The sequence below is a fragment of the Daejeonella sp. genome, from assembly GCF_046590655.1.
Taxonomy (GTDB): domain Bacteria; phylum Bacteroidota; class Bacteroidia; order Sphingobacteriales; family Sphingobacteriaceae; genus Daejeonella.
Window position 1 is genome coordinate 1 of record NZ_JBKJUM010000039.1, and the last position, 44,881, is coordinate 44,881.

General features: G+C 40.8%; 42 protein-coding genes. 3 read left to right on the top strand and 39 right to left on the bottom strand.

Annotated features, from left to right (window positions below; all coding sequences use genetic code 11):
* The 7 genes from ACLL8Z_RS04090 to ACLL8Z_RS04120 all read right to left on the bottom strand — a co-directional run.
* Positions 1 to 559: glycosyltransferase family 2 protein (locus ACLL8Z_RS04090; RefSeq protein WP_411273486.1), on the bottom strand; the 559-nt coding region annotated here is incomplete at its 3' end.
* On the bottom strand, positions 540 to 1,814 hold the full coding sequence (locus ACLL8Z_RS04095; protein WP_411273487.1) for a glycosyltransferase family 4 protein: 1,275 nt from the start codon (positions 1,812 to 1,814) through the stop codon (positions 540 to 542). The genes ACLL8Z_RS04095 and ACLL8Z_RS04090, both read right to left, overlap by 20 nt.
* Positions 1,815 to 1,947: 133 nt before the next feature.
* Positions 1,948 to 2,844 carry a sugar transferase gene (locus ACLL8Z_RS04100; RefSeq protein WP_411273488.1) on the bottom strand — a complete coding sequence of 299 codons (897 nt, stop codon included), beginning with the start codon at positions 2,842 to 2,844 and terminating at the stop codon, positions 1,948 to 1,950.
* A 53-nt stretch (positions 2,845 to 2,897) separates the two neighbouring features.
* Complete coding sequence (locus tag ACLL8Z_RS04105; RefSeq protein WP_411273489.1) at positions 2,898 to 4,208, bottom strand: MFS transporter; 1,311 nt, start codon at positions 4,206 to 4,208, stop codon at positions 2,898 to 2,900.
* A gap of 217 nt (positions 4,209 to 4,425) precedes the next feature.
* Positions 4,426 to 5,244 carry an SDR family oxidoreductase gene (locus tag ACLL8Z_RS04110; RefSeq protein ID WP_411273490.1) on the bottom strand — a complete coding sequence of 273 codons (819 nt, stop codon included), beginning with the start codon at positions 5,242 to 5,244 and terminating at the stop codon, positions 4,426 to 4,428.
* A gap of 6 nt (positions 5,245 to 5,250) precedes the next feature.
* Positions 5,251 to 6,102, bottom strand: a complete 852-nt coding sequence (locus tag ACLL8Z_RS04115; RefSeq protein WP_411273491.1) for an alpha/beta hydrolase — start codon at positions 6,100 to 6,102, stop codon at positions 5,251 to 5,253.
* Positions 6,103 to 6,113: 11 nt separating this feature from the next.
* Positions 6,114 to 6,320 carry a sialate O-acetylesterase gene (locus tag ACLL8Z_RS04120; protein ID WP_411273492.1) on the bottom strand — a complete coding sequence of 69 codons (207 nt, stop codon included), beginning with the start codon at positions 6,318 to 6,320 and terminating at the stop codon, positions 6,114 to 6,116.
* Positions 6,321 to 6,778: 458 nt separating this feature from the next.
* On the opposite strand from ACLL8Z_RS04120, the gene uxuA reads away from it, so the two are divergent.
* Complete coding sequence (gene uxuA / locus ACLL8Z_RS04125; RefSeq protein WP_411273493.1) at positions 6,779 to 7,966, top strand: mannonate dehydratase; 1,188 nt, start codon at positions 6,779 to 6,781, stop codon at positions 7,964 to 7,966.
* Positions 7,967 to 8,014: 48 nt separating this feature from the next.
* On the opposite strand, the gene ACLL8Z_RS04130 is transcribed toward uxuA, so the two are convergent.
* The 6 genes from ACLL8Z_RS04130 to ACLL8Z_RS04155 form a co-directional block, all read right to left on the bottom strand.
* Positions 8,015 to 9,391, bottom strand: coding sequence for a putative oxidoreductase C-terminal domain-containing protein (locus ACLL8Z_RS04130; protein ID WP_411273494.1), 1,377 nt, complete (start codon positions 9,389 to 9,391; stop codon positions 8,015 to 8,017).
* A 1-nt stretch (position 9,392) separates the two neighbouring features.
* The gene (locus ACLL8Z_RS04135; protein ID WP_411273495.1) at positions 9,393 to 10,826 is read right to left on the bottom strand and encodes a Gfo/Idh/MocA family protein; all 1,434 of its coding nucleotides are present in this window, start codon (positions 10,824 to 10,826) and stop codon (positions 9,393 to 9,395) included.
* Between the two features lie 31 nt (positions 10,827 to 10,857).
* A complete protein-coding gene (locus ACLL8Z_RS04140; RefSeq protein ID WP_411273496.1) occupies positions 10,858 to 11,718 on the bottom strand; it encodes a ThuA domain-containing protein in 861 nt (286 codons plus the stop codon).
* A 4-nt stretch (positions 11,719 to 11,722) separates the two neighbouring features.
* Positions 11,723 to 13,009, bottom strand: a complete 1,287-nt coding sequence (locus tag ACLL8Z_RS04145) for a PmoA family protein (RefSeq protein WP_411273497.1) — start codon at positions 13,007 to 13,009, stop codon at positions 11,723 to 11,725.
* A gap of 214 nt (positions 13,010 to 13,223) precedes the next feature.
* The gene (locus ACLL8Z_RS04150; RefSeq protein ID WP_411273498.1) at positions 13,224 to 15,524 is read right to left on the bottom strand and encodes a c-type cytochrome; all 2,301 of its coding nucleotides are present in this window, start codon (positions 15,522 to 15,524) and stop codon (positions 13,224 to 13,226) included.
* A gap of 15 nt (positions 15,525 to 15,539) precedes the next feature.
* Positions 15,540 to 16,316, bottom strand: coding sequence for a methyltransferase domain-containing protein (locus tag ACLL8Z_RS04155; RefSeq protein ID WP_411273499.1), 777 nt, complete (start codon positions 16,314 to 16,316; stop codon positions 15,540 to 15,542).
* Between the two features lie 101 nt (positions 16,317 to 16,417).
* Between ACLL8Z_RS04155 and ACLL8Z_RS04160 the strand changes: the two genes are divergently transcribed.
* Positions 16,418 to 17,104, top strand: coding sequence for an FkbM family methyltransferase (locus ACLL8Z_RS04160; RefSeq protein ID WP_411273500.1), 687 nt, complete (start codon positions 16,418 to 16,420; stop codon positions 17,102 to 17,104).
* A gap of 41 nt (positions 17,105 to 17,145) precedes the next feature.
* Here the strand turns inward: ACLL8Z_RS04160 and ACLL8Z_RS04165 are convergent, their stop codons facing one another.
* From ACLL8Z_RS04165 to porV, 5 genes are all read right to left on the bottom strand, one after another.
* Positions 17,146 to 17,808 carry a hypothetical protein gene (locus tag ACLL8Z_RS04165; protein WP_411273501.1) on the bottom strand — a complete coding sequence of 221 codons (663 nt, stop codon included), beginning with the start codon at positions 17,806 to 17,808 and terminating at the stop codon, positions 17,146 to 17,148.
* A 35-nt stretch (positions 17,809 to 17,843) separates the two neighbouring features.
* A complete protein-coding gene (locus ACLL8Z_RS04170) occupies positions 17,844 to 19,178 on the bottom strand; it encodes a flippase (protein ID WP_411273502.1) in 1,335 nt (444 codons plus the stop codon).
* 100 nt (positions 19,179 to 19,278) lie between these two features.
* Positions 19,279 to 21,090: a translational GTPase TypA gene (gene typA / locus ACLL8Z_RS04175; RefSeq protein WP_411273503.1), complete on the bottom strand. Its 1,812-nt coding sequence runs from the start codon at positions 21,088 to 21,090 to the stop codon at positions 19,279 to 19,281.
* 342 nt (positions 21,091 to 21,432) lie between these two features.
* The gene (ispF, locus tag ACLL8Z_RS04180; protein ID WP_411273504.1) at positions 21,433 to 21,915 is read right to left on the bottom strand and encodes a 2-C-methyl-D-erythritol 2,4-cyclodiphosphate synthase; all 483 of its coding nucleotides are present in this window, start codon (positions 21,913 to 21,915) and stop codon (positions 21,433 to 21,435) included.
* A gap of 3 nt (positions 21,916 to 21,918) precedes the next feature.
* Positions 21,919 to 23,073 carry a type IX secretion system outer membrane channel protein PorV gene (gene porV / locus ACLL8Z_RS04185; RefSeq protein ID WP_411273505.1) on the bottom strand — a complete coding sequence of 385 codons (1,155 nt, stop codon included), beginning with the start codon at positions 23,071 to 23,073 and terminating at the stop codon, positions 21,919 to 21,921.
* A 433-nt stretch (positions 23,074 to 23,506) separates the two neighbouring features.
* On the opposite strand from porV, the gene ACLL8Z_RS04190 reads away from it, so the two are divergent.
* Complete coding sequence (locus ACLL8Z_RS04190; RefSeq protein ID WP_411273506.1) at positions 23,507 to 25,105, top strand: SUMF1/EgtB/PvdO family nonheme iron enzyme; 1,599 nt, start codon at positions 23,507 to 23,509, stop codon at positions 25,103 to 25,105.
* A 114-nt stretch (positions 25,106 to 25,219) separates the two neighbouring features.
* Here ACLL8Z_RS04190 and ACLL8Z_RS04195 read toward each other — a convergent pair whose 3' ends face one another.
* The 21 genes from ACLL8Z_RS04195 to ACLL8Z_RS04295 form a co-directional block, all read right to left on the bottom strand.
* Entirely contained in the window at positions 25,220 to 25,903 is a 684-nt protein-coding gene (locus ACLL8Z_RS04195) for a gluconate 2-dehydrogenase subunit 3 family protein (RefSeq protein WP_411273507.1), read from the bottom strand.
* A 4-nt stretch (positions 25,904 to 25,907) separates the two neighbouring features.
* Positions 25,908 to 27,641, bottom strand: a complete 1,734-nt coding sequence (locus ACLL8Z_RS04200; protein WP_411273508.1) for a GMC family oxidoreductase — start codon at positions 27,639 to 27,641, stop codon at positions 25,908 to 25,910.
* A 129-nt stretch (positions 27,642 to 27,770) separates the two neighbouring features.
* On the bottom strand, positions 27,771 to 28,271 hold the full coding sequence (locus tag ACLL8Z_RS04205; protein WP_411273509.1) for an acetyl-CoA carboxylase biotin carboxyl carrier protein subunit: 501 nt from the start codon (positions 28,269 to 28,271) through the stop codon (positions 27,771 to 27,773).
* Between the two features lie 2 nt (positions 28,272 to 28,273).
* Entirely contained in the window at positions 28,274 to 28,948 is a 675-nt protein-coding gene (locus ACLL8Z_RS04210) for a DUF4159 domain-containing protein (protein WP_411273510.1), read from the bottom strand.
* Positions 28,945 to 29,646 carry a 16S rRNA (uracil(1498)-N(3))-methyltransferase gene (locus tag ACLL8Z_RS04215; RefSeq protein ID WP_411273511.1) on the bottom strand — a complete coding sequence of 234 codons (702 nt, stop codon included), beginning with the start codon at positions 29,644 to 29,646 and terminating at the stop codon, positions 28,945 to 28,947. Before ACLL8Z_RS04215 ends, ACLL8Z_RS04210 begins: the two co-directional genes overlap by 4 nt.
* Positions 29,647 to 29,656: 10 nt before the next feature.
* A complete protein-coding gene (locus tag ACLL8Z_RS04220) occupies positions 29,657 to 30,976 on the bottom strand; it encodes a hemolysin family protein (RefSeq protein ID WP_411273512.1) in 1,320 nt (439 codons plus the stop codon).
* A 5-nt stretch (positions 30,977 to 30,981) separates the two neighbouring features.
* Entirely contained in the window at positions 30,982 to 31,524 is a 543-nt protein-coding gene (locus ACLL8Z_RS04225) for an inorganic diphosphatase (protein ID WP_411273513.1), read from the bottom strand.
* 2 nt (positions 31,525 to 31,526) lie between these two features.
* Positions 31,527 to 32,186 carry a DedA family protein gene (locus tag ACLL8Z_RS04230; protein WP_411273514.1) on the bottom strand — a complete coding sequence of 220 codons (660 nt, stop codon included), beginning with the start codon at positions 32,184 to 32,186 and terminating at the stop codon, positions 31,527 to 31,529.
* A 45-nt stretch (positions 32,187 to 32,231) separates the two neighbouring features.
* Positions 32,232 to 33,611, bottom strand: coding sequence for an NADH-quinone oxidoreductase subunit N (locus ACLL8Z_RS04235; protein ID WP_411273515.1), 1,380 nt, complete (start codon positions 33,609 to 33,611; stop codon positions 32,232 to 32,234).
* Between the two features lie 3 nt (positions 33,612 to 33,614).
* Positions 33,615 to 35,075 (bottom strand): complex I subunit 4 family protein, encoded by a 1,461-nt coding sequence (locus ACLL8Z_RS04240; protein WP_411273516.1) that lies wholly within the window; start codon positions 35,073 to 35,075, stop codon positions 33,615 to 33,617.
* A 20-nt stretch (positions 35,076 to 35,095) separates the two neighbouring features.
* Positions 35,096 to 37,003 (bottom strand): NADH-quinone oxidoreductase subunit L, encoded by a 1,908-nt coding sequence (gene nuoL / locus ACLL8Z_RS04245; protein WP_411273517.1) that lies wholly within the window; start codon positions 37,001 to 37,003, stop codon positions 35,096 to 35,098.
* An 85-nt stretch (positions 37,004 to 37,088) separates the two neighbouring features.
* Entirely contained in the window at positions 37,089 to 37,418 is a 330-nt protein-coding gene (gene nuoK, locus ACLL8Z_RS04250; RefSeq protein ID WP_411273518.1) for an NADH-quinone oxidoreductase subunit NuoK, read from the bottom strand.
* Positions 37,418 to 37,921, bottom strand: coding sequence for an NADH-quinone oxidoreductase subunit J (locus ACLL8Z_RS04255; RefSeq protein ID WP_411273519.1), 504 nt, complete (start codon positions 37,919 to 37,921; stop codon positions 37,418 to 37,420). Before ACLL8Z_RS04255 ends, nuoK begins: the two co-directional genes overlap by 1 nt.
* Before the next feature lie 120 nt (positions 37,922 to 38,041).
* Positions 38,042 to 38,542, bottom strand: a complete 501-nt coding sequence (locus tag ACLL8Z_RS04260) for a NuoI/complex I 23 kDa subunit family protein (protein WP_411273520.1) — start codon at positions 38,540 to 38,542, stop codon at positions 38,042 to 38,044.
* 63 nt (positions 38,543 to 38,605) lie between these two features.
* Entirely contained in the window at positions 38,606 to 39,643 is a 1,038-nt protein-coding gene (gene nuoH / locus ACLL8Z_RS04265) for an NADH-quinone oxidoreductase subunit NuoH (RefSeq protein ID WP_411273521.1), read from the bottom strand.
* Positions 39,643 to 40,644 carry a 2Fe-2S iron-sulfur cluster-binding protein gene (locus ACLL8Z_RS04270; RefSeq protein WP_411273522.1) on the bottom strand — a complete coding sequence of 334 codons (1,002 nt, stop codon included), beginning with the start codon at positions 40,642 to 40,644 and terminating at the stop codon, positions 39,643 to 39,645. Before ACLL8Z_RS04270 ends, nuoH begins: the two co-directional genes overlap by 1 nt.
* Positions 40,641 to 42,005 (bottom strand): NADH-quinone oxidoreductase subunit NuoF, encoded by a 1,365-nt coding sequence (gene nuoF / locus ACLL8Z_RS04275; protein WP_411273523.1) that lies wholly within the window; start codon positions 42,003 to 42,005, stop codon positions 40,641 to 40,643. Before nuoF ends, ACLL8Z_RS04270 begins: the two co-directional genes overlap by 4 nt.
* Positions 42,006 to 42,036: 31 nt before the next feature.
* Positions 42,037 to 42,552, bottom strand: coding sequence for an NADH-quinone oxidoreductase subunit NuoE (gene nuoE / locus ACLL8Z_RS04280; RefSeq protein ID WP_411273524.1), 516 nt, complete (start codon positions 42,550 to 42,552; stop codon positions 42,037 to 42,039).
* Positions 42,545 to 43,756: an NADH-quinone oxidoreductase subunit D gene (locus tag ACLL8Z_RS04285; protein ID WP_411273525.1), complete on the bottom strand. Its 1,212-nt coding sequence runs from the start codon at positions 43,754 to 43,756 to the stop codon at positions 42,545 to 42,547. The genes nuoE and ACLL8Z_RS04285 overlap by 8 nt, the downstream gene beginning before the upstream one ends.
* Positions 43,753 to 44,256 carry an NADH-quinone oxidoreductase subunit C gene (locus tag ACLL8Z_RS04290; protein ID WP_411273526.1) on the bottom strand — a complete coding sequence of 168 codons (504 nt, stop codon included), beginning with the start codon at positions 44,254 to 44,256 and terminating at the stop codon, positions 43,753 to 43,755. The genes ACLL8Z_RS04285 and ACLL8Z_RS04290 overlap by 4 nt, the downstream gene beginning before the upstream one ends.
* Entirely contained in the window at positions 44,256 to 44,798 is a 543-nt protein-coding gene (locus tag ACLL8Z_RS04295; protein WP_411273527.1) for an NADH-quinone oxidoreductase subunit B, read from the bottom strand. Before ACLL8Z_RS04295 ends, ACLL8Z_RS04290 begins: the two co-directional genes overlap by 1 nt.
* Positions 44,799 to 44,881 lie beyond the last annotated feature (83 nt).

Below are 44,881 nucleotides of genomic sequence, written 5' to 3' on the forward strand. Positions count from 1 at the left end.
TTGCCTTTTTTGCAGCTCTAAGAATCCAATCTATGTCAGAGCTAAGTTTATAATTGGTGTTATACGGTTCTGTAATTGACCTCCGTATATAAATGGCCTGGTGGCTAATACTCATCCCGAACTTAAAATCTTTCCAGGTAAAATGCTGCGGAGCTTTGTGGCGTCTTTGTCCGAGGCTCTTCCAGCTTTCATTATACATCTCCGTTTCACCGTAGTATATATCTGCATCGGGCTGCGTTGAAAATACCTTTTCAACGGTTTCAGAAGCATAAATTTCATCGCCTGAATTCATGAATAAAACGTAATCCCCGGTAGCATGCGCCAAACCTTTGTTCATAGCATCATATATACCACTATCGCTTTCCGATATCAGGGTGCTGATCCGGCTGCGGTATTGATTCAGAATCCCGAGAGTTCCGTCAGACGAGCCTCCATCAATCAGTACGTATTCAATGTTTGAATAGGTTTGGTTTATAACGGACAACATCGTACGCTCGATGTCACTTACATTATTATAAACGATCGTAATGACACTTAATTTAGGCTGAAACATGGTCATTTAACAAAGAGTTATACAATTCCACATGGCGATTTGCAACTACCGTTTCAGAAAAATACGACATAACATGCGCCCGGGCGTTTGCCTGCAATAATTCCTTTTTCGGATGTTTAAACATCCAGCTAATTCCTGCCGCCAGGTCTGCTGATGAACGATGCTCAGCGAGATAACCATTGATCTTATGTTCGACCATATCGGGAATGCCCCCGGTATTAAATGCCACCACCGGGGTGCCGCAAGCAAGGCATTCAAGTACCGTATAGGGGAGATTATCTTCAAGGGAAGGAGCCAGGAACACATCAGCGGCGTTATAGCATATCGCCAGTCTATCTTCATTAGAAATAGTTCCAAGGAATGTTGTTTTAAAGGGAAATTCGGGCAGATTTCGGGTATCCCTGTTTCCAAAGATAACCAGCTCGATATTTTCAATTTCCAGGTGATGCTCGTTTGCAAAAGTTTCAAGTCCTTCAATTAAATATGATGTTCCTTTGTGCTGGTCTTTGCGCGAGGGCATAAAGCCACTCATTAAAATAAACTTACCAGGCGATAAGCCTAGAATCTTCCGGGATTCTGCCTGGGAGAAAGGTTTGAATATCCCGGTGTCCAGCGTGTTGGGAATATTGATTTTGGGTCTGGATTTGAGTAACTTGCTTTTTGACACAGACTCCGCCATCCATCTGCTGGGGGCTACAATAGTAAAGTTGATTTGCTTATAGGCCTCGCTTTTCTGCTTCCAAATTCGATGGGAAAGGTCGTTTGGGTTTGAATTTTTAAGCACCGGGCAATTCCCACATTCTAACTCGTAATGATCACAGGAGTATCGTACATGGCATCCTCCGGTGAATGCATTACTATCATGAAAGGTCCATACAATAGGTTTGTTTAACCGCGCAAGTTTTGCAAGATCTTGCGGCCGGAGAAACGCATGATTGATCCAATGAACATGAATTAGGTCAACAGACTCAAGAATTTCCCGACTGCTAATATTTTTACCCCATAACGGTATCGAAAACGGTATTGGTAAATGCTTTACGAAAATCTTATTCGCCAGGCGTTCAAGTAGAATGCCGACCGCCGTGAGCCATTTAAAAAAAAAGCCTTTGGAAAGGTTGTGAACCTGCGGATTACTCTTAAAAAGAAAATTTACAGCTACTTCTGATTGTATACCCTGTTTTTGAAGGGCTTTGCTCAGGCGGAGACTAGCTTTTCCTGCTCCTCCGTTTCCGGCGTAGGTATTTAAATGAAGTATTTTCACGAAGATCAAAAATACAAAAATAAACAACGTCGAATGTGAGGAGTACAATCCGTTGCCCTGGTCTCTGCGGCCCGTCCAAATGGCTTCAGCACGGCGGGCGTTTAGGTTTCGGTGGGCGCGTAAGTCGTCTTATTCAGAATTTCTCCCTTACAAACCTGAAAATGCGCTGCACCAAGTTCCCCTTCCGATGTTTTAGAAAATGTTTGATAGCCATGAATGCCTCAATGTTCTCACTCACCTCAGTAGGAAATTCAGCCACAGCCTGATTGCTAATCTGAGCGTCGTAGATATTATTCTTCCCGGAATGGATCCCCGTTCCATCGTGCCCGATGTTATTGATTAAAGAAGACGATGGGTTAAGAGTTAGACCGCCTTTTAAAAAAATGGAAGCGTACCAACGGATTGCCCATGAGTTATTCTTCCCTCTCTTGAATTCCCTCACCTGTTTCCAGAAATTCATGGTTCCATCAATAGAAAAACGGTAACGTTTACTACTATCAAACTGGCTGATGATTTTATCAATATCTGGTTCAAAATGCTTCCAGGCTCTGCCCCATGTGGCCCATCCCCAACTTGAAGCTGCACGGTAAAAAAATGTCTGGGGCAGATTCTTATTTTGATGAGGATACATGTATGCGCCGATATGCATTACCCTTTCTTCATTTTCATAACGCTTCAGGGCATCATTGAAATAGCGCAGCGTAAATGTAGAACTAATAAGATCATCTTCAAAAACGATTACCTTGCCATATTTTTCTGTCAGCATACTTACCCCATCGATTATAGAGTTTGCCAGGCCAAAATTAGTTTTACGATAAATTATTTCTACTGATTTGAAACCCTCGACCGAGCTAATTATATCCCGTACCTGGTCAACGCTTTCTCCCTGCTGGTCTGTCTTCGCACCATCAGAAAAAATAAACAGGCGCGACTCGTCGGCGAGTAGGTTCTGTTTCAAAAATTTAAGCGTACGCCTGGTATGTTCCGGGCGGTTGAACACGAACAAGGCGATGGGAGCAAGTTGTTGCATAATGATAATAATCAACCGATTTGTATAAGAAGATATTATCGGCTGGTCAAAAATTATTTCTCGTCAACAATAGGTATCATCTTTGGCACAAGCAAACGGAACATCACAAACCATGCTGTCAAATAAGCAACTCCACAGATAAAAAACATAATATAATACCCTGTTTGGATATGCCCCAGGGCTTTGTAATGATCAAAGAGCTTGCCTGCCAATTTAGCAATCGCCATGCCTCCAAGTCCCCCTGCCATACCTCCCATGCCGATAACAGAACCTATAGAATTTTTTGGAAACATATCAGAAACAGTCGTGAAAATATTAGCTGACCACGCCTGATGCGCTGAGGCTGCTATACCAATTATAAGAACAGCATACCACATGTTAAATGTTCCAGCTTGTTGTGAAAATATTACGAGCAGAGGGAACAGTGCATATATGAACATTGAGGTTTTACGGGCTCTGACAATTGACCAGCCCTTGCTTTTAACGAACCACATAGGGAGCCAGCCTCCGAGAATACTTCCGAAACCCGCCATTGTATAAACCACTACAATTGGAAACGTGATCTGCATGCCAACCAATCCGTACTCAGCTATTAAAAATGCTGGTAGCCAAAAAAGGAAGAACCACCAAATTCCATCTGTGAGAAACTTGCCTGATATAAAGGACCACGTTTGTTTGTATGTAAGCAATTTTAGCCATGGAATTTTTGGTCCTTCTTCGCCCGTTTCACTTTCCTGATCAACATCACTATGTATATAGTCAAACTCAGCCTTTGAAAGCTTTTTATGTTTTGAAGGAATTTCATACATCCAGAACCATAAAACTAACCAGACAAGGCCTACCGCTCCGGTAGCGATGAACGCCATTTGCCAGCTATAGGTGATTGCCAGCCATGGAACTACAATTGGAGCTAAAATAGCCCCGATATTAGTACCCGAGTTAAAAATACCAGTGGCAAAAGCTCGCTCCTTTTTTGGAAACCACTCGGCAACAGTTTTTATTGCTGCCGGAAAGTTTCCAGCTTCCGACACCCCAAGCATTGCCCTGTACGCAGCAAAACTAAAAGTGCTTGTTGCGAACGCATGCAAAATAGATGCAATACTCCATAATATCAGGGAAGCTGCATAACCTAATTTGGTCCCAACCTTATCTATAATACGGCCCACCCCTAACATTCCAATAGCGTATGCCAGAGTAAAGGCAATAACAATATTTGAATAGTCGGACTCTGACCAGTTAAATTCCTTTTCTAAGGTGGGTTTCAGCAAGCTTATAACCTGCCTATCGAGATAATTTATCGTCGTTGCAAAGAATACCAGAAAACATATAGTCCAGCGGTAATTTCCAATTTTAGTATCGCTCATTTTAGTTTATTATTACAGTCATCCAAACAGATATTTTATTTAGAGTTTTAGTATGCCCTGGCGTTATGATTGCAAACCTTCTTAACAATTTAACCTGGCCATTCGATTTCGTTTGGCAATTCGCCATTTTCGATTAGTTAAGATGAAGTCTTTGCATAAAAATTCTTTCATTGGAAACTAGTGTTAGTTGTTGGTGATTAGTTGTTAGTGCAAGCGTCTACACACCGCTGTTCACAAAAAAGCCACCATCGACATTGATTACTGTTCCGGTAACAAACTCCGAAGAATCGCTCAAAAGCCAAACAAGTGCACCGATTAACTCGTCTGTGTCTCCGAATCGCTTATAGGGGGTTTGTTTCAATACCAGATTACCTCTTTCTGTATATGATCCATCCGGGTTAGTAAGCAAGGCTCTGTTTTGTTCTGTTAAGAAAAATCCGGGAGCTATAGCGTTCATCCTCAGTTTATCGCCAAAGCGATTCGCCATTTCAACAGCGAACCATTGGGTATAGCAATCAATAGCCGCTTTACCCATGCTATAACCTAATACGCGAGTTATTACACGCTTTGAAGCCATTGATGAGATATTTACAATGGCCCCTTTCCCTTCATTCTTAACCAAGGCTTCGCCAAAGATCTGAGTCGGTATTAAGGTTCCCCATAAATTAAGATCCACAGCTTTTCTCATACCATCCATATTCATTTTGAAAATATCATGATCTTTGAGAACAATTGCTTCCGGAATATTTCCACCTGCTGCATTCACCAATCCGTCAATTTTACCGAACTTATCAAGTACTTTATTCTTTGCCAGCTCCAGACTTTCTACATCCAGTACATCGGCGATTAGAGCAATAGCATTACCTCCAGACTGAATTACCTTCTCGGCACGCTCGTTAGCTACCTTTTCATTTCTACCTAAAATTCCGACTGCACCACCAGCTTCGGTGATTCCCTTTATGAATGACTGGCCAATAATTCCCGTTCCGCCGGTTACAACGATAACTTTTCCTTCTAAGGAAAACTTGTTCTGCATGATTTGTCAATTACTAATGATTGTAGTTGCGAGCCACTTTTCTAACAGAAGTGGCCAGGCAACTGCTGCTACATTTCCTGATCTAAGCCCATATCCGTGACCCCCTTTCGGATAGATATGAAATTCAAAAGGAAGTTTCAATTCCCGCAATGCGTTTGCGAGTGGGAGGGGGAGATCGTTTTGATCATCCGCTGTGAAAAATATAAAAACTGGTGGTATGTCTTTGGTCACACTGATTTGAGGATTTAGTTCTTGTTTATTAGCGCCATTAGCGGTGTATGCAGGATAAATAAGAATTGCAAAGTCGGGACGTGCGGATATGTCGTCAATCTTATCGATCCGATCATATGTTTGCTTAGTATAACTTGTCGCGGCCATCACTGCAAGATGTCCTCCGGCAGAAAATCCCATGATCCCGATTTTATTTTTATTCAAGTTCCAGTCGCCTGCCCGCTCTCTAACTATACGGATTGCTCTTTGTGCATCTTGCAACGCCCCTTCTCGTTTTTGAGGGGTTCTGTACTCTAAGACAAACACTGTGTACCCGAGCTTAGCGAAATGGACGGCAACCTCTTCGCCCTCTATATTAATCGCAAGAATTCTATATCCACCACCAGGACAAACAATAATACCGGCACCGTTTGACTTTGCCTGCGGACGATAAACTGTTATCTGAGGATCAGTAATATTGGTAATTCTCCTCACGTTTCTGCTGGTGTCAGAATGTAGTTCTGCCGGATGTTTGGCTTCAGATTCGCCCGGCACCTTCCCAGGCCATAATTTTAGACGTTCGTTTCCTTGAGAAAAAGTGTTTAGTGTCAATAAGCAGGAAGTTATAATTAGCAATATAGTTTTCATTTCCGATTTTATTAATTATTAGTTCTAAATGACGATGCAGCAAGATTGGGATTATTATAAAGCTTTATACCGTCTACCGCACACAGCACGAGTCCTATTTTGACGTTTAAATTATTTTCTGCCATGGCTATACCGAAACTAAGATGGGGACCGACACCGGTAAGCGTCGGCTTCTCAAAATGGACCAGATTCTTTGTTGGTTTTAATATGCATAGCATTCGCTAATATAAAAAAACCCTCCGAATTATTAGCGGGCTTTATACTATTTTCCCTATTAATACCCGGGATTTTCAGCTCTCGTGATAATTGTATCAGTAGAGTTTATTGTTTCCAAAAGCCATTCTAATTCCAGACGGAAATGTGAAACTGCAGGATTTTTTTTGCACCCGATTGGTTGTAGTTATCCTCCAGAGCAAAAAGACCTGAATTCAATAGACAGATGATTATTTTATTATATACTTTCATGAATTCAAAATTATAAACCAATATTCAAATCGAAAACAAATTCCTTCTGTAAATTCACCGGCAACGGGCTATGCTAACCGGGTGGAGGAAATAGGTAAGATTTGACATGAAGATTATCAAGCCTCTATTCAGTGAGAATCCGAATGGGCGAAAGGGCAAAATAGCGTAGGGAACAAGGATAAGTAACAAAGACGAAAACCTATATACAATAATGCAGAACCTAGAACAAACATTCCGGTGGTTTGGACCGAACGACGAAGTGACATTGGCCGATATCAGGCAGACTGGAGCAACAGGAATTGTTACCGCCCTCCACCATATTGCTTGCGGAGATGAGTGGACTGCTGCGGAAATAGCTAAAAGAAAGAAAAACATAGACGATGCCGGTTTGAGATGGTCGGTAGTAGAAAGCGTAAACCTTCATGAGAGCATTAAAACAGGTGAGCCGGAAAGGGACAAATACATAGAGCAATATGTCAGGACACTAAAAAACCTGGGTAATGAAGGATTGAAGACGGTGTGTTATAACTTTATGCCAGTACTTGACTGGACACGTACCCATCTTGACTTCCGTCTGCCGAATAATGCCAGTGCTTTAAGATACGAAGCTTCTGCCCTTGCAGCGTTCGAGCTATACATCCTCGAAAGAGAAGACGCTTTCACTGAATACACACCTCAACAACAAGAAGCGGCCAAAACCTACCTCGACAGACTTTCTGAGGATGAAATAACGCTTGTCACCAATGTGATTATGGCCGGCCTTCCCGGAACAGATGAAGTGTTCACAGTCGAAGAATTCCGGGAACATTTACGACGATATGCTGATGTTGACGCAGCAAAACTTAAAGAGAATCTGGCTTATTTCCTTCGCGGCATCATACCAGCTGCCGAGGAAGCGGGTATAAAAATGTGTATACATCCCGATGATCCACCTTTCCCAATCTTAGGGTTGCCGCGGGTTGTTTCTAACGAAAATGACCTTAAAGATATAATAGGATTTATTCCTTCTCCAAGTAATGGAATTACACTATGTACGGGATCACTGGGCGCCAGAGCCGACAATGATATTCCTGGAATTGTGGAAAGGCTAGGTGAGCATATTCATTTTGTCCACCTGCGGAACGTAAAGCGCGAAGCTGATGGCAGTTTTTACGAAGCTGAGCACCTTGCTGGATGTACAAATATGTACGCTGTAATGAAGAACATTATCCTGGAGCAGCAAAAACGTGTTAAGTCAGGTCGTAATGATATCGCCATTCCCATGCGCCCGGATCATGGTCACAAAATATTGGACGACTACAAAAGGAATACTTATCCCGGCTATTCAATAATTGGAAGATTAAAAGGGCTGGCAGAATTGCGTGGGCTGGAGTTAGGAATTAGAAGATCCCTTAAATAGTTTGCCCCATCCTGCTATTTTATCTATTGGTTCTTCTTGTCAAGCATTCTACTTGCTCTTTTTCGCTAACTCTAAAGCCTGGGTAGTAGTATAATACTTGGCAATCATGTTCGGCACTTCCCACGCAGGAATATTTCCGTTTTTAAGATATTCAAGAAATTTCTCCGTCACTTTTGCAAAATGTGCCTCATGACTTTCTTTGTATTTCTCGGGAACAATAACTTCCCAACCTTTACCAAGCTTTTTAAGCTCTACCCCAGGATATTTTTTCTGAACATCCTTAATTTTTGCGTTCAGTTTTTCGCTGAAAGTACTCGTGGCTCCGCCGATAGGTTCAATATACAAAGCTGGTTTGTAAAGCTGATCAGCTCCCTGACGGATCACTAAATTTGCAAGAGTTCCTCTCATTATCGAATAGTGAGTGTCAGCTGTCCCTTCTGGCGCTTTGAAAGCCCATTTCACAGAAACCTTGGCGTGTACATCACGTATCTTATAATTAAACTCGCCGTTTGAGAAGACTTTTAGTATGCTGTCACGTTCTACATATTTATTTAAATACTCCGGAAATACGTTGACTTTAGTCATTGCCTGAAACTGGCTTAAGCTTATGTCTGTCGACGCTCTTGTGGAATTAGTGATTTGAATGTCCTTCTTGTAATCGATAATCTGGTCAGGAAAACACTCCCACTGAATAAGATCAACCAGGTGAGTGGTAACATCCACTATTCCTTCTCCCTCCTGCGCTACGTCGAAAAACCAGGTCGGGCGGGTTAACACGCTTCCGGATACATATTTATAAAAGTGGTGCACACTCTCTTTAGTTACTGCGGGATTTTCCGCAGTGCCCTTCTCGAGGGTGCCAAACACTTCAGGAATCAAGGAGAACTCTTTTTGAAGCATCGTATTGATTTCGAAGCGCTCTGTCATGATGTCATAAAGCAAAAGTTTTTTCCTTTTTGCTTCAGAAAAAACTTGCTTTAACTCCTCAAAACTTTTTGAGTCTATTGCCATCGGCTTGTCGGCATACACGTTAAAGCCTTCGGCAATTGACCTCTTAATATATTCGGTCTTTTTTAAATTATTTCCAGCAAGCATCACCACATTGCCCTTTTTTTCCGACAGCATCTTTTCCATGAAGTCATCACCTAAATAGACCTCTTCTTTCCATTTAGTGGGATCCTCAGCACGACTATTATAAGATTCTATCTTCTCAAGATGCAGTTGGACGTCAGTTCCCTCCGGTGCATAAACATGAACAACTGAATCCACATCCGCATACATTGATTTTTGTACCAATGCAGAATGGAAGTGGCCAGGATCAAGCGTAATCAGTTTTACTTTCTGACTCTCTTTTGCATCTTGATTGGTTGAATCGGCACATCCGGCTGCGATCATGGAGATCAATATAATGAATGATTTTTTCATACTAGCTTTTCTTGTTTAAGACATAATTTGTTCCGTATGGGAATCTCTGGGGTCTTGACAAGAGTTTGTTTGCTTCCACATTATCTTTGAACACTTCTTTCTTAGGATCCCAATACAACTTACCGGGAACTTTCATTGCTGCATGAGCTATAAGACAAGTGCTGCATGATCGATGGGCAACTTCAGCGGGGCTGATAGTTTCCTTCTTACTTTGTATACAATCAAGCCAGTTTCCATGTTGTTCCGGACTTTCATATAAATGAGTTTCTTTAGGTCCTATTATTGAGCTCAGGATCTTCGGATCGCTGGCCTGAAATGCTTTGGGTTGTCCACCAGGTGAAGTTGGATCAGACGAAGTAACGGCCACACTTCCCCGTGAAACGAAGATCCATCCATCAGTACCTTCAAAGCGAATTCCATTAGGATTTTTGCTGCTCATCAACATATTCACTCCGTTAGCGTATTTAGCGCTAACCTCGTAATTTCCATGCACATTCCATAATCCTTTCTTTGGAAATTCGGAAGTGGCTTCAATTTCAATAGGTCCGGTCAATTCAGTATTCATCCCCCAATGGGCAATGTCAATATGGTGAACACCCCAGCCAGTAATCATTCCAGCACCGAATTGTTCTAGTCTAAGCCAGCCACCTCTCGAGGTTATGTCGGTTGTAGAGTGAACACGATCCAGTGTATAGTAAATCTCCGGGGTAGAACCCAGCCACATATCATAGTTGAAACCCTCAGGAATTGACATCTCTGTAGTGATTCCACCGGAAGGATCTATTGGAAGGCCAATATGAACAGTATGCAATTTACCGATACGTCCGTTTCTTACAAGCTCACAGGCTTTTTTAAACTGAGGCCAAGGATTCACTGAACGTTGCTGGCTTCCTAACTGAAAAGTCACTCCAGATTTTCGGACTGCATCACTCATCTGACGACCTTCTTCGATTGTCAGGGAAGTTGGTTTTTGAAGATAAATATGCTTACCGGCCATTGCAGCTTCAATTGCAGGCTGCGCGTGCCAATGATCCGGCGTACTGATCATCACGGCGTCAATATCTTTATTTGCAAGAAGCTCATGGTAGTCATCATAGGTTTTTACATCTACATAACCAGTTTTGTTCATTTTCTTGTCATACCATCCTTCTATCATTTGCTTTCCGCTTCTTAACCGGCCACGGTCTACATCAGCAACTGCCATAATTTGGGCAACATCGTATTTGAATGTTTCGACAAGATCATGCGTTGTAGCTATCCTTCCACAGCCAATCTGGCCGATATTGATACGGTTACTTGGGGCATTTTTACCAAAAACAGATGCGGGAACAATCGTGGGGAAACCAGTCATTGCAACGGTTGTAAGTACTGCGCCTTTAGCCGCGGTTTTCACGAAATCTCTCCGGGTATATGAAGACATTTTATCAGTTGTCATGTTTTTCTTTCTTTATAGGTTAATAGTAACATTAATATTGAACAGGAGTATCCCTGCTGCTTGCGTATGCTTTCGAATAATCTAATTTTTTGGATTCTCCTGCAACAAATTTTATTCCCTGCAATAAATGCTGAAGATACAAAGGCTGCTGGTAATATTCCTTATTGTGCCCAAGGGTGGTTATCCAGACATTTCCACCGTCGAAATTCTGATACCAAACCGCAGGATACAGGTCTTTAAACGGTGCCGAAAACTGCGCGATCTTATCCTGATCTCTCTCGTCAAGAGAGCTTAGATCATGAGCCATGGTAACTTTTATACCTGGATAAAGTTCCTTTGTGAAATAGCATTCGTCGCCAAATTCTCTTTCCCATACCATAGGCAGGCCCTTAACGGTTTCATGATCAGGGTCAATCACCTTTACTTTAAACTTTTGATTTTTTGCGTGCCACGAGAAAGTTCCGCCGATCATCTGTTTAAACCAGACCCAGTTACGTTCTGTACCTGTGACGGAATGGACGCCCACAAAGCCACCACCGGCTTCGATGTATCTCCTGAAGGCAAGACGTTGTGCATCCGTATCAAATACATCGTTATTAGTACTAGTGAACAGAAGCATCGTGTATTGCTTTAAATTCTCCTCTGTGTATACTGCCGGATCGTCACTAACATCAACTTTAAATCCATTATCGGCACCTAATTTTTGAACACCCTTCACGGCTTCAGCAATATTGTCGTGGATATAACCCTTACCGTTTTTAGTGTATACGAGTATTTTAACCTTTTTTAAATTAGATTCTTTCTCTGCTGCAAATACTGAACATACGAACAGAGATAATATTGAGAGCATTAATAAGTTCGCGACTTTGCTTTTACATGATATTGCTGTCATTATTTTAATTTTGATTATTTTGTTTAATAGTAATTACAGGACTGTGAGTAAATGCTTGCCAGGCTGCCTCTGCTTTCTCTTTTGAATACTTGCCGTTAAAGACAAGGAATCTGTATTTGAGTACATAATTTTTTCCGGGAATAAGCGGCCAGTCTTTATCTTTTGTGGGCGAGAAATTTGCGAATACATCGCCGCGTCCGTTAGTTGTTTCAGGCCATATTCTTAATGGTTCCGGATGATTAAAGTTAGCCGGGTAAGACATCATTACTGCACCACCGTAATCCGCATCCAAATTTCCCTGAACAATTACCCAGCGTGCCTTTGATCCATCTGCGGCTTTACGATTAAGCCCTTCAGAGGTTATCGTTTCGCTATTATCTTTATGCCATTTTTCAGTTGCGCGCCAGCCTAATCCGCCGTAGCGGTATTCTTCCAGGGTAACGGGGCTTTCTGAAGCGCAATTCAACTGAACTGTGATATCTGCGATATAGTAATCATTATTTTCTGGCTGAAATATTCTTACTGTCTGCAATTCGTTCAAAGCAACTTTCTCCAAACCGTCCTTTTTAAATACAATGTGTTCGTGGAGCGTTTGATAGTCAGCGTATACTGGCCCCTTATTTACAGAAACAAAACCAGCGAAACGAACAGTGCCAAGCTTCAGTTTCAGGTTCCAAAAATCCACTGTGTCTCCTTCAAAATATACATGAGTCCAGGGATTCCATAACCCGAAGTGGTGATAGTGATCCGCCGCATTTACTCTGGTGAGTTCCTGGCCATGTGGCGACCATAGCGGATGGATGAATCCGCTGCGCCTAAAAACTGTGTCAACGCCAGCCGGTGGATAAACAACTTTGTAATTGTATTTGAGAAGATTCCGATTTCCGGAACTTATAGTAAGTGCGCCGTCATCAACAACTGCATTCATTCCAGTATTCTGTCTTGAAGGCTTTGCCTTTACAAGTTCGAATAGTCTTTTTTGACCGCTGGTTCCTGATTGATTCATTATCCAATAAATGCTACGGGTTCCCCTGTCCTCTATTTGATAGTCGACATTTATCCGTCTACCATTGGTAATTTCGAAAAGACTAATTGCAGAATCGGGTAAAAAGGTAAGCTCGTCAAGATTGACCCGAACGATAATAGCGGCACCAGCAGATTCCTCCACAGGCTCGACAATGAGAGATGCTAATCTCTGTGCATGGGATATTGAAGTAAAAGATATTAGTCCGACGAGACTATAACCTAATTTTCTGAGCAATTCCCTATAAACACTCTTTAATTCACACATGTCTAGATATTAGGAGTTAACAGTAGCAAAATAGTGGATACTGCTAGTTATTATACAAACCAAATGTTTCAAATATACCCTACAAATGCACATTTCACGGCCTACTCCATCAAATAACCCATTCATAACAGTTTTGATACGATAATGATGTAAATATCTCAATTAGATATGATAAATAATATTGAAAAGAAAGGTTGAAACTTTAGGATGCAGGCTATTTCATTAGATTTAATTCCTCCATCGTAAACGGAATCTGCCGCCCTTTGAACTTATTTCTGATTTCAATAACATCTTTTGGGACAATTATCTCTCCCCGGTTGCTCCAGGAGTTGCGGATATAATTTAATAATTGTGCAATGTCATTATCCGAAAAGTCAGTATTAGATGCAATGCCAGGCATATCACCATTAATCTCAGGCGCTTTATACAGCTTTGGCCCAATTTGAATTGGACCCCTTAGTCCGTATAAAACGATTGCATTCAGCTTATTTTTATCTCCGACTACCCATTCAGAATTATTAAGCGGAGGCGCGAGAGAGCTGACGCCATTTCCATCTAAACCATGACAAGTCTGGCAAAAGGATTTGTATATTGAGGCACCTCGCGGGTACTGAGCAGCAAGATCTGTCTTGTTTCTCTTAGCTTTCTCATAATCTGTAATCACCTTTTTCAGTCTTTTATTTAAGACGAGGCCGGTATCTGAATTTAAGCTGAAAAAATCTTTAGAATAAGCCGTTTCTTCGTTTTTAACCGAACTGATTATTGCGTCTGCGACATAGATATCATTTCCAAAATTTTTACCTAGCTTAAGAAGTAAGCTTTTATAAGCTGCATAGTCAAAAGGCTTGATGTTAGTCGCCAGAAAAGCTACATATGGAGCTGAAGAGCTATTTTTGTCTTTGATTAAATCTTCAAAAACACTTACAAAGTCTTTATAGTTCTGACTATTGATGACCGACCTGGAACAACTTAGCGCCTGCATTTGCAATGGCCAGACAGCACTGGTCAGTAATGGCCAAATATCATCTTTTTTCAATTGCCCAAGTCCTTCCAGTGTCCACATCGCATGGGTAACCGCAAGTTGAGAAGTTGAGGTTTTTAAAACTTTACGTAATTCAGCTGCAATAGATTGATCTCCAGCATCGACAAGAAGCTGTTGGGCCATACTACGGACCCAGCCATTATCATGACCTAATAACTTGACAAGTTTGATCCGATCACCCGGAAACTTAACCCTTCTTGATTTCTTATTCTTTGGTTCTATCTTATAAATCCTTCCAAAAGAAATAGGTTCCGTAAGAGATCGCTCTTTAATCTCATTTTTTAGATATGGGGTAAGATAAGTTTTGTGCTGTATAATTCCCCGGTACATATCGACGACATAAAGTGCGCCATCCGGACCATTATATAAATTTACCGGCCTGAACCTTTCATCTTTACTTCGCAAAAACTCTGTATTGGCATAGGCTTGTTCGCCAATTATCGAATAACCTTCATTTGTCAGCACATTTCTCTTGATCAGGTTAGCGGAGGGCTCCGCTACAAAAGCGTTTCCATAATATTTCTTTCCGAACAGATGTCCGTTGTAAATGACTGGCCCACAGGCAGCAGTAAAGCTCACCAGACGAAGGCTGTCATCCAGGATGCCAGGCAAATATGCACGGTTTACTCCTGTTGTGGCCCTTGCAGGATAAACGTTATTGTTCACTACTATTTTCTTGTTAAATCCTGATACAGAAGTCTGATTTACATTCTCTGCTCCCAGGCCCGGACTAAAAAAATCACCTAAAAGATTTTCTGCATTTGTATTATAATACAATCGGCCCTGGTCGTCTTGGGTAATTCCCCACTGACCCCGAAAATGAGTTCTTTCGATTAACCACTTCTCCCCCTGCTTACGATAACGACGATCAGATTTCGCATTATAAATCCAGTTATCGAGAGCACGAAACAGCCCATTGGGTTGATGTTCTACATTACCCCCTTCCGCATAAGATGGGTCTACGAGTGTTTTTTTGAACGGCTTATCATTCCGAATTTCATAAAACCATAAGCGGGGAGATTCAGCAACCAGGATGCCATTTTCGATAAGACAAATAGCGCGGGGAAGTACTAAAGAATCAAGAAATACCTTTCTATCATCCATCACGCCATCACCATTGTTATCACTTAGGATAACAATTCTTCCGCGCGGCTGATCTTCACCCGTGCCCAGCGTGTCAGACATATACCCTTCCATTTCAGTTACCCATATTCGTCCCATTTTATCAAACACTATTGCAACAGGGGATTTTATCAGTGGTTCGCTGGTTACAAGCTTAAGACTAAACCCTTCTTCAATCTGCATTGTCTTCATTGATTCCTCCGCAGTTAATACAGGTGAAGAATCAAACTGCTTTCTGATCCGCAATGAATCCAGGATAGGATGATCCTCAACCTGTCGAAATGCCCCTCCTCCTACCAGAATAAAGAAACTAATAATTAAAAGTGTAAGTAAATAAGTTCTTCTTCTCATGAATATTATTGATGATCAGGTTAGGATTTCCGAGTTCCGGGCTTTTTTTAACAATACAGTATAGGCACTCGCAAATTTCTCATGTCCTTGTTTGCCACCAAGGTTCATTAGTATCAACTTAATCCAGAATTCAGCATTTATTCTTAACAAACTGAAAAGGTTTCTGCTTTTTCCCTGATTTACAAAAGTATTGAATTTTGTGACCTCTGGTTCAATTACGGAAATCTTATCGTGAGCGATTTCAAAGCCTTCGGTTTGCAGCAAAAATCTAAGGGAACTTGGCGTGTACATATTAATATGACCATAGGCTAAAAAGTGCTTCATCCTCTTGTCCACGCCGTATCGGTAATCAATAGGCACTTCAATCACACAATGTTTTGATACCCTTTTAATCTCGCGCAAAAGCATTCGTTCAAATTCTACATGCTCAAGCACATGAGATAAAATCACAAGGTCAAATTCATCATCTTCAAAAGGAATATGATAGCCGTCAAATATCTGTACCGACTTCAGACTACCGATACTTCTATTTTGTATCTGCGCCACTCCGCTACTGGATATTTCGAGAGCATGAAATTCCGGAGCAAACCCAGATTCATTAAGATACTTCAGAATACTTCCGTCGCCAGCACCCACTTCCAAAACTTTTTGGAAATGGAAGTTTTCACATAAATCCTTGATATTTTGCGCCTTGTACTTTGCACTCAGAAGCCGCCATTGCTCATCCTTTCCGACATAGAAATTATCATATGCGATTTTTAATCCAGTACTAACTATCTCTTCTTTATGCATTAAATTTAACCTGTTCAAGAATATGGTACGGCGACAATTTCCACGGTTATAAAACCAGTGGTATGGCGCTGTAAATTAGTCAGAATTTGTAATTTAGCGAAATGCCGGGCATTAAAAGTTTCATTCTAAAACACTTACCAATCCATCATTTTAAATCATACAGGTCTTATTCCCAGGATGGGGAAGACATGGTTTTAAAATCTTTCTATGAAAATAAAAAAGGTTATAAAGGTTTCTATGTTGATGTTGGAGCTCATCATCCGGTAAGATATTCGAATACCTATTATTTTTATAAAAAAGGGTGGAGAGGACTTAATATCGAACCAACTCCTACAGCCATTACTCCTTTTAATATTTTGAGAAGCAGGGATATCAATCTTAATGTTGGAGTCGGATCTGCGCATAAAACATTAACTTTTTATTGTTTCAATGAACCGGCATTAAACACTTTTTCAGAAGAACTCGCCCTTGAAGTAGATAAAAAAGACAATAAGTATAAAATTATACAACGCGTAAAGGTTGAAGTTGTTCCTTTAAGAGATCTCTTAAAAAAGTACCTGCCTGCGGGCGTCAAGATTGATTTTATGACCGTCGACGTTGAAGGTCTGGACTTTGAAGTTCTGAAATCGAATGACTGGGATAAATACTCTCCCGAATATCTAATGGTAGAAGGACATATTGATTTTGAGGAAATAGTCAATTATGATGTTTATCAGTTCTTAGCGGAAAAGAATTATAAACTCGTCGCTAAAACGTTTCGGACTTTGATATTTAAATATAAAATATAGCCCTCCCAATGGCAAGACCGCCCCATGCCAATTACTAACAATTAATTCTTGATCCCGCCGATGCCATTTACAGGCTGTCTGTTTATAGCTTGTTTTAGTTGAACCGATCTTGAAAGGAAAAACGAAGTCGTCCAGGTATACCCATTAATGGGCCCAAAGCCTGCCATATCTATCTCAATCAGATCGGCGTCACGCAAAAGCTTTGCGCTCTTTTCATGCCAGTCCGAATTATCCAAAATAATAATTCCATCCTTATTAAGCTTTTTCAATGCTTCTACAGTGCATTCATATCGGTAATTTCCATCTATTACAATAATGTCAAAGACCTCAGGAAACCCATTGATTGAGTTTATATAGTCTGCTTTGTCCGGGACAAGCTTATATTCAACATTTGGAGGAAGTTCGGGACACATTTTGTCGTACCAGTTTCTATTATCTTCAATTGAAACTGCTTTTTTACAGCGCTTAGCCCAGAAGATCGTAGAATTACCGGAACCAAACTCAAATATAGACTTGTCAGAAAAATCGAGCTGCTTAATGTATTCAATTGCGGGATAAGTATACCAGGGGATGAACTCGTCGTCTTTATCAAGGCAACCTTTGTTCATGGTTTTAAACTGTCCAAATTCAGCAGAGAGTATCCAATAGTTTTTGATAGTGTTAATTAATGCAACTGGATAAAATCTTCCCAAAAGCCTCTTCATACTAAACTCCTTAAATATTAATGTTAAACATAAACCTACTTCTTCTTTAATCGGGTTGATACGATCGAAAATATATTAATCAAAAACAAAGATTTCAATACCATAATTCCCTGAGGCCTTGTTTTTGCATAAAATAAAATGGAAAATGTAGCCACAAAGTACGCGATGAGCGTGGCGGTTGATGCTCCAAGACCTCCATAAAGGGGAATAAGCCACAAGTTTAACAGAATATTGGCGATTGCACCTATTGCCGTCCGGTAAAATGAGATCATGGTAAATCCTTCTGCAAGAAGATACTGGCCGCTTGCACTTCCAAGAAATACAAAAATTCCAGACCAAATATGTATGGTAAGCATTGCACCTGCCCCAAGGAATTTATCGCCGTAAAGGAGGTGAATAAACGTATCCGCTCCTAAACTTATGATCAGTGCAACCGGCAGGCTAATGACTACAAGCAGGTCGTATAGATTCTGCAGACGTTTCTGATACCGCGATGGGTCAGTTTTACGGGCATGAATAATTGCGGGAAATACTGAGGTTACAATGGCAACCGGAATGAAGTACCAGGCTTCACTAATCCTGGCTGCCGCGCTGTAAATACCCGCTTCTGTGCTACCTGCAAAATACTTCAGCATCAGTATATCGATTTGCATATATAAAGTAACCATAACAGCCGACAAAATGAGCGGCCACGATTTACTGAGCAACGACTTTGCACGTTCATCATTAAACTTCCAATTACGGATGTGAAGATTTTCACGATGATAAATGATCCCCAAACCGATAGCGAGCAGGAGCCCGTCAAGTACTAATGCGAACGCAAAATAGACAAGAGGAAGTTTTACTAATACAAAACTGATCTTGATTAATGATGAAATAATCAGGCAAATGTTCTGAACCTGAACTACAAATTTTGACCTGACCTGAGATTGAAAATAATAGTCGATAATATTAAATGCTTTAAAAAATAAGGCTGAGGCGCAAAAAGTTACTACCAGGGTTAGTTCCGTACCTTGCTGTTCGGAGAGGTTTCTGAAGAAAAGATAGATAAGAACAGAGCTGGGGACAAGAATAATGCTCACAACCAGTCTCATCCAGAATGCTGTCCCCAGAATTTCATCCCGTTTAGCTGGCTGGTCAAGAATTTCGCGTATTATAAAACTATCGAGACCAAGTGTGCCAACTGCAGCAATGATAGCAGTAAATGCGGTCGCGAAGCTCAGGTCACCAAAATCATGTGGGCCTAAGAACTTAGCTATAAAAATCCCAACGATCAGGCTCAGTATTTTACCAAGCATTAACCATCCCGTATTTTTGAAATACTTTTGAAAAGCTTCAGGGTCGAACCCGGGGATGGAAGGTATCCTCATTAAGTACAAACTTAGATAAAAAATATCCTTTAAATCGTGTGTAAAAATAAAGGGCTCAGTGTCTGCTGAGCCCTCGAACTTAATAAATATTCAAAATAAATTATTGATTTACAAACTTCTTGGCGTTGATTTTGCGTTCGTTTTCACTGAGGTAAATCTTACGTAACCGCATACTTTTCGGCGTGATCTCGATATATTCATCGGCCTGGATATATTCCATGGCTTCTTCAAGCGAGAATTTAATTGCAGTTGCAATACGCGCGTTATCATCCGTACCGGATGCACGCATGTTGGTTAGTGCCTTTCCCTTTACGACATTTACTACAAGGTCATTATCACGAATGTGTTCACCCATAATCTGTCCTTCATAAACTTCAACACCCGGTTCAACAAAGAATCGTCCGCGGTCTTGCAGTTTATCAATAGAATAGGCTGTAGTTGAACCTTTTTCCATAGAAACCAGAACACCGTTCAAACGACCCGGAATCGTACCTTTCCATGGCTCATATGCTTTGAAACGGTGCGCCATTATAGCTTCACCAGCGGTCGCAGTAAGAACGTTATTACGCAGGCCAATAATTCCGCGTGCGGGTATTTCGAATTCTAGGTGCTGAAGATCGCCTTTAGGCTCCATAACTAATAAGTCACCTTTACGCTGGGTTACCAGTTCAATTACTTTACCAGACACTTCAGCCGGTACATCTACAATAAGGGTTTCAATAGGCTCACATTTCATCCCGTCTATCTCCTTGATGATTACCTGAGGCTGACCAACCTGAAGTTCGTAACCCTCGCGGCGCATAGTTTCGATGAGAACAGATAAATGGAGAATACCACGGCCATAAACCAGGTAAGAATCCGGTGACTCAGTTTCAATAACCTTCAGCGCAAGATTCTTTTCCATCTCTTTGTAAAGCCTTTCGCGTAAACGCTGAGATGTTACGAATTTTCCCTCTTTACCAAACATAGGGGAATTATTGATGGTAAATAACATATTCATCGTAGGCTCATCGATCTTGATAACGGCCAGTTGCTCAGGCTTCTCAAAATCAGCAATAGTATCGCCGATATCAAACCCTTCTATACCAACCACTGCACAGATATCTCCTGACGAAACTTCCTGAACCTTAACTTTACCAAGTCCCTCGAAAGTATATAATTCTTTAATTCTCGATTTTTGAATCTTGCCATCACGTTTAACAAGTGAAACCGGTTGATTTTCCCTTATAATGCCCCGAGCCACCCGACCAATCGCGATACGCCCAACGAAAGACGAATAATCCAGGGAAGTAATTTGCATTTGAAGAGTTCCATCAAAACTTGGAGCTGGTGGGATGTGCTCCAATATCGTATCCAATAAAGGGGTGATATCTTCAGTTTGAACTTTCCAATCAGTACTCATCCAACCTTGTTTTGAAGACCCATATAAAACAGGAAAATCCAATTGATCTTCAGTGGCTTCAAGGTTATAAAACAATTCAAAGATCGATTCGTATACTTCTTCAGGACGACAGTTTTCTTTGTCGACCTTGTTTACAATAACTACAGGCTTCAATCCAAGAGAGAGGGCTTTTTGAGTTACAAATCTTGTTTGTGGCATAGCTCCCTCAAAAGCATCTACTAAAAGCACCACACCATCTGCCATTTTCAACACACGTTCTACCTCGCCGCCAAAATCCGCGTGGCCCGGTGTATCAATGATATTAATTTTTACTCCATTGTAATTTACTGATACATTTTTAGACACGATAGTGATACCGCGTTCACGTTCAAGATCATTGTTATCAAGTATCAGATCACCCGTTTCCTGATTGTCGCGAAACAGATTGGTTTGGTGTAAAATTTTATCAACCAAAGTAGTCTTGCCGTGGTCAACGTGAGCGATGATCGCTATATTCCTTATTTTTTGCATCAAAAAATTGTTCTAAATTTTTTGCAAAGGTACGGTTAATAAAGCAGAATCTAAAGTGTAATCAGGTTCGGGTTGGCAGTAATAGTCGGTAAATAGTAATTTGTAAAGGCTGTCATAAATCAACAATATTTACAGTCAGAAGACTAATATCCCTGCACTATTAAGTAATTTTACAATATGGACTTACAAACTGTTTTGGTCTTAGTAGTTTTTGGGTTGGCAATTTTTTCGCTGGCAAGGATGATATTTCGCAGTTTTAGAAGTAACACAAGATGTGCCAGCAATTGTGGAAAATGTGCAGCTGACTTTTCGGAAATAAAAGTGCGGACTGGCAAGAACTGATTACTTTTCTTTTTCGATCAGACAAACAGCATAAGCAACAACCCCTTCCTCACGCCCGACAAATCCCATAGTTTCATTTGTGGTTGCTTTTATTGAAATATCCTCTTCACTAATCCCGGCTGCTGCCGCTATATTGGTTTTCATTTGTAGGATATGAGGGTTTACTTTAGGGGCTTCCAAACATAGCATAACATCCAGGTTTCCAATGTTCCAACCTTTTTCTTTCAGAAGAACCACGCATTCTTTCAGAAGTATAAGGCTGCTAATACCTTTCCATCTTTCATCTGTGTTTGAAAAATGAAATCCTATATCGCGAAGGTTGGCCGCCCCAAGTAGTGCATCGCAAATAGCGTGAACCAGCACATCTGCGTCTGAATGCCCGAATGCTCCGGAATGATGCTCAAGATTAACACCGCCCAAAATAAACGGGCGATTCGCGGCAAGTTGATGCACGTCGAACCCAAAGCCTACTTTAATCTTCATCAACTATTTCTCGAAATTAAAAACAAGGGAAAACCGGAGAGTCTGGGCTAAAGGACTCTTCTGCTGGTTAGCTAGTAAATACGCAAAATCCAAATTAAATACATTGTATTTGAGTCCTGCTCCAACTGTGAAATATCTCCGATCTCCTTTAGTGGGAGTTTCATAAAAATATCCGGAACGTAATGCAAATTGCTTATTGTACCAATATTCAGTTCCGAGAGAATAACTTAACTCGCTAAGCTCCTCTGAAAAACCACCAGGTGCATCGCTGAAAGATCCAAAGATTCCGGCAGGAACTGACCTATCCGGATCTTTCCCACTTACAATGTCACCATCTTTATCTCTTATCGGATTTGTAGGCACAAGTAGCTTATTAAGATCTAATGCAACAGTAAACTGATTCAAGTCATCTATATTGAATGTAGAAGCACCCCCCAACTTCATATTTGTGGGGAGAAAGGATTTGGATGTCCCATCAGAATAGTTCATTTTAGTGCCGATATTGGAAATATTCATACCTAAAGCTAGTTCAGTATCTTTTCCGAACATCACAGTTCCAGTTTTCATGTATCCTGAAACATCAGCCGCCAGAGCTGTTGCAGGCTGAATATCCTGCCCATTAAACTGTCCATTGCTTAAACTTGACCTTATATACCTTACCGCTGTACCAAGGGAGAAATTATCTCCGAACTTCCTGGAGAAAGTTCCATCAATGGAAAATTCATTTGGACTGTAAACTCCTATGTCATTTCTACTGTCGTCCGTAAGCTGAATTGAGCCATAGGAAAAATATCTTAGAGAACCGCCAACAATATTACGCTCATCAAGACGATGGAAAACAGTTAAATAACCAAGATCTACGTCTGGAACCAGGTTTCTGAGCCATGGTGTGTAGGAGGCGGAAATACCTGTGGGCTGATCTAAAAAAGCAAGCTTTGCAGGATTCCAGTGACTTGAGTTTGCATCGGGTGAAGTTGCGGCACCAACGTCTCCCATAGCTCCTGAACGTGCATCCGGAGCTATAAGTAGAAATGGGGCAGCTGTTTGTATAGTATTTGTACGTCTGCCATCGCTTTGCGGTGCCTGAGCTACAACCAGATCGGGGAATCCAGCCAAAACCAACGCTATACAACAGCGAAAAGAGAGTTTGTTAATCATTACCCAAAAATAAAGCTGAAGCCCAAATTATCTGGCGTGCATTAAATATAAGCATTTTGTCTTTACAAAGTTACATCAAGCTTTAGCTTGAACGTTTTCTTTGCAAGGTTAATATGTTCAGAATAAACTTTTTATTTAACTCAACAGCAATATCTGAATCTAAGAAAGCACTGAATATCATTAAATTAAAGCATTATTGGTTTATTTTTAAACCGAATACGTATATAATTAGGATTTCTAGCTTAAGCAATAAAGATTCTGACAAATCGTTTTGTGAGGGATTCAGAATAAGTCTTGTAACCTTAATTTAGATTTTCCGTTTGAATGGATAAGCTGCCGTTCAGGAAGATAATATTGATCGTAAATATCCGTTGGGGATATTATTCAAATTTCGTATTTTTAAAAAATTAATGCTCCAATGACATTGCAAATAATGAAAAGATTATCAGTATTTTTTATCACAGCCTTCCTTTTATTGGGCATATTGTCTTCATGTAATAAGAAAAGTGGCACATCCTCTAAAACCGGTATGGCCTATAATGATAAATACAATGGAGGTTTCCAGGTAAATAATAAAGTTAAAGCCGGACCCGGGCCAGGTACAGTAGCAATTGAGGGTGGTACTTTTGTGATGGGCGGGAGTCTTAATCAGGATCTGGGCTACGAATTTGATAATGTGCGCAGACGTGTTACGGTGGCTTCCTTTTACATGGATGAAACCGAAGTTTCTAACGTGGACTGGTTAGAATACCTGTATTGGATAAGAAGGAATTATGTAAACGATGCAGAATATTATTATAATGCACTTCCCGATACCCTGGTTTGGAGGCAACCATTATCCTATAACGAGCCATATGTAAATAATTACCTGCGTCATCCGGCATTTCAAGATTACCCGGTTGTGGGTGTTACATGGGAACAAGCTAATGCTTACTGTGATTGGCGGACGGACAGAGTGAATGAAGAAATTTTGCGTGCCCGCGGAATTCTGCTTGACTACAAGACTTTAGCCGGAGGAGGTAAAGCAGGAACTGCAACTTCAGTTTCGACATCAACAGATCCCTTTAACACGGATATTTACTTAAATGGTCAGTACAAAGGTGAAGGTATAGATGGAAAGAAGATGCCTAAAGACCTTAATCCAAACGCGTCAAGCAGTACAGCAACAACTGGGAAAGCTGGCCCGACAAGACCAGTTCGATTAGAAGATGGGGTGTTGAAGCAACCTTATCGTTTACCAACAGAAGCTGAATGGGAATATGCAGCCTTGTCTCTTGCAGGCAATACCGAATATGAAAACATTGCTGACGGAAAAATCTATCCGTGGAATGGCCTCGGAGTACGTTCACCAAGGAAAAAAACCCAGGGTATGATCCTTGCCAACTTTAAGCGGGGTGAAGGGGATAACATGGGAACCGGGGGTTATTTGAATGATAAAGCCGATATAACTGCGTCTGTAAGAAGTTATGTACCAAACGATTTTGGTTTGTACAATATGGCTGGAAATGTGAACGAGTGGACGGCAGATGTTTATCGTAAACTGACCTTTGAAGATTTTGCAGATTTCAACCCGTTCAGGGGAAACGAATTTGTAAACAAGCGCCTATCTGACCGTGCAAAAGGCACCTATGCTAAAGACAAATATGGACGTCCTATTAAGGATCCAGCACCAGCCGGAAAAAAACAAACTTGGTCTGAAATCCAAAGTAATCAAATTACTCAAGACTCCTCAGCTATTGCGGGAAAACCTTACAATCCTGATTTCAGGGGTCATTTAGACTCTGTGAATTCAAATTTATATGGAATAACTACACTTGTTAATGACCGCTCAAGGGTTTATAAAGGTGGATCATGGAACGACAGGGCATACTGGTTAAACCCTGCAACCAGACGCTTTATGCAACAGGATGAAACAAGTGCTGAGATGGGATTCCGTTCAGCAATGACCCTGGTTGGTGCTCCTGAAATTATTTCTAAAGGTAAGCCTCAATTTAGTCAGCCTAAATCAAAAGCACCTAAGAAAACGAGATAATCTAATCATAAAATGAAGGGTCGGCATAACCGGCCCTTTTTTTATAATTTAATTTTTGATAAGCAAATAATACTGTAAGCACAGAGTGCATTGAACGAGGAATTTCGCATTATTTTAACTATCCCAAGTCATCATCTTCCCGCGGTCTTCCGCCTTCAAACACTGATCGAGTGTCTTTGCATCATATTCCAGTCCGAATTGCTTCAAAACCTCATCTGGCACACCGTCCCAGGCATTAGGTTGGTTTCCTTTGTATCCTAAATCTTCAATGCCAATCTTGCTTGTAAAAAACCCGGTAGCTGTAAGTCCGCGCATTGTGTCGAAGAATCTTACCCCGGCAGCATTCTCGGGAAGCGCTTTTTCTGGGTATGCAATCAGATCTACCAGCTGAAGACGTTGTTCCGCAGTCGAATCAGAGAACGACTTCTTAAAAAGCTTATAGGATTTAATATCTAACCATTTCAAACCACCTCGCATAGGTAATTGGAGGCTTGGCTGATCTTTGACAATGAATTCTATAAATTCCGCAACATTCGCATCACTGGCACTCCCCGAGTAATCGTCCTTTGGTATTATGATATCTCCTAAAAGAGCAATAGTAGCGAGTTCCGATGCAGCAAAGAATTTTTCATCCATCAACTTCTTGTCTACCAGTTTTTCTTCAGGCGTTCTTCCATACGCACCCGTATTTCCCTTTGATTTAGCATCCGCACCTTCCTTTTTATCACATGAAGATAATAAAGTACCGACACTAACTGTTCCAACGGCCAGTGCCTTAAGTGAGTCTCTTCTATTCATTTGACTAAATATTTTGCTTTTTCAACTGATCAACAATATGTTCTGAGGCACGCATAGCCAACGCGAGGATGGTCCATGTTGGGTTTTTATCAGCCTGCGATACAAAGGCTCCACCATCTACTACAAATAGATTATTAACGTCGTGTGCCTGGTTATACTTATTCAGAACCGAGGTGTTCTTATCATTACCCATTCGTGTGGTTCCTACTTCGTGAATAATTCGACCCGGTGCTAACAAACCATATTTTTCATTTGCTCCCGGCTTTTCACCACTGGCAATGCCGCCCATTGAATGTATAATCTCCTCGAAGGTGTCCTGCATATGTTTAGCTTGTTTAACCTCCTGGTCCGTCCAGTTATAATTGAACCTTAATACTGGAATACCATATTTATCTACAGTTCCAGGGTCAATTTCGCAGTAATTTTCTACCCGCGGTATACTTTCTCCACGTCCCGCGAATCCGACTGTTGAACCATAATAACGACGGTAATCATTTTTTAGAGCAGCACCATAACCGCCCGCATCTTTCATCTTGCCTTCAATAGTCGGGTACTTACCATTAGTTTTCTCCATACCAAAACCAAAGCCATATGACGGCATACCCATACCACCCCAAAACTCGATATGGTAACCACGCGCAAAATCAAGCTTTTTATTTTCCAACCACCAGGGAATATATAGGTGGAGACCGCCTACACCATCCTCGTTATATCTTTTTCGGTCCATCAGCTGAGGAATAAAGGCTCCCCTCGATGCACCTGTAGAATCGTGAAGATATTTTCCCACCATACCGCTCGAATTGGCTAAGCCATTTGGATGCACAGAAGATTTAGAGTTTAGAAGCAGTCGTGCAGATTCACAAGCGCTGGCGGCTAAAACTACGATTTTCGCATTAACCTGATATTCCTGCATGTCTGTTTTATCTACGTAAGATATCCCGGTTGCTTTTCCTTCTTTATCAGTAAGCACTTCACGCGCCATTGCATTCACATAAACATCAGCATTTCCGCTTTTTCTGGCTGGCTTTACCAGGCAGGTTGATGAGGAGAAGTCTGCATGTACTGTACATCCGCGGCTGCATTGTGCGCAGAAAAAACATGATCCACGATCCTTATTTACTGGTCGGGTTAGTATGGACAAACGGGATGGTATAACTGGTATTCCGATCTTGCCAGCAGCCTTTTTTATCATGAGCTCGTGCAATCGGGGTTTTGGTGGAGGTAAAAAATAACCATCAGGTTCATTATATATACCTTCTTTAGTTCCAAATACCCCAATCATTTTATCTACCCGGTCATAAAATGGTTTTACATCATCGTAACCTATTGGCCAGTTATCGCTTAAGCCATCAAAATCATGTCTCTTAAAATCGTTCGGACCAAAACGCAAGGAGATCCTCCCCCAATGGTTAGTACGACCTCCCAGCATTCGGGAGCGGAACCAGTCGAACTCAGTTCCTTTTGCTCTTGTGTAGGGCTCTCCCTCTATTTCCCATCCGCCATAAGCTGCATCAAAATCACCGAATGGCCGATGTGTATTTGCTCCGCGTCTTGGCGACTCATAAGGCCATTTTAACTGGGTCTGTTGTTCCGGATTTGCCGGATCGTAATCGGGGCCTGCCTCAAGCAATGCAACCTTCAAGCCAGCTTCAGTCAGAACTTTCGCTGCCATTCCCCCGCCGGCACCCGATCCAACAATACAAACATCGTATAATTCTCCCTTGATTTTAATTTCCATAGCCATTTGTAAATATGTTATTTTTTAAGCTTAAGTGAAAAAGCTTTTCTGAAAATAAGCAATTATTTAGATGAATGAACAATAAAACTACAGTGGGGTATTTTTATGGAAAATTCTGAAGATCAACTATCAGTTGAAAATTATCATAACCTGATTCTTTTCAACTTTATCGGCGGAACTAACTTTTATCGACTTAATAACCACATCTGCAGGAGATTTAATGACGTTCTCCATTTTCATAGCTTCAAGAATCAGCAGATTAGCACCCTTTTTAATCTCATCCCCTTCTGAAACCAGCACTTTAAGAACCATACCCGGCATTGGCGCTTTTAGCTCTGAGACTTTAAAAGCGCTTAGGTTATCCATTCCAAGTCGATGCAATAATTCGTCAAACTGATCGGAAAGCGTCATCGTATAAACATGAGAATTAACGCGCACAGAACATGTTTTCTCTTGTTTATCAATGGTTATTAGTTCCGCATTGAAAGATCTGTTTTTGTAAAGGATGTGAAAAGTAGTATGGTTAACACGGTGAATATCTATCGGTATAGACTGCGAATCAACAAAAATGCCGCCCCTGTCAGTTTTTACTTCAAAAGTAAATTGTTCATTAACTAGTATCTTAAACATATTTACTGAGTCAAAGCATATTGAACTAAATTGGCACCCATTTTCAAAGCTTTCTGACGAGTTTCTTCGGAGTCACTGGAATACGTACCCGAAACTTCCCAGCCGTTGCCAAGATCACACTCAAATGTATAATAACAAACTATTCTTCCCTTGTAAATCAAAGCAAACCCTTGAGGACGTTTGCCATCGTGTTCATGAATCTTGGGTAAGCCCCCGGGAAACTTATACTTCTGATTATATATAATATGATCGGAAGGCAGTTCGGTAAATTCAAGATCAGGAAACACCCGTTTCATTTGAGGCCTTATAAACTTATCAAGACCATAATTATCATCAATATGTAAAAACCCACCACCGGTAAGATATTTTCTAAGATTTTCGGCTTCCTGATCGGTGAATACGATGTTTCCATGACCCGTTAGATAAATAAATGGGTAATTGAAAATTTCAGAACTCCCGGCTTCTACTATAGCTTCCTCTTTATCGAAATTTGTACCAAGGTTTTTATTGCAAAAACTAATTAATTCTGGCAGCGCAGTGCGGTTTGCATACCAGTCACCACCACCGTTATACTTCATTTTCGCAATTTTATAACTTGGTGCGATAAAAGAAAAAATCAATCCCGTAATGAGAATAAACAAAACAGAAATGGTGATTTTCACAGTACTACTCTTCATCTATTTAGAAAGTTAATTTCAAAACAAGCTTCTAAAGCGGCAGTTTCGGTCCGTAATCTGGCTGTCCCAAGTTCAATCGGTATAAAACCTGCAGCCTGAGCTGCAATAACTTCAGATTGACTAAAATCTCCTTCCGGCCCAACAATAACAAGATAATCAGAATTCAATACTATCCTGTCTTTTAACGAGAATTTTTCACTATTTATACAGTGAGCAATATATTTTTTTGCTTTGTATGTAGCTGCAATAAACTCCTTGTAAAGCTTTGGTTCATTTAATTTAGGATGGTAGGCTTTTATAGATTGTTTTACTGCAGAAGTGATCACTTTATTCAAACGGTCTGATTTTACTTCTTTCCGTTCCGATCTTTCACAGAGCAATGGCGTGATCTCATCAATTCCTATTTCTGTGGCTTTTTCAAGAAACCACTCGAATCGTTCAATATTTTTTGTAGGTGCTACTGCGATATGTAAATAGTGATTGCGCATTCCATAGCCTTGTTGCGCATTTACAACTATTAAAGAAGTTCTCTTAGGGTGCGGATCTGCAATTATCGCTTCATAAAAACCTCCCCGGCCGTCTACAAGCTGAAGTGGACTGCCTTTATGGAGGCGCAACACTTTTATACAGTGCTTACTTTCCTCTTCGCTGAGAATATAAGTATTTGAACTAATATCAGGTGTATAAAATATATGCATTCGGTACCCATTACCTTAAGTCGACTACATCATCATCGTTGATTACCAGTTCCAGCTTGACAGACTCTACGTTCTGATCTGCCTTCTTCAAAATTGTAATATTGTAACCATTGTACTCCCGAGCCTCCCCAACTTCAGGAATCTTGCCAAAAATCTCGCTAACAAGGCCGGCAACAGTATCATAATCGCCGTCTTCAGGCAAATCGTGGGGAAGGTATTCATTGACATCGTAAATAGAAGCAGTGGCAGAAACAATGAATTCAGTAGATGAAACCTTATCAACTATAGGTTTCTCCTCATCATATTCATCCTGTATTTCTCCGACAAGTTCTTCTACTATATCCTCCAGGGTTACCATTCCAGCTGTACCTCCAAACTCATCAAGGACAATTGCTATTTGAATTCGCTTTAATTGCAGCTCGCTCAACAGATCATTGATCTTTTTAGTCTCCGGAATAAAGTACGGTTTGCGGATAATATCCTTCAATACACATTCCTTACTATCTGCCAAAAGCGGAAGAATATCCTTGGCATGGACAATCCCTACAATTTTATCAATTGTTTCATCATAAACCGGAATTCGCGAATAACCTTCATGGATTAAAATATCAAGTAGCTCACGATGGGGTGTATTTAATTCTATACCTGAAATTTTAGTGCGAGGTACCATAATATTCTTAACTACACGCTCATTAAAATCAAAAACATTCTTTATAAGTTCGTGCTCATTATTTTCTAAAGCTCCGCTCTCCTTGCCCTGGTCCAGCAAATACTGCAGTTCTTCAGAACTGTGATGAGCCTCATGGCCTCCAATTGTACTTATGCCTAACAACTTCAGGATGAAATTCGCAAATCCGTTAAGCAGCCAAATAAAAGGCCTAAATACAAGATAAAAGAAATGAAGTGGCAATGCGATGCCCATCGTTGTGCCGATAGGCCGTTGAATAGCTAGAGATTTCGGAGCGAGTTCTCCGAAAACTATGTGGAGAACAGTAATAATCGCGAATGCCAGAACGTGTCCAATATTGGTTGCTACTGTTGTGGTTGTATCAATATCAAACAGATGGAAAAATTTTGTGACAATATCGGTCATCACTTCTTCCCCTACCCAACCCAAGCCAAGGGATGCTAATGTGATACCAAGCTGGGTGGCAGCCAAATATCCATCCAGGTGCTGTGTCATGTGTTTGGCTATCTTTGCTACACGACTTCCTGTTTTCGCTTTTATCTCAATTTGCGAAGCGCGAACCTTTACTAGTGCAAACTCAGCAGCGACAAAAAATCCGTTAAGAAAAACCAGGAAAAATGTGAAAAATAAAGCCATACCCATATTTATTAATTATTTATAAAGGTGGACTTGTATAATTCCAAACTCTCTCTTATCACTTTATAGGCGTAATTCTTACCCAATAAATGTTCGATTGTCACATTTTTCATCTCCAGGGCTTTGTAATCCTGGAAAAACCGAACAATTTCATTCATAGTGTGAGGGGGCAATTCTTTCAAATCTTCAATATAGTTTACTGACATGTCGTTCTTGGCCACAGCAATTATTTTATCATCCTGCTCACCGTTATCGACCATATGCATCACGCCAACAACTTTTGCTTCTACTATAGATAAAGGGTATACATCCACAGAACATAATACCAGTATATCTAATGGATCTTTATCATCACAGTAAGTTTGGGGTATGAAGCCATAATTTGCCGGATACATCACAGATGAAAAAAGAACCCGGTCAAGTTTAATGAGGCCGGACTCCTTGTCAATTTCATATTTAGCCTTAGAACCTTTAGGAATTTCGATAATCGCATTTACGATTGAAGGTAAATCGTGACCAGGGGAAACTGTATGCCAGGGATTGTCGTTAATCATTTTTACTCAGGATTTAGCTCCTCATCATCTCTGTCCGCTCCGATCTTCCTCTTCAAATAAGTTACAACAAGAGGAATGGCCGTTATCAAGATAAAACCAACAATAATATATAAAAGGTAATCGTTGATCTCTTTCTCAAATTTTCTGCCAAGAAAGAACCCGAGCAAAGTTAAGGATGTAATCCATAGGAATGCACCGCTAATATTATAAAATGCAAATTTCCGGTAATCAAGACGAACGATTCCTGCAATGATAGGTGCGAATGTTCTAACGATCGGTATAAATCTTCCCATAATAAGCGCAAAAGCACCTTGTTTTTTATAATAGTTTTCTGCCGCCCGGAGAAATCTTTTTTTGAAAAATAAAGAGTCTTCCCGATCATACAAAACAGGACCCGTTTTTTTCCCAAACCAATATCCAACAAAGTTCCCGGCAACAGCTGCAGCCATAAGGCCAGCTATTAGTACATAAATCGATACATCTAGTTTATCAGTAGCAACAAACATGCCTGCAAGAAAAAGCAAATAATCGCCAGGGAGAAAAAATCCAAAAAAAAGGCCAGTTTCCGCGAAAATAACAAACAGAAGAAGATAAAATCCTCCTTCACGAAGTAGCTTTACCGGATCAACAAGGTGTTGCAGGGAGTCCCAAATCTCGTGCATAAAATAAATATGCGTAAATCTACAATATTTAAGCAATAATTAGGCTTAGAAAAGGCTTGATATGAAGCCTGGATAAACCCCGATCACCAGGGTAATAAGAGTAGAAAAGCCAAGTACAAAATTGAAATATTTAGAGGATTGAAGTTCGAGTCTCTCTGCCCCTTTAAAATACATTGCTACAATAACTCTGAGGTAATAAAAAATACCTATTACCGCATTAACCACGGCTAATACCACTAGCCATATATGATACTCCGTGAGGGCTGTTGAAAACATCATGAATTTTCCCATAAACCCCGCGGTTAGGGGGATTCCAGCTAGAGATAACATTGCTATGGTAAGATTAAAAGCAATGAAAGGATTCTTTTTTGCAAGTCCGTTAAAGCTGTCAAAATTATCTGAACCTGTTTGGCGCTTGACTAATATCAAAACAGCAAAGGCCACAATGGACGCTATTGAATAAGCCGTAGCATAAACAAATACTGAGTTAACGGACGTTGAACCGAGTGCTACGATAGCAAACAACATGTAACCCACGTGGGAAATGCTTGAAAACGCTAGCATTCTTTTGAAGCTATGCTGGTAAAGTGCGGTAACATTCCCAATAAACAATGTGAGAATAGAAATTACTAGCAAAGCGGGCATCCAAAAATCGTGAAGGGGAGCAAAACACATGAGGAACAAGCGCAGAAAAGCAGCAAAACCTGCTGTCTTCACAACTGTACTCATAAAGGCAGTAATGAGGGTGGGTGAACCTTCGTAAACATCCGGAGTCCAAAAGTGGAAAGGTGCAGCTCCCACTTTGAAACACAATCCAATTATTAGAAGTATTATGCCAGTATAAAACAGAGGAGAGATACCTGTTGGGTTTGCGATCACATAATCCCTTATCTCTGCCAGATCAAATGTCCCTGCTGCCCCATATAATAATGCTATCCCAAAAAGTAGAAATCCAGTTGAGAATGCCCCCATTAAGAAATATTTTAAAGCCGCCTCATTGGACTTAAAGTCATTTTTTCTAATACCCGCAAGAATATATAGACTTACGGACATGATTTCAATACCGATAAATAGCATCGAAAGGTTGTGGTATGAGACCATCACTAGTATTCCGGCCAGGGAGAAAAGAATAATGGTATAGTATTCGGCAACATGCTCACTAATGTTCTCGAAATAATCTTTTGAGATTAAAAGGATTAACATAGTCGAGAATATACAGATGGATGTAAATGCGATAGCGTAGTTATCGAACAGCATCATACCGCTGTAAATTGGTTGAGCGCCGCTATTCCACTCAAGTAGCGCTAAAATTAAGGAACCTGCCAGTCCTAATAAAGTAACCGGGAGCAACGCATTTTTCGCCTTATACAATCCTAAGTAGAGAACTACTATAGCTAAAATAGAAAGAGTTATTAACGAGCTCATGCTTTACTTAACTAAAATCTTTTGGTTTACCTGCTCAAGCAGGTTTGTTATTGCAGCTTCTGATATATGAAGAATAGGCTGGGGATAAACACCAATTCCAATGATTAGTGTAGACAGGATCAGCAAAACCGTTATCTCTGTACTATCAAGATCCTTAAATCCAGCTGTAAGTTCATTGGTTACACCAAGCATTACACTTTGATACATTCTTAGCATATATACCGCTCCAAATATGATAGTTAAACCCGCGAGAGCAGCGTAATAAATATTGTAATTATAAACTCCCATAAGAAGCAGGAATTCTCCGATAAAACCATTAGTCAATGGCAAGGCTACAGTTCCTAATAAGATGATTAAAAATGCAATTGCAAGCTTCGGAGCTGGCCGTGCAATACCCCCCAACTGATTAAGATCACAGGTATTCATCCGGCGTATAATAATATCTGCAATAAAGAACATCCCAATTACATTGATACCATGATTTAGCATCTGGATCATTGCGCCTTGTAAACCCTGCACATTCCATGCAAAAACTCCAGCAGATATTAGGCCTACGTGTGCAATTGACGAGTATGCGATCAGTCTTTTTATATCACTCTGAGTAAATGCAATAATTGAAGCATAAACAACCCCAACGATTGAGAGAATAAGTGCAGTCTGGCCCCAATCTTGAAAACCCAGCGGCGCAAGGGGTATCAGCCAGCGGATAACGCCGTAGATTCCCATTTTAAGCATAATACCAGAAAGAAGCATTGTTCCCGCTGTTGGAGCCTCCGTATAAGTATCTGGCTGCCATGTGTGGAATGGAAACACTGGCATCTTGACAGCGAAAGCAATGAAAAATGCCCAAAATATCCAACCTTGGGTTCCTGAATCTAAATTTAGTTTGTAGAATTCTTCAATGTCATAGCTGTTTCCTGTAGTCTGAAGATGCAGATAAATAATTGCGAGCAGCATTATCAAGCTTCCAGCTATTGTATAGATGAAGAACTTTAGATTTACTTTTATCCTGTTTTCCCCACCCCAAAGCGCACAAATAAAATAGATCGGAATAAGAGCTGCTTCCCAGCCAACATAAAACAGGAAACCGTCTAATGCGGTGAAGACGAGTAGCAAGCCTGTCTGCATGAAAAAGATCAGAGAGTAAAAGGCTGAGTGATTCTTGATATTCTGTTTAAAGCTTGAAAGTACAATTATTGGGACCAGGAGATTGGTAAGAATCAGCAGTACCATGCTAATTCCATCAACACCGGCTTTAAAATTAATACCGAATTGTGGGATCCAAACATGATTAACTAGAAACTGCATTGAAGCATCTGGAATAAACTTAAGATACAGGTATGCGGTAATGCCAAGAGGTATTAATGAAAGTACGCCCGCGAGAGCCCTCGCTGATTTACCAGCAATCAGAATTATAACAGCGGCAATAAGCGGAATAAAAATTTGTAACAGTAAAATCTCCATTTATCTCGTAGTACTCCCTATTAAATTTTAAACATACTATAAAAAAGTAATGCAATTATGCCAGCGACCATCATAAAAATATAAAAGCCGACCATACCAGACTGTAATAACCGAAAACTCTTGCTTCCCTCCATAGCACTTTGACCAAGTCCGTTCACTGCACCGTCAATCACTTTCTTATCAACAACCTTATCAAAGAATCCTGATAAGGAATCCAAAGGCCTGGTGATTAATGAAGTATAAATTTCGTCGATATAATATTTGTTGTACGAAAGCCTGGCGATTATTCCTCTTTCTACACGGTCTGCAACCGGGATTGAACTATTTCTAACATAACGCTGGTAGGCAAATAGCATAGCACCAAGCGCTCCTGCAACTGACACTGCCATTAAAATATACTCTGTAGTATGATCTAAGGTTAGGGGTGTCATCTTACTTGCTGATGACGCAAAAACCGGAGCTAAAAAGCTTTCCAACCAATGTCCTCCGCCAAATACTGCTGGTATTCCAATAAAACCTCCTAGTGCTGATAATACAGCAAGAACAATTAAGGGAATGGTCATGGACCACGGTGATTCATGTATGTGGTGCTCTTGAGCAGTAGTCCCGCGGAAACTTCCGCTAAATGTTAAAAACATCATTCTGAACATATAGAAAGATGTGAATACAGCACCTATCACCCCCAGAGTCCAGAATAATCGATTGTGTTCATAAACATGGGCGAGTATTTCATCCTTTGAAAAGAATCCGGAAAACGGCGGAAGGCCGGCAATTGCGATAGTACCGATCATCATTGTTAGGAAAGTTATCGGAAGCTTCTTTCTTAGACCACCCATATTTCTAATGTCTTGTTCATTGCTCATGGCATGGATTACAGATCCTGCACCAAGGAATAAAAGGGCCTTAAAAAATGCATGGGTAATAACATGGAAAAACGCCCCGGTATAAGCACCTACACCTAAACCCAAAAACATATAGCCAAGCTGCGAAACAGTAGAATAAGCAAGTACTTTCTTTATATCATTTTGTGTTAATGCGATAGTTGCAGCCAACAATAATGTGGCTAAGCCGATAACAGCTACAACGTACAACGTTTGAGGGGCAAGGGTAAAAAGGATATTGGATCTTGCTATCATGTAGATACCTGCAGTTACCATGGTAGCAGCATGAATTAAAGCGGATACCGGTGTCGGCCCTGCCATGGCATCAGGTAGCCAGGTAAACAAGGGTAACTGGGCAGATTTACCAATAGCGCCAACAAATAACAATGCGGTTATGATGATTAGAGCGCGGTCGCCCGAAAGCATATTCGTAGCCTGTGGAAATATCACCGCAAATTCGACACTATTGAACGTTGTAAAAATCAGGAATACAGCGATCAGGAAACCCAGATCACCTATTCGGTTCATTATAAAAGCTTTCTTTGCCGCACTCGCATACGAAGCATTCGTGAACCAGAACCCGATCAATAAATAGGAGCACAAACCCACTCCTTCCCAACCAATAAACATGATCACATAATTAGATCCAAGAACCAGAAGGAGCATGAAGAATATAAAAAGGTTCAGGTAAGAAAAATACTTAGCGAAGCCGGCATCATGCGACATATATCCAGTTGAATACACGTGGATCAAAAACCCTACACCAGTTACGATCAGCAGCATCAAAGAACTTAGTGGATCAATAAGAAATGAAAATGGGATGTTCACCGTTCCAGCGCTGATCCAGTTAAAAAGCGGTACAATAAATGACTTTGTTTCTGAGGAATTTAGTTCTAAAAATATTCCAATGCTAATAATGAACGATGCCAGCACAGTTAAGCAACCCGTAAGGCTAACGGCACTTTTTGGAAGTATATTACGGCCTAATCCGTTGATAAGAAAGCCTATCAATGGGAACAATGGAACTAACCAAACTAAATCTATCATTGCTTTACTCTATATTTTGAAACTTAGGATTGAACGGAATAATAAGTCTCTTTCCATTTAAATTAGACTTCGTAATTCCTAAGCATCACCACTTTAATTTGTTTAAGACATTTACATCTGTTGAGTTTGTATTCCTGAAAATCATTACAATGATTGCCAACCCAACAGCAACCTCGGCTGCGGCAAGCGCCATAATAAAAAAAACGAAAACCTGGCCGGAAGCATCATTATGATGAACTGAAAATGCTGTGAGCAATAAGTTAACAGCATTTAGCATCAGTTCCACAGACATGAAAATTACTATAGCATTCCTGCGGATTAAAACCCCTATAACGCCAATTGAAAATATGATTGCACTTAACAGGATATAGTGATTTAACGGTACACCCTGAATCACCTGAGTTACATTTTCCATTATACCTTTTTAAAATCTTTTTTTGCCAATAAGACCGCTCCGACCATCGCTGATAAAAGCAATAGCGAGGAAATTTCAAATGGTAAAAGGAACTTACTGAACAATACTTTACCCAAATTTTTAACCAGTCCAAGATCCTGGGTTTCCAAGATCAAAGGATCAGAGATATGCAGGGCCTTTACAGATCCTATTAGTGTGATAACTAAACACATTCCTGCAATTACTCCAATCAACTTTATAATGGTCGACTTGGAGGTACTCTGGCTTTCATTCAAGTTTAGCAACATGAGTACAAAAAGGAAAAGCACCATAATTGCACCCATATAAACTATGAAATTCACCACGGCCAGGAACTGGGCGTTTAATAAAATATAATGAATCGAAAAAGTGAAAAACGTAACGATCAGATATAAAACACTGTGCACAGGATTCTTCGCGAAAATCACCATCAAGGCGAAAAATATCGACAGGAAAGCAATTAAATAAAAAAGAGTTATGCCCATTTAAAATGTCTTTGAATCTTTGCTCTATTGGGGGCAAAGGTATAATTTCTGCCGAACTCCGGCTGTTCAATATTCAGAATGCGCTATTCTGTCTGTGGAGTAGAAAGTCGCAAGTCTTTATTACAAGTATTTTATTGGATCTTCAACCAGCTTATCCTTACCGTAAATAAAATCTTTCCTCAAATAGTCTGAAGGAACAATTGGGCCATCCAGGTATATTGCTTCTTTGGGACAGGCCTCTTCGCACAATCCGCAGAAAATGCAGCGCAGCATATTGATCTCATAAACAGCAGCAAATTTCTCTTCCCGATATAAATGTTCTTCCCCTTTTTGTCTTTCACCGGCAATCATTGTGATCGCTTCGGCAGGACAGGAAAGTGCGCATAGTCCGCAAGCCGTACAACGTTCCGCTCCATTCTCATCCCGTTTAAGAGAATGTAAGCCTCTCCAATTTTCCGAGAATTCACGTTCAACTTCCGGATAAAAAATTGTTTCCTTCTTTTTAAACATGTGCATGAACGTAATGCCCATTCCCTGAAAAATTGCCGGGAGGTATAATCGCTCCCAGAAATTCATTGGTTTCTGCTCTAAAACTTTTTTTCGGTTACTTAATGGTTCCATAGACCCTATATCCTCTCAAACAGATTTTAATTATTTGATCACCATGTACATGACAATTGGCGATTAAAGTTTGTCAACAAATGTGATAACTATTCCTGTTATTACGATGTTCGCAATAGCTAGCGGAATTAAAATTTTCCATCCCAAATTCATTAACTGATCATAACGGAAACGTGGAACAGTCCACCGAACCCACATGAAGAAGAAGATAAATACAAATATTTTTAGGAAAAGAACTCCCATTCCTATCAATGGACCGACTGTTGGCCCTGTGATTTCGTTAACCCAATCCATGCCTGGATAATTGTATCCACCAAAATAAAGAGTCGACATAACGGCTGAGGCAAGAAACATATTCAGATATTCAGCGAACATAAATGCGCCCATCTTAAAACCAGAATATTCTGTGTGGTAACCGCCGACAAGCTCAGTTTCACATTCAGGAAGATCGAAAGGAGTTCTGTTAGTTTCAGCAAAAGAGCATACCAGGAAAATAAGGAAACCCAATGGCTGATAAAGAATGTTCCAATTGGCACCGTGTTGTTGCTCGGCAATCTCTTTCATGCTTAATGTATTGGTAGCCAGCAGTAATGCGATAATCGATAATCCCATAGGAATCTCGTAGCTTATACTCTGTGATGCTGCACGAACGGCTCCCATTAATGAGAATTTATTATTTGATGCCCATCCGCCAATCATTATCCCATAAACACCTAAAGACACAACTCCAAAGATGTAAAGTATTCCGACATTTATATCTGTAACCTGAAGACTTACAAGGCGATCACCAATAAGAACGCTTTGTCCCCATGGAATCACAGCGCTTCCGATACACGCTGTTAATAAGGCCAGTGATGGGCCAAGTATAAAAAGTGCCTTCGACGAATCGGCAGGAATAATTTCTTCTTTAAAGAACATCTTCAATCCATCTGCAAGAGGCTGGAACATACCACCCCAACCAGCCCGGCTCGGGCCTACCCGATCCTGCAGATAACCAGCAATTTTTCGTTCAGCCAAAGTTGAATATGCGGCAACGCCTAAACTGACTAAAAAAATGATAGTTATTAAAATAAATTTCTCAATTATAAATTCTATGTCCATCAGATCTTGCTTGCTCTGTCAAATTCTACTTTGTTAGCTTCAATTAAAGCTGGATTCTGCCTGATAACCGGCAAAGGCACCATCTCGTAATGGTTAGAAGAGATCACTGATTTATGTGAAATCTGGCGCGGCCCTTCGATTACCCAGTCACTTGTATTTTTTGTTTCAAACCGGCAAGTGTTGCAAATAAAATCTTCAACCTCGCCAAATTCATCTTTACGACCGGTAACACGCAAAACTTCTTCTCCTTTGTACCATAAGGTTACTTTCCCCTTGCATTTAGGACAATCACGGTGTGCGTCTACGGGCTTGGTGAACCAAACCCGGTTCTTAAAACGAAAAGTTCTGTCTGTGAGAGCTCCTACCGGGCAAACGTCAATTACGTTACCAGAAAAATCGTTATCAACTGCTTTTTCTATATAGGTTGAAATCTCGGAAGCGTCCCCTCGGCCTAAAATTCCATGTTCGCGGCTATCAGTAAGCTGGTCGGCTACATATACGCATCTGTAACATAGAATACAGCGGGTCATATGAAGCTGGATTTTGTCTCCAATATCTATCCTGTCAAAAGTACGACGTTCAAATTCATAGCGTGTATTAGCAACGCCATGCTCATATGACAGATCCTGCAAATGGCATTCACCGGCCTGATCACAAACCGGGCAATCCAGCGGATGATTGATCAAAAGAATCTCGACAACACCTTTTCGGGCTTCAATGACTTCTGGTGAGGTTATATTTTGAACTTCCATACCGTCCATAACCCCTGTACGGCAGGAAGCAACCAATTTAGGCATAGGTCGCGGGTCCTTTTCAGACCCCTTACTTACTTTTACGAGGCATGTTCGGCACTTTCCACCACTTCCTTCAAGCTTTGAATAGTAACACATAGCCGGTGGTACAATGTCGCCCCCGATTTGACGCGCAGCATTTAAGATACTTGTTCCGGCATCTACTTCGACTGTTATACCATCTATAGTTACTTTAACCTTTTCGCTCATTGACTCACCTCCTCTAACTTAGGCAGTGGATCAGCATAACTTGCTAATCCGTAATTGTGCTCCGAAGCCTCTCTAGAATTTGTTACGTGCCACTCGAATTCATCCCTGAAGTGACGAATTGCACTCGCCACCGGCCATGCAGCAGCATCGCCAAGCGGACAAATCGTATTGCCTTCAATCTTCTTTGCAACATCTACCAACAGGTCGATATCACTCATTTTACCATGACCATATTCTAGCTTATGCAATACTTTTTCCATCCATCCGGTACCTTCGCGGCATGGAGAACATTGGCCACAACTTTCATGATGATAAAATCGAGCGAAATTCCAGGTATTTCGTACTATACATTGATCTTCGTCGAACGCTATCAAACCTCCGGAACCCAGCATTGATCCAGATTGGAAACCACCATCTGAAAGAGATTCATAACTCATCAAACGTGCTTCCCCATTCACTGTCTTTAACATCAGGTTGGCAGGCAGTATAGGTACAGATGATCCACCTGCAACAACCGCCTTCAAACGTTTTCCATTTGCAATACCCCCACAATATTCATCAGAATAAAGGAATTCTTCAACCGGTAAACCAAGGTCAATTTCATACACACCTGGGTTCTTAAGATTTCCTGAAGCCGAAATTAATTTTGTTCCGGTACTTCGTCCAATGCCAGTCTTTGCATATTCTTCGCCACCATCATTTATAATAGGCACAATTGCAGCAATGGTTTCCACATTGTTTACGACCGTTGGACAAGCCCACACACCGGAGATTGCCGGGAAGGGGGGTTTAATACGTGGATTCCCGCGTTTGCCTTCCAAAGATTCTATCAGTGCAGTCTCCTCGCCACAAATGTAGGCGCCACCACCAGGTTGTACATACAATTCAAGATCATAACCTGACCCCAGAATATTTTTTCCTAAAAACCCTGCTGTTTTAGCTTCCGCAATAGCGCGTTCCAATATCCTGATCTGCGGCATCATTTCGCCTCTCACATAGATGTATGATGTCTTGGCACCCAGAGCAAAACTGGAAACAATCATACCTTCTAATAGCAGATGAGGGAGATAGGTCATCAGATAACGATCTTTGAAAGTCCCCGGTTCAGACTCGTCGGCATTGCACACGAGATATCTTTCTTTTCCTTCAGGTTTGGCGAGGAAACTCCATTTCATACCCGTAGGGAATCCTGCACCACCACGTCCGCGCAGTCCGGAATTTTTTACCTCTTCGACAATCGCATCTGGCGACATACTTTTTAAAGCTTTCTCGACAGCACGGTATCCTCCATGCTGACGGTATATATCAAGAGTATTGATACCCGGGACATTAATATGCTCTAATAATAATTTACGCGCCATTTTTATTTTTGATGGGAGATGGGAGAATGTCTCATGCCTTATTTTTTAATTCTTCTATTAACTGATCAACACTTTGTTCGGTTAGTTTCTCGTAAAATGTATATTCAGGGCCTATCTGCAATACAGGAGCCATGCCACATGCAGCAAGACATTCTACACCTCTCCAGCTAAATTTTCCATCCTCTGTAACTTCTCCTTCTTTAACTCCCAGGCTTTTCTCAATATGTTCCATAATCTTTTCGGCACCCACCAGACAACACGGTCCGGTGCGGCAAACCTCCAAAACATATTTCCCTTGCGGACGCAAGAAAAACATAGTATAAAATGTCGCTACTTCGTAAACTTCAATTGGCTTGATATTCAGGTAAGCTGCCACTTGATCCATTACTCCCGGGCTTAACCAGCCATATTCAGCCTGAACCAGGTGAAGTATAGGTAATAAAGCAGATTTTTGCTTTCCCTCAGGATAGCGGGTCGCGATATCATCAAACTGAGCGATCAGATCTGACGAAAATTCAACACCCCTTTGTTCGGTTACACTAAGCATCTAATTCTCCTGCAATTACATTCAAACTACTCATGTTTAGAATGGCATCAGATAGTAACATACCTGCGCTCATTGGCGCATACATCTGATAGTTAATAAAGCTTGGCCTACGGAAATGCAGACGATATGGTGACCTGCCTCCGTCATTAACCAAATAAAATCCTAACTCTCCGTTCCCTCCTTCTACTGCGTGATAAACTTCAGTCTTTGGAGTCTCAATTTCACCCATCACAATTTTGAAGTGATAGATCAGGGCTTCCATATTATTGTAAACTTCTTCCTTCGGAGGCAGATAAAACTCAGGAACGTCAGCGTGAAATACGCCCTTCGGCTCCTTTTCTATTTTATCAAGTGCTTGTTGTATGATCCTCAAACTCTGCCACATTTCCTCATTTCGCACTATATATCGGTCGTATACATCTCCGGTTGTTCCAACAGGAATTTCAAATTCAAAATCTTCGTACGATGAGTATGGCTCATTTACTCTCACATCATAATCCACTCCCGTCGCACGCAAAATAGGTCCGCTCCAACTATAATTTAAAGCTACTTCAGGATCAACCGCAGCCACACCTGATGTGCGCTCGATAAAAATCCGGTTACGATTGAAGAGTGTTTCGAACTCTTTCAGTATAGGCGGGAACTTAACGAGAAATTTCTTGATCTTGGCGAATGCTATATCGTTAAAATCGCGTTCGAAACCACCGATCCGCCCAATGTTTGTAGTCAGCCGTGCTCCGCATATCTCTTCGTAAATCTCATAAATGTGTTCCCTTTCTTCCATCAGATAAAGAAACCCTGAGAAGGCTCCTGTATCGACACCCAGGATACCATTGCAAATCAGGTGATCTGATATTCTTGCAAGCTCCATAACAATCACCCGAAGGTAATCGACCCGTTTAGGCATTTGAATATTTAACAACTTTTCAACCGTCATGTGCCATCCCATATTGTTAATTGGGGATGAACAATAGTTCATACGGTCTGTTAAAGGCGTAATCTGATAAAACGGACGATGTTCAGCTATCTTCTCAAATGCGCGGTGGATGTAACCAATAGTAGAAACCCCACTCACAATCCGCTCTCCGTCCATTTCGAGTATATTCTGGAACACTCCATGTGTCGCAGGATGTGTTGGACCAAGATTTAGAGTTATGGTTTCCTTTTGCGGGTCGTTATCAGTAAGTATAGGGTGGTTTATCATCTACCGAAGAAATAATCCTTTTTATCAACGCGGTTTGGATCTTCGAGAGGATATTCCCTTCGCATCGGAAAAACCGTCATTTCATCAACATTTAAAATTCTAATAAGATTTGGATGTCCTTCAAAGATGACCCCAAAAAAATCATATGTCTCGCGTTCCATCCAGTTTGCTCCTTCCCACAAAGTAGTTGCGGTGGGTATCATTGGACTATTACCATCCAAAAAAACCTTAATTCTGACCCTAATGTTATTATAAAGGCTATGGAGGTGATATATAACTCCTATAGATAATTCTTCTTCCGGGAAATGAATACCGGTAATATCAGTGAGATAATTAAACTTTAGTTCGGTGTCATTCTTAAGAAAAGCGAGTACATCACTTATATTTTCAGCAGAAGTACCAAATGTCAACAAGCCAAATGGCTCTGTAGGAACAGTAATCCGTTCCCCAAAACGGGCGGTTAAGCTTTGTATTACCTGCTGGTTGTTCAATTTGCCCATTACTGGATTCCGTATCTGTTTAATAACTCTTTGTATTCTGGCGAATCTCTTCTTCTTAAAGACTCGTTTCTTACCAGCTCTTGTATCTTGTTAAAGCCATCAATTATAGCTTCGGGACGTGGCGGGCAACCAGGTACATACACATCAACCGGTATAATCTCATCAATACCCTGCATAACTGAGTATGTATCAAAAATTCCACCACTGCTCGCACAGGCACCCACTGCAATTACCCAACGGGGTTCTGCCATTTGAAGGTAAACCTGCTTAAGAACTGGCCCCATTTTTTTTGCGATAGTGCCCATCACCATCAAAAGATCGGCTTGACGTGGTGAGAAACTAGGTCTCTCCGATCCAAATCGTGCAAAATCGTAGTGAGATCCCATGGTTGCCATGAACTCAATTCCACAACAGGATGTTGCAAATGGCAAAGGCCACAATGAGTGGGAGCGTGCCAGCCCAACCACCTTATCCATCGATGTGGCGAAAAATCCTGATCCTTCAACACCCGGCGGGGCTTCTACTATTTTTACTTCACTCATAATTTTGCTAACGAAAAAATCCAATTCCACCAGACCCGGAACTGAGTTGCAAATTTAAGAAATTTAACGTTTTCAATTATTTA

Coding starts and splice junctions, on each gene's coding strand:
- ACLL8Z_RS04100 (WP_411273488.1), bottom strand. CDS start 2,844: ATGCAACAACTTGCTCCCATCGCCTTGTTCGTGTTCAACCGCCCGGAA.
- ACLL8Z_RS04105 (WP_411273489.1), bottom strand. CDS start 4,208: ATGAGCGATACTAAAATTGGAAATTACCGCTGGACTATATGTTTTCTG.
- ACLL8Z_RS04110 (WP_411273490.1), bottom strand. CDS start 5,244: ATGCAGAACAAGTTTTCCTTAGAAGGAAAAGTTATCGTTGTAACCGGC.
- ACLL8Z_RS04115 (WP_411273491.1), bottom strand. CDS start 6,102: ATGAAAACTATATTGCTAATTATAACTTCCTGCTTATTGACACTAAAC.
- ACLL8Z_RS04120 (WP_411273492.1), bottom strand. CDS start 6,320: ATGCTATGCATATTAAAACCAACAAAGAATCTGGTCCATTTTGAGAAG.
- uxuA (WP_411273493.1), top strand. CDS start 6,779: ATGCAGAACCTAGAACAAACATTCCGGTGGTTTGGACCGAACGACGAA.
- ACLL8Z_RS04130 (WP_411273494.1), bottom strand. CDS start 9,391: ATGAAAAAATCATTCATTATATTGATCTCCATGATCGCAGCCGGATGT.
- ACLL8Z_RS04135 (WP_411273495.1), bottom strand. CDS start 10,826: ATGACAACTGATAAAATGTCTTCATATACCCGGAGAGATTTCGTGAAA.
- ACLL8Z_RS04140 (WP_411273496.1), bottom strand. CDS start 11,718: ATGACAGCAATATCATGTAAAAGCAAAGTCGCGAACTTATTAATGCTC.
- ACLL8Z_RS04145 (WP_411273497.1), bottom strand. CDS start 13,009: ATGTGTGAATTAAAGAGTGTTTATAGGGAATTGCTCAGAAAATTAGGT.
- ACLL8Z_RS04150 (WP_411273498.1), bottom strand. CDS start 15,524: ATGAGAAGAAGAACTTATTTACTTACACTTTTAATTATTAGTTTCTTT.
- ACLL8Z_RS04155 (WP_411273499.1), bottom strand. CDS start 16,316: ATGCATAAAGAAGAGATAGTTAGTACTGGATTAAAAATCGCATATGAT.
- ACLL8Z_RS04160 (WP_411273500.1), top strand. CDS start 16,418: ATGCCGGGCATTAAAAGTTTCATTCTAAAACACTTACCAATCCATCAT.
- ACLL8Z_RS04165 (WP_411273501.1), bottom strand. CDS start 17,808: ATGAAGAGGCTTTTGGGAAGATTTTATCCAGTTGCATTAATTAACACT.
- ACLL8Z_RS04170 (WP_411273502.1), bottom strand. CDS start 19,178: ATGAGGATACCTTCCATCCCCGGGTTCGACCCTGAAGCTTTTCAAAAG.
- typA (WP_411273503.1), bottom strand. CDS start 21,090: ATGCAAAAAATAAGGAATATAGCGATCATCGCTCACGTTGACCACGGC.
- ispF (WP_411273504.1), bottom strand. CDS start 21,915: ATGAAGATTAAAGTAGGCTTTGGGTTCGACGTGCATCAACTTGCCGCG.
- porV (WP_411273505.1), bottom strand. CDS start 23,073: ATGATTAACAAACTCTCTTTTCGCTGTTGTATAGCGTTGGTTTTGGCT.
- ACLL8Z_RS04190 (WP_411273506.1), top strand. CDS start 23,507: ATGAAAAGATTATCAGTATTTTTTATCACAGCCTTCCTTTTATTGGGC.
- ACLL8Z_RS04195 (WP_411273507.1), bottom strand. CDS start 25,903: ATGAATAGAAGAGACTCACTTAAGGCACTGGCCGTTGGAACAGTTAGT.
- ACLL8Z_RS04200 (WP_411273508.1), bottom strand. CDS start 27,641: ATGGAAATTAAAATCAAGGGAGAATTATACGATGTTTGTATTGTTGGA.
- ACLL8Z_RS04205 (WP_411273509.1), bottom strand. CDS start 28,271: ATGTTTAAGATACTAGTTAATGAACAATTTACTTTTGAAGTAAAAACT.
- ACLL8Z_RS04210 (WP_411273510.1), bottom strand. CDS start 28,948: ATGAAGAGTAGTACTGTGAAAATCACCATTTCTGTTTTGTTTATTCTC.
- ACLL8Z_RS04215 (WP_411273511.1), bottom strand. CDS start 29,646: ATGCATATATTTTATACACCTGATATTAGTTCAAATACTTATATTCTC.
- ACLL8Z_RS04220 (WP_411273512.1), bottom strand. CDS start 30,976: ATGGGTATGGCTTTATTTTTCACATTTTTCCTGGTTTTTCTTAACGGA.
- ACLL8Z_RS04225 (WP_411273513.1), bottom strand. CDS start 31,524: ATGATTAACGACAATCCCTGGCATACAGTTTCCCCTGGTCACGATTTA.
- ACLL8Z_RS04230 (WP_411273514.1), bottom strand. CDS start 32,186: ATGCACGAGATTTGGGACTCCCTGCAACACCTTGTTGATCCGGTAAAG.
- ACLL8Z_RS04235 (WP_411273515.1), bottom strand. CDS start 33,611: ATGAGCTCGTTAATAACTCTTTCTATTTTAGCTATAGTAGTTCTCTAC.
- ACLL8Z_RS04240 (WP_411273516.1), bottom strand. CDS start 35,075: ATGGAGATTTTACTGTTACAAATTTTTATTCCGCTTATTGCCGCTGTT.
- nuoL (WP_411273517.1), bottom strand. CDS start 37,003: ATGATAGATTTAGTTTGGTTAGTTCCATTGTTCCCATTGATAGGCTTT.
- nuoK (WP_411273518.1), bottom strand. CDS start 37,418: ATGGAAAATGTAACTCAGGTGATTCAGGGTGTACCGTTAAATCACTAT.
- ACLL8Z_RS04255 (WP_411273519.1), bottom strand. CDS start 37,921: ATGGGCATAACTCTTTTTTATTTAATTGCTTTCCTGTCGATATTTTTC.
- ACLL8Z_RS04260 (WP_411273520.1), bottom strand. CDS start 38,542: ATGGAACCATTAAGTAACCGAAAAAAAGTTTTAGAGCAGAAACCAATG.
- nuoH (WP_411273521.1), bottom strand. CDS start 39,643: ATGGACATAGAATTTATAATTGAGAAATTTATTTTAATAACTATCATT.
- ACLL8Z_RS04270 (WP_411273522.1), bottom strand. CDS start 40,644: ATGAGCGAAAAGGTTAAAGTAACTATAGATGGTATAACAGTCGAAGTA.
- nuoF (WP_411273523.1), bottom strand. CDS start 42,005: ATGGCGCGTAAATTATTATTAGAGCATATTAATGTCCCGGGTATCAAT.
- nuoE (WP_411273524.1), bottom strand. CDS start 42,552: ATGCTTAGTGTAACCGAACAAAGGGGTGTTGAATTTTCGTCAGATCTG.
- ACLL8Z_RS04285 (WP_411273525.1), bottom strand. CDS start 43,756: ATGATAAACCACCCTATACTTACTGATAACGACCCGCAAAAGGAAACC.
- ACLL8Z_RS04290 (WP_411273526.1), bottom strand. CDS start 44,256: ATGGGCAAATTGAACAACCAGCAGGTAATACAAAGCTTAACCGCCCGT.
- ACLL8Z_RS04295 (WP_411273527.1), bottom strand. CDS start 44,798: ATGAGTGAAGTAAAAATAGTAGAAGCCCCGCCGGGTGTTGAAGGATCA.